Below are 55,138 nucleotides of genomic sequence, written 5' to 3'. Positions count from 1 at the left end.
CACCGCCACCTTCGGGTTCGACTGCCCCCGAACCAGCCCGAACACCTCATAGCCCTTCGCGGTCAACAACTCACCCAGATACAACCCGTCCTGACCGGTAATCCCGGTAATCAGCGCACGCGGCACGATGTCGTCCTTTCCCGCGCCCGATGGAGCCGGCGGCGCGGTGCATTCACAAGGATTCTCGGAAATCATCCGGCGGGTACCGCGGCCGGCGAGGTCGAGGGACAGGAGACAGCCAGGCCGGGACCGTCAGGTCGGCGTGCCGGCGGAATCGAGGGCGGAGTCGGACGCGCCGGCGGCAGGGGCATGGTCGACGGTGCCAGCACGGTTGGCGGTGCCAGCACGGTTGGTGGTGTCCGCACGGCCGGCGCGATCGGCGGAGCCGGCGGGATCGGCGGGGGTCGTGGGGGCGCGGACGGCCTCGACGCCGAGCGCGTCGGCGGCGGCGAGGGTGGCCCGGCTGGAGGCGAGCAGCTCGGCGGTCACGCTCGTGTCCCCACCCCGGCACATCCGCAGGAAGGCCGCCGCGGCGTCGCGGTGGCCCTTGTCCTGGGCGCCCTTCCACACCGAGCGGCCGTCGACGACGAGTTCCCGGTAGTCGTCGATGCGGACGTGACGCACCCCGGCGAGCGCCTCGACCTGCTCCTTGCGGGCGCCGCGCGGATGGGCGGAGCTGTAGGCGATCGTCGACAGCGAGCCGTCGACGTGTCGCAGCGTCACCGACATGTCGGGAGCGAGCAGCAGTTCGGCGTCGCGGCCGGCGAGCGCCGCCACCGCGTCGACCTGGCTGCCGGTCAGTGCCGCGCAGGCGTCGACGAAGTGGCAGACCTCGCCGAGCAGCCGGCCGCCCTGGACCCGGTCGTTGTACCAGTGATCGCCTGGCACCGGCCCGGCGGCGACCCGGTAGACGACGCTCAGCGGGCCGGTGCGCTCGGACAGCGCCGCGTGCGCGCCGCCGAGCGCGGGCGAGAAGCGCCGGTTGTACCCGACGACGAGCGCGCCGCCGCCAGCCGCCGCGGCCCGCTCGACCCGGTCGAGCTCGTCGAAGCCGAGCGCCAGCGGCTTCTCGCACCACACGTGCCGGCCCCGTTCGAGGGCGCGGGCGGCGAGCTCGGCGTGGGTCGCGTGCGGGGTGGCGATGACGATCACGTCGATGTCGTCGTCGTCGAGGACGGCGTCGGCGCCGGCCACCGCGCCGGCGAAGCCGTGCCGGTCGGCGAACGAGCGCGCCGAGCGGCCCCCCGCGGAGGCGACGGTGGCGAACTGGTCGAAGCCCGCGGCCCGGAACGCGGGCAGCAGCACGGAGGCGGAGAAGGCGCCCGCGCCGATCCAGCCGACCCGGCTGCCGCGGCGCAGCGCCGGGGCAGCGCGCTGGCGCGGCACCCGCGGGCGCGGGCGGGCGTCGTCACCGGGCGCCGGCGAGGGCGGATAGTCGAAGCGGATCGCCAGGTAGGGCTCGGTGCGCTCGGCGACGAGCTCGTAGGCGCGCGGCGCCTGCTCGATCGGGAAGGCGTGGGTGACCAGGTCGTCGACGCGCAGCCGGCCGGCGGCGAGCAGGTCGAGCACCGCCTCCTGGTTGCGCCCCTCGGTCCAGCGCACCTGGCCGGCCGGGTAGTCGACGCCCCAGTCCTCGTAGCCGCGCTCGTAGCGGCCCGGCCCGTAGGAGCGGGCGAAGCGCAGGGTGAGCTCCTTGTCGTAGAACGGCGCCCGGGTCAGGTCGAGCCCGACGTCGCCGACGACGACGAGGTGCGCGCGGTCGCGGGCGAGCGCGGTCGCCCGCATCACCGGCTCCGCGGAGCGCCCCGCCGCGCAGACAAGCACCGCGTCGGCCCCGCGCCCGCGGCTCCAGGCCCGCACGGCCTCGGTGGTGGCCTCGCCGGACTCGGCGAACGCCCGCACCCCGGCGGCCCGGGCGGCGTCCAGCGGCAGCTCGGCAAGATCGATGCCCGCGACGTCGCAGCCGCTGGCGAGCGCCAGGCGCGCCGCGAGCTGGCCGACCAGGCCGAGCCCGACGACGACCACCTTCGAGCCCGGCCCGACCTCGGCCAGGCGCAGCCCGTGCAGGGCTATCGAACCGATGGTGGCGAACGCGGCGGCGCAGGCGTCGACGCCGTCGGGTACCCGCGCGCACAGCAGCCCGGGCACGGACTGGAACTCGGCGTGGTTGGCCCGCCCCGCCCCGCCGGTGGCGACAAGGTCCCCCGGGCGGATGCCGTCGACCGCCGCCCCGACCTCGACCACCCGGCCGCAGGCGCTGTAGCCGAGAGGAACGTCGGTGCCCAGCCGGTCGCGCACCGTGCGCACGGCCGTCGAGAGACCGTCCGCGCGGGCCTTGACCGCGACCTTGCGCACCAGGTCGGGCCGGGCGCGGGCCTTGGCGAGCAGGCTGGACCGGGCGAGCGCGGTGACGGCCCGCTCGGTGCCGGCCGACACGATGCTCGCCGCCGTCGACACCAGCACCTCGGTCGGACCGACGGTCGGCACGGGCACCTCGACGACCCGCACCGCTCCCCCGGACGCCGCCTGAACCACCTGTCTCATCTCGCGCGAACCTCCGCCGCCGTCGTCGACGGGCCCGGCGCTGTCCGCGGGCGGCCGGTGGACAACCGGCGGCCAGCCGCGCGGGACACCCGCACCCACATGATGCCGCGCAGTGTAGTTGATGCATTACATTCAGCGATGAACGTCGCTCGCTCTCCATCCGACGTGTCAGAGCCGGAGGAACGGCCATGCTGTCAGCGCCGGCCGCCACGTGGATCCTCACCCTGGCGGCGACCCCGATCGTCATCGTGTCCATGCACCGCCTGGCCGCGATCGACCAGGTCAACGCCCGTTCCTCGCACGCGGCGCCGACGCCGCGCGGCGGCGGCATCGCGGTCGTGCTCGGCCTGTTCGGTGGGGTGCTGGTCACCGTGTTCTGCGACGGCGGCGCCGGCGGGCCCAACCTGCTGCCGCTGAGCGCCGCCGCCGCCCTGTTCGGGCTGATCGGACTCGCCGAGGACGTCGGCGGCGTCACCGCGATGCGTCGCCTCGCGCTGCACACCGCGGCGGCGTTCCTCGTGGCGGCGATGGCCGTGCTGGGCGCGGTCCTCGGCGACCCGGAGCCCCGCCTGCTCACGGTCCTGCTGGTCACCGTGACCGCGCCACTGTGGATCACCGGTTTCGTCAACGTCTTCAACTTCATGGACGGCATCAACGGCATCTCGGCGGCGACGGCGGCGCTGACCGGGGCCACCCTCGCCGCGCTCGGCGCGGACCGCGGCGCCACGGCGGTGAGCGCCGGCGGCACGCTCGTCGCGGCGGCCGCCCTCGGCTTCCTGCCGTTCAACTTCCCCCACGCCCGCGTCTTCCTCGGCGACGTCGGCAGCTACGCGCTCGGCGCCGTGCTCGCCGTCCTCACCGCGCAGGCGGTGCTCGCCGGCGTCCCGCCGGAGGCGGCACTCGCACCGAGCGCGCTCTACCTCGCCGACACCACGGCGACCCTCCTGCGCCGCATCCGCGCCGGCGAGCCATGGCACACCGCGCACCGCTCGCACGCCTACCAGCGGCTGACCGTCGCGGGCTGGTCGCACACCCAGGTCACCCTCCTCGTCGCCGCCGTCACCGGCGTCCTCATCGCGCTGTCCCTGGCCGCCTACGGCCCGCCGGCGACCCGCCTGGCCGCCGACGCCGCCTGCGCTCTGGTCCTCGCGGCCTACCTCGCCGCCCCCCGCCTCGCCGCCCACCACGCCGCTCACTACGCCGCTCACTACGCCGCCCGCCGCGCCGCCCGCCGCGCCCACCGCCCCGCCCCGGCCCCCACAGCGGGTCCCCCGGCCGGAGCGCAGGCGCCCGTTCCCCCGCTGCCCACCCAGCGTCGCCCGCGGGCGATGGCGCCCGCCCGCCCCGACACCGGCCCGCCGCCCATCACCGCCGGACGCCCGCCCGCCAGCGCCGGACGCCCGCCCACCGGCGCGGACCCAAGCCAGGCCGACGCCGCACGGCCGACCGGGGCCAGCGGGCAGCCGGCGGGCAGGGACGTCCCGTGAGCCGGGTCGCCGTGTACGGCGCCACCGGGTTCATCGGCACCGCCTGCGCGCACGCCCTGCGCCACGCCGGGCTCGACGTGGTCGCGCGCACGGCCCGCCGGCTGTGGGTCGCCCCCGAGGACCTGGCCGGCTCGCCGGCGGCGGGCCACCGGCCGTTCCTGGACGAGGTGCGCGCCGAGCTCGACGGCGTCGACGCGGTCGTGAACGCCGCGGGCCTGGCGACCTCCGCCGCGAGCCGCACCCCCGCCCTGGTCGGGGCCAACGCCGCCTGGCCCCGGCTGCTCGCGGACGCGTGCGAACGGGCCCGGGTGCCTCGCCTCGTGCACGTCAGCACCGCCGCGGTGCAGGGCCGGGCGCCGCGGCTCGACGAGAGCCTCGACTACGCGCCGGTGACCCCGTACGCGCGCGCGAAGGTGCTCGGCGAGCAGCTGCTGCGCGACGCCGCCGCCCGGGGCACCGTCGCGACGACCGTGTACCGCCCGCCGTCGGTGCACGGTCCGGGCCGGCGGATGACCAGCGACTTCGCCGCGTTCTGCCGCCGCTTCCCGCTGGTGACCTGCGCGGACGGCAGCCAGCCCGTGCCGGTGGCACTGGTCGGCAACGTCGGCGCCGCGCTCGCCGAGATCGTCACGGCGGACGACGCCCCGCTCGTCGTCTCCCACCCCTACGAGGGGCACACGGTGCGCACGCTCTACGAGACGTTCGCGCCGGGGCGGCCCCTGCGCTGCCTGCCCGCCGCCGCCGTGGGCGCGTTGCTGCGGGCCGCGGAGCCGACCGGAAGCTGGCTGCCGCCGCTGGGCGCGCTGTGCCGGCGGGCGGAGCTGATGCTGCTCGGCCAGGCGCAGGCGCCGGGCTGGCTCGCCGCGCGCGGCTTCCGGCTGCCGTTGGGACAGGCCGCGTGGGACGAGCTCGCCACCGGGCTGCGCGGCCCGGTTCCGCGTCCTCGCGCGGCCCGCGGACCGTGCGACACACGCGACGACACCTACCGATCACCCCGTTAGGTAATCGACTCACTACCATCTGACGTCTTGTCTGATGCCGACGGCTGGAGGTCGCGCTTCATGTCCCACCCTCCCAGCCGCCGCCGCGTCCTGGTCCTCACCCACTACTTCCCACCGGAGATCGGCGCCCCGCAGGCCCGGCTCTCGGAGACCGCGCGGGCCTGGGCGTCCGCCGGCCTGCACGTCACCGTGCTCACCGGCCTACCGAACCACCCCACCGGCGTGATCCCGCCCGCGTACCGCGGCGCCTGGCTGCGCACCGAACGGGTGGACGGCTACCGCGTGCTGCGCACCTGGCTGTACGCCACGCCGAACGAGGGGGTGGTGCGCAGGACCCTGTCGCACCTGTCGTTCATGGTTACCAGCGTCACGCTCGGCGGCTGGCGGACGGGGCCGTGCGACGTGGTGATGGTGTCCTCGCCGACGTTCTTCCCGCTCGGCTCGGCGTGGCTGCTCGCCCGGCTGCGGCGGGCCCGGCTGATCGTGGAGGTCCGCGACCTGTGGCCGGCGATCTTCGAGCAGCTCGGCGTCCTCACCGACCGACGGGTGCTCGGCGTCCTCGAACGCCTCGAGCTCGCCGCCTACCGCGCAGCCGATGCCGTCGTCACCGTCACCGAGGGGTTCCGCGACGACATCGTCCGCCGCGGCATCCCGGCCGGCAAGGTGCACGTCATCCGCAACGGCGTCGACCTCACCCGGTTCCGTCCCGGCACCCGCCCGCCCGCGGGCATCCGGGCTCGGCTCGGCGCGGGGGACGGCGAGATCCTCGTCCTCTACATCGGTGCCCACGGCATCTCGCACGGCCTGACCTCGATCGCCGACGCGGCGGCGCGGCTCGCGGCACCCCAGCCCACGTCCCCGACCGCGACGTCCCCGACCGCGACGGGTCGCAACACGGCGGATCGCAACACGGCGGGCATGACCTCGGAGGCGCCGACGTCCCAGCCGGTGCGGTTCGCCTTCGTCGGCGAGGGTGCGCAGAAGCGGCGCCTCGCCGACCACGTCCGCGGCCTCGGGCTGACGAACACGGTGCTGCACGACGGCGTGCCCCGCGAGCAGGTGCCGGGGGTCGTGGCCGCCGCGGACATCTGCGTGGTGCCGCTGCGCGACGTGCCGATGTTCGACACGTTCATCCCGTCGAAGATGTTCGAGCTGCTGGCCGCCGGACGGCCGGTGATCGGCACGGTGCGCGGCGAGGCCGCGCGGATCCTGATGGCGGCCGGGCAGGCCGTCGTCCCGCCCGAGGATCCCGACGCACTCGCCCGGGAGGTCGCCCGCCTCGCCGCCGACCCCGACCGGCGCGCGCGGATGGCCCGGGACGGCAGGGCGTACGTCGAGCGCCACTTCGACCGCGACGCGCTCGCCCGGGACTACCAGGACCTGCTGTTCGCCCCGCCGATCCCACCACCGCCCACCCCGACGGCCGAGCACGGCGACCCGCCGCGTTCCCACCCGGCGCCGGTTGGCGGGGTGCCCGCGCAACGCGGCCTTCTGGGTGGTGGCACCTCGCACCGCACGCCGGCGGACGCGGGAACCGGCGCCGCCGGACCGGAGGCGAACGCGTGAGGATCCTTGTCACCGGCGGCAGCGGCTTCGTCGGGCGCCGGGCGGTGCGCCACGCCGTCGACGCCGGCCACGAGGTGGTCGGCGTCGCCCGCGCCGAGCCCGCCGCCGCCACACTGCGCGGCCTCGGCGCCCGGCCCGTCGTCGGCGACCTCGACGACCCGCCGGGGCTCGCCACCGCCTTCGCCGCCGCCGAGGCCGACGTCCTGCTCAACATCGCCTCGCTCGGCTTCGGCCACATCGACGCCATCCTCGCGGCGACGCGAGCCGCCGGCCTGCGCCGCGCGGTCTTCGTGTCGACGACCGGCATCTTCACCGCGCTCGACCCGCCGTCCAAGCGGGTGCGCATCGCCGCCGAGCGCGCCATCGAGGCCAGCGGGCTCGACTGGACGATCATCCGCCCCACGATGATCTACGGCGGTCCCGACGACCGCAACATGGCCCGGCTGCTCGCCCTGGTGCGCCGCACCCCCGTGCTGCCGCTTCCCGGCGGCGGCCGACTGCACCAGCCCGTCCACGTCGACGACCTCGCCGCCACCCTGCTGCGAGCCCTCGACGCGGGCGCCGCCATCGGCCGGGCCTACGACGTCGCCGGACCGGTGCCGCTGCCGTTTCGGGACGTCGTCGCCGCCGCCGGGACCGCCACCGGACGGCGTGTGCGCTGCCTGCCGGTCCCCGTCCGCCCGGTGCTCGCCCTCGCCGGCGGCTACGAACGCCACGCCCGCCGGCCGCGGCTGAAGGCCGAACAGATCGCCCGGCTCGCCGAGGACAAGGCGTTCGACATCGCGCCGGCGCGCCGCGACCTCGGCCACCGGCCACGCCCGTTCGACGCCGGCCTCGCCGACCTGGCGACCGCGACCGGCACCCGCGGCGGCCCTCCGGCGCCCGCGGCGTCGCGGCGTCGCGCCGCCACCGCGCCGGGCCGCCTGATCGCCCAGGTGCGCGCCGTCGAGGCCGTGGCCGGACGGCCGGTGGCGGTGCGCTTCGCCGTCGCCCTCGTTCGGCACGCACCTCGGATCGCCCGTACCGGCTGCCTGGACGCGGCCGACCGCGCCCTGTCCGACGAGACCCTCGACCTGCGCCCGCTGCCCGGTGTGCGGGTGCGCGTGCCCGGGCGGCTGTTCGGCGCCGCGCGCGAGGTGTACTGCCGCGGAGCCTTCCACGCGCTGCCGGGGTTCGTCCCCGCCGCCGGCCAGGTCGTCGTCGACCTCGGGGCCGGCGAGGGCCTGTACACGATACTGGCCGCGCGGGCCGGCGCGGACGTCATCGCCGTCGAGGCGCGCCGCGACCGCGCCGACGCGCTCGCCGGCCACATCGCCGACAACGGCATCGAACGCCAGGTCCAGGTCCTGCACGCGGTGGTGCACCCGGTGGGCCGCACCCGCGTCGGGGCCGACCGGCTCAGCGTGCCCGAGATCCTCGCCGCCGGCGGCGTCGACCAGGTGGACCTGCTGCGGATCGACCTCGGCGCCGGAGCATCCGCCCTGTTCGGCGATCTCCGCTGGCTTCGCGCCGTCGACCGCCTGGTGCTGCGGATACACCCCGCCCGTGAGGGTGGCGGAAGCATCGCCGACAGCCGCGACATCGGCGGCGGCGACCACACCGTCGGCGGCGACGACACCGGCCGCGGCGAGGGCGACACCGGCGGCGAGGGCGACGGCGACCAGGACGCAGGGACGCTGGCCGCGCGGCTGCGGGCGCTCGCGTTCGAGGTGACGGTTCTCGACGAGGACCTGCGTCGGGTGGCCAACCCCGCAGCCGCGACCACCGGCTATCTCTACGCCGGCCGGCGCTGCCCCGCGCCCGCCCCGAACGCCACCTGGACCGTCCCTCCGCCCGCCGACGCGTCCGTGCGGCCCGGCCCGCCGGCACCGCCCAGCGAGCAGGCACCGCCCAGCGAGCGGCCGGACCGTCCGGCCGTACCGACGGCGCGGACCGCCCCGACGGCGACGCGCGGCGCCGGCAGGCCTGTGTGAGCCGCGGTGACGGCGAGCAGGTCGGCCGCTACCTGCGCACCGTCCGGCAGCTGCGGGCGGGCCAGGTCGTCGCCCGCGGCCGGCTGCGCACCCAGCGGGCCGTGCTGCGCGCGCGGCCCGGCCTCACCGCCGCGATGCTGCGCGGGCGTCCCGTCGCCGGGCGCTGGCCGATCGGCCTGGTTCCCCTCGACGGTCGCTGTCCCGCGCCCCGCGACACCGTCGAGCGACTCGCCGACGGGCGTCTCACCCTCCTCGGCCACACCCGAGACCTGGCCAGGCGCCCCGGGCAGCCGGCCGCGGCCGACCCGTCCCGGTGGGACTGGGAACAGGCCGACGCCCCGCTGCTGTGGCGCTATCACCTGCACTACTGGGACTGGGCCTGGGCGCTGACCGCCGAGGGCGACCAGCGCCGCGACGCACCCGGCGGCAGCGAGGCGGACCGCGCGCTGTTCGCCCGGGTCTACGCCGGCTGGCGCACCGCCGCCCCGGTCGGGCAGGGCGTGGCCTGGGCGCCGTACGTCGCGTCGCTGCGGGCCTGGACGCTGTGCGCGCTGGCGCCGGTACTGGCCTGCGCTCCGCCGATCCGCGACACGCTGCGCGCCGATCTCGGCACCCACCGGGCGTTCCTGCGCGCCCATCTGGAGACCGACGTCGGCGGAAACCATCTCGTGAAGAACATCAAGGCCCTCATCGGGCTGGCCGCGGCCGACGGCGACCGGCGGGGGCTGGAGCACTGGGCGGGCGCGCTGGTCCGCCAGACCCGCCGGCAGGTGCTCGCCGACGGCGGCCACCATGAGCGGGCGCCGGCCTACCACTGCCAGGTACTCGCCGACCTAGACGACGTCGCCGGGCTGCTCGACGCCGCGGGTCACCGGGTGCCGGCGGAACTGACCGCCGCGATCGACCGGATGCGGTCCTGGCTCGGCTCCGTCCTCGGGCCGGACGGCACCGTGCCGCTGCTCAACGACGGCTTCCCCGTGCCTGACGCCCTGGTCCGCCGGCTGCTGCCCCCCATCCCGGCCCAGCCCGCCGTCCTGACCCCGCCCGCCGGACCGACACCGCCCGCCGAGCCGACACCGCCCGCCGAGCCGGCACTGCCCGCGGGCCCGACATCGCCCGCCGGTCCTGGGCCCGGACCCGTCGGCGCCGGGCCCGGTGCGACGAGCGGCACGCTGCTGGCGGACAGTGGGCTCGCGGCCCTCGCCACGGGACGCTGGCACGTGCTCGCCGACGTCGGGCCGCCATGCCCCGACGACCTGCCGGCCCACGCGCACGCCGACACCCTCAGCTTCCTGCTCTGGTGGGACGGCGATCCGCTGCTCGTCGACACGGCGACGTCCACCTACGCTCCCGGCACCCGTCGCGACCACGAGCGGGGCACCACCGCCCACTCGACGATCACGGTGGATGACGCCGACTCCACCGAGGTGTGGGGCGCCTTCCGCGCCGGGCGCCGCGCCCGGCCGACCCTGGTCGCGCTGCGCGCCCACAGCGCGGCCCTGACGCTGACCGCCGCCCACGACGGCTTTCGCCATCTGCCCGGCGCACCCCGCCACCAGCGGCGCTGGCACCTGGACCCGGGCGGCCTCACCCTCGAGGACCGCATCGACGGGAGCCGCCGGCACCGCCTGGCGATGCGGTTCCACTTCGCGCCCGGGGTGACCCTGGCCGCCACCGCACCCACCGCGACGGCCGGCGCATTGACGATCACCACGGCCACCGGGCGGCGTCTGATGCTGCATACCGATGGCGCCGGCGACGGCAGGTGGCGGGTACGGGACACGCCGCGCGCCGTCGGCTGGGAACGCACCGTGTCCGCGCCCACCGCCGAGCTGCGCCTCGTCGCCCGGCTGCCCGTCGTCCTGCACACCCGCCTCGGCCTGGGACATCGGCCCTCACCGGACCGGACCACCGGCATGACCGAGTCGCGCGCCGGTCAGGTGCCGGCGGCGGGCAGCTGAACCGGGGCGGACTGGCGGGGCACCAGGCCGGCGCCGTACCCGGGCCCCGGCCGCGGCGGGACCGGCCGCTCCCGGAACCACGCCACCGTGCGGGCCAGGCCGTCGGCCAGCTCGACCCGCGGCTGCCAGTCGAGCAGCTCCCGGGCCACGGTGACGTCCGGGCGGCGCACGCTGGGGTCGTCTGGGGGGCGCGGGACGAAGGTGATCGGCGCCGTCCCGCCGCACAGCCGCACAACCAGCCGGGCGAGCTCCAGCATGGTCAGCTCGTGCGGGTTGCCGAGGTTCACCGGGCCCGGGTGCTCGCGGGACATCATCCGGACCAGCCCGTCGACCAGATCGTCGACGTGGCACAACGAGCGGGTCTGTGAGCCGTCGCCGGCCACCGTCACCGGGCGGTCGGCCAGTGCCTGGGTCACGAACGTGGGCACGGCCCGGCCGTCGTCGGCCCGCATCCGCGGCCCGTAGGTGTTGAAGATGCGCACGATGCCGGTGCGGGTGCCGTGGGTGGCGCGGTGGGCGGTGGTCAGCGCCTCGGCGAACCGTTTGGCCTCGTCGTACATGCTGCGCGGCCCGACCGGGTTGACATGGCCCCAGTACTGCTCGGCCTGGGGGTGGACCTGCGGGTCGCCGTAGACCTCGGAGGTGGAGGCGAGCACGAACCGGGCGCCCTTGCGGCGGGCGAGGTCGAGCAGCCGCCCGGTGCCGACGGATCCCACCGCCAGCGTCTCCAGCGGCAGGGCGCGGTAGTCGACCGGGGAGGCCGGCGACGCCAGGTGCAGGACCGCGTCGACCGGGCCCGCGATGTCGAGCGGGCCGGTCACGTCCCGGCGCAGCAGGCGGAACGCGCCGTGGGCGCGCAGGGGATCGACGTTGCCGGGCCGGCCGGTGAGGAAGTTGTCGACGCAGACGACCTCGGCGCCGTCCGCCAGCAGCCGCTCGCAGAGGTGACTGCCGACGAACCCCGCTCCGCCGGCGACGACAACACGCATGGCGATCCCCCTAGCCTGTCGCGAAGGCCCTGTCCTGGCACGACGGGCACCTGGCACCGGTCCGGCGCGACGGGCCGCCGGCGGCGCCGGCCCGCGGGAGCCGGCCGCCGGGCTCGCCACCCGCGTCGCCGACCCGTCGTCAGAGGCACTACATCTATCACGGACAGCGACAATCTTCTCGGTAGTCGCCGCGATTTCCCGCCACCCCCGCGACACATATCTACTGTGCGTTGAAGAATGAATACGCATGGTGAATACTGGCCGACCGGGTGGCCCGATCGGGCGGTCGCCCACGCGCGGATCCGGCGGTCCCCGAGGAGGCATGTCGCACCCATGGCGCCCTCCTCCGCCGCGCGCACGGTCCCACGCCCAGGCCCACGTTCGGGCCCAGGCCCCGATCGTCCCTCGTCCGCGCGCCGCGGCACCGTCTGCCGCGATCCCGCGATCCCGCGGCACCGCCCGACGCCCGACGACCCCTCTCGTCCGGCAGTCCCACTCCCGCCAGGAGCGACGATGACCACGGCCACACCCCGGCAGAACCTGCCCGACACCACCGCGCGCTACCTCGACCTGCTCCGCTCGACGCTGACCTTCTCCCTGTGGGACGGCGGCGACGGCAACATCTGGGAACCGCACGGCAGCGCCCGGCGGATCGTGGCCAGAACCATCCAGCGCCGCGGCATGGAGATCGTCCGGCGGACCCCGCCGGAGGTACGCGGCGACGGCCGGGACTGGCCGCGGCTCGCGCACACCATGACCGGTGAGCGGCGGATGCGCAACCTGCAGGAATGCGTCGAGCAGGTATTGCGCGACGACGTCCCCGGCGACCTGATCGAGACCGGGGTGTGGCGGGGCGGCGCCTGCATCCTCATGCGCGGCGTGCTCGCCGCCTACGGCGCCACCGACCGGACCGTGTGGGTCGCCGACTCGTTCGCCGGCCTGCCCGCCCCCGACCCGCGGTACGCGGCCGACGCGAACGACCGCCACCACGAGCAGACGGCGCTGGCCGTCTCCGTCGACCAGGTACGCGACAACTTCCGCCGCTACGGGCTGCTCGACGAGCAGGTCCGCTTCCTGCCCGGCTGGTTCCGTGACACGCTGCCGGACGCGCCGATCGAGAGCCTCGGCGTGCTGCGCCTGGACGGCGACATGTACGAGAGCACGATCGAGGCACTGGAGGCCCTGTACGCGCGGCTGTCGCCGGGCGGCTTCTGCATCGTCGACGACTACGGCGCGGTGCCCGGCTGCCGGGCCGCCGTCGACGACTACCGGGCCGCGAACGGCATCCGCGAACCGATCATCGACGTCGACTGGACGGGCGTCTACTGGCGGCGCGACGGCGCGCCGGGCCGGTCATGAGCCACCAGGACCGGCCCGGCCCGTGGACGGTGCTGATGGTCTGCACCGGCAACCTGTGCCGCTCGCCGCTGGCCGAGTACCTCGCCGCCGCCCACTTCCCGCCGGGCGCCGCGCGCCGGCCGCTGATCCGCAGCGCCGGCGTGCTCGCCCACCCGGACGAGCCGATGCACCCGCACGCCGCGGCGCTGCTGCGGGCCCGCGGCACGGAGCCCGACGCGTTTCGTAGCCGGCGGCTGACGAAGGAGCTGGTCGACGGCAGCGACCTGGTGCTGTGCGCGACCCGCCAGCACCGCTCGACGGTCGTCGGCCTCGTCCCGCGGGCGCTGCGCCGGACCTACACCATGCGCGAGTTCGGTCGGCTGACCTCCGCGGTCCGCCTCGCCGACCTGCCGACCGGCCAGGTCCGCCCGGCCGGGGAGTTCCTCACCGCGGCGGCCTGGCGCGCCCGGGCCGCGGGCCGGGTGGTCCCGGTGGCGGTCGACGACCTGACCGACCCGATCGAGGAGGGCCGGGCGGGGTTCGAGACATGCGCCGCGGTGATCAACGACGCGCTGTCGGGCCCGATGTCGCTGCTCGCGCGGGCCTGCCAGGCGTGGCGGGCGGTCCCGCGGCCACGCCAGCCCCTGGACCGCGGCCCGGGCGCCACCGGCCACACCGACGTCGCCGGCCACACGGACCTCGCCGGCCATACTGACCTCGCCGGCCATACTGACCTCGCCGGCCATACTGACGTCGTCAGCCACGCTGCCGGGCCCGACGGCGGGCAGGCGTCGGGCTGATGAGGATCCTCGTCGCCTGGACGCGGCCGCCGTCCGGGCCGTCAGCACGGATCGGTAGCCGCCGGTCAGGACGCGGCGCGGTCGGTCGGCACGTGGTACCCGGCCGCCCACCGGGACGCCCCTCCCCCAGCCGGGACCCCGGCTCCCGCCGGCACACCCAGCCCAGACACGCCCAGCCCCGGCGACACGCCCAGGCCCGCAGATCTGCCCCCATTCGTAGGAACCGTCTGCGGGACCGGTGGCACCCGATGCACCGCGGGCACCGGCAGCACCGACCACTCCGAGACGTAGGACCGAGGAAGGGCGGTCACCCCGCCTACCGAACCCACGGTTACGGCGGGCTGCGGGGCGGGTGGCGGCATCGCGGGGGGCGTCGACACGGTCGGTGGTGTCGCGGGCGCGGACCGCGGGCCGCCACCCGGCGCGGCATGCACCGCGACGAGCTCGCCCGCCGGTGTGATGGCGGCCGGCGACGATCGCAGGGCGACGCGCCCGGCCCACTCCCGCAGCCAGGCGACCACCCGGTCACCCGCCATCGGCCGGGCGACGAAGTACCCCTGTACCTCGTCGCACTGCCAGTCCGCGAGAGCCTGCCAGGAACGCTGGGTCTCCACCCCCTCGGCGACGATCCGCAGGCGCAGCGCGTGCGCGAGCGACACGGTGGACCGCACGATCTCGGCGGCCACCGGGTCACGGTCCAGGTCACGCAGGAACGTGCGGTCGAGCTTGACCTCGTCCGCCGGCAGGTCACGCAGGTAGGTCAACGAGCAGAATCCCGTGCCGTAGTCGTCCAGGCTGACCCGTACCCCGAAGCGCCGCAGCCCGGCCAGCGTGTGCCGGGCCGCCTCGCGTGCCTCGACCAGGGTGTCCTCGGTCAGCTCCACGACGAGCGCCGCCGGCGGCAGCCCGTGGCGGGCCAGCGCGGCGCGCACCACGCCGACGAAGGCCCGGTCGACGATGACCGACGCCGGGACGTTCACCGAGACCGTCAGCGCCGCGCCACCGGCCCGCCAGCGCGCGCAGTCGGCCAGCGCCTGGTCGAGCACCTGAACCGTGAGCCGCGGCATGAGACCCGCCCGGTCGATCTCGGCCAGGAAGATCTCGGGCTGGCGGATGCCGTCCACCGGGTGCCGCCAGCGGACCAGCGCCTCGACCCCGTTGATGCGCCCGCTGCGCAGGTCGGCCTTCGGCTGGTAGGTCAGCTCGAGCTGGCCCTGGTCGAGCGCCTGGCGGACCTCGGCCCGCAGCAGCAGGCGGGCGCGGCTGACCGCGGGCGGCGCCGGGGCGTAGAGGGCCTGCCCGCAGCGGGAGCGCTTCGCCGTGTGCATGGCCTGCTCGGCGCGGCGCAGCAGCTCCTGGGGCGTCCGGCCGTGCCGGGGTGAGCAGGCGATCCCGATGCTCGCATCGGGCCGAACCGGCGTCGAACCGAGCAGGACGGGAGACTCGAGCGCCGCGTGCAGGTCGGCGGCGACCCTTCTGGCCCCGTCGGCGTCGGCTCCCCGCAGCAGGACAGCGAAGGCGTCCCCGTCGACCCGGGCGAGCAGCGCCGAGTCCGGCAGGGCGGCACGCAGCCGCCGGCCGACGGTGATGAGCAGACGGTCCCCCAGCTCGTGGCCGAGCGCGAGGTTGACGTCCCGCATGCCGTCGAGGTCGAGCACCAGCAGCGCCATGGGCGACACCGTCCGCATCCGGTGACCGCCGCCCAACAGCCGGCCGGCGGCCCACAGGAAGGGCTGGCGCTCGGGCAGACCGGTGAGCTCGTCGACGCCGGGGTATCGGCGCCGGGCATCGGTGCCGTGGCCGCGGCCATCGGCCGACCTGGCGCCGTCACCCATCAGGACGGCGGAGACCGAGGCGAGCACCGCGAGGGCGCACAGCATCCCGGCGCCGACGCTTCCGGCCGGCCCCCGGACCAACGCGCCACAACCGACACCGACCGTGAGGAGGACCGCGACGAGCCCGACCGCCACCACCCGCTGGCGGCTCACCGCACGCGCGTGATCGTGGACGAGGTCGCGATCGTGGGACGACGCGCCGTCAGCCGGTGGAGAGGCGACCCGCGCCGCCCCGGGCCGGCCGGGCCCGGGGGCCGCACGGCAGGCCCGCGGGGCCCGCTCGCCACCGCCGCTGCCACGGCCCGACGGTCGCCGTCCTATCCGATCCCGCCATTTCATCGAATTCCCCCGAACGCGATCCCACAATGCCCTGCGCTTCGAACGACAGCCTGCCGGGGGCGGCGCAACGACACCACCCGCGCCTGGCGGAAGCGGTCACCCGCGGCGGCGCCGATCCCACGCTATACGAGCGTAACGCCGCTCAGTTCGCAGGGTATCCGATGCCCGACTTTCCCCCGCCATCGAGCCGACCCGCACACGACACCGAGCACATTCCGCCGCCATCTCGACCGGGTCAGCACGCGACCAATTCCCCAATCCACAGCTCAGACGACGGAGGAGCAGTCAATCCACCAGGGAGTATCGCGAAATCCCCGCCCATTAGTCACCTAGCGTCACCTGACTGATCGGCAGCACCCCCTCCACGGCAGGGAAGATCACGAACATCAACAGGGCCACGATCGCCAGCAGCAGCACGGCCGCGAGCCCCGGTCGCAGTCGCCGCGGGCCGGGCAGGTGCCGGTAGATCCAGGCGTACATCCGGTCACTCCTCCCGCAGCACCGGGGGCGGACCGGCGGACTTCGGCGTGGTGTCGACCAGCTCCCCGTACACGATCAGCCGGTGACTGGCAGAGAATTTGGGATGACAGGTTGTCAAGGTAATGAGCTCCTTGCTCGGCGCGGCGCCGGGGCGCTTCGGAACCGGATAGGTGACATCCAGCCGATTCGGGAGCACGATCTCGGATCCGGTCACCCGATAGGTGTAATAACGGTCCTGAACCTCGACCACGATAGGGTCGCCAACCTTTAGTTCATCCAAACGACTAAAAGGTTTCCCGTAGGTGGTGCGGTGCCCGGAAACGACGAAGTTGCCCAGCTGGCCGGGCATCGCCGTCCCCGGGATATGCCCCGGCCCACGGCGCAGGTCGGCGACTGAGACTCCCTGCACGACGACCGGCGCGTAGTCCCGGCCGAAGCGTGGCACCCGCAGGATCGCCACCCCGTCGCCGAGCGGCACGGGGGGCAGGGTCGGCAGCGGGTGGCCCACCGCGGGCGGGCGCGGCGCGACCGGCCTGCTCCACTGCTCGACGAGCTGGTGATGCAGACGGTCCTGGGTGCGCTCGGCGAACAGGTCGGTGACCCACAGCTGATAGGCGAGGAACAGCGCGACCAGGACGCCCGCGGTGATCAACAGCTCGCCGAGCCCCCGCGCGAGCCGGCCGGCGAGCAGCCGCGGGCGGCCATCCCGGCCGGACCCGCGGGGCGGGTCACCCGACCCGCCCACCCCCCGCGACGCCCCGTCGGCCTCATCCGCCGACCGCCGCTCGGGCACGGTCGCCACCCGCGCGAGCACGGTGGGTGCATCGGAGTCGTCCTCGGCGGGCCGCCCGGGGACGGGACCGCGCCCCTCGGGCGGGCCGCCGGCCACGCCACCCTGCTCGTCTTCGGCCGCGGGGACCGACGATGCCTCAGCCACCGCCGCACTATGACATCGCATCACTACTTTAAGTAAGGAAGCCCGGGGTGCGCGCCGCCGCGACTCGCGCGACCCGAGGCATCCTCACCGTCACCTTGCCTCGCTAGTTCAGACGATTCTGTTACTCTCAGCATCCAATCCGGCACGGAAATCCGACGACCGTGCGCCCGCTCGACACCGCTCACCGAGCCAGGGGGCCCGATGAAGACCGTGGCCGTGATCGTTCACTGGGGCCCGCCGCAGCCCACCGTCGACGTCGCCGAACGCCTGGAGGCGTGCCCGTCCATCGCCCAGGTGGCCGTCGTCGCGAACGACGGTTCGCCCCGCCCGGACGACCTGCCGGCGGCCACCGCGTGGCTGCGCCCGCCGCGCAACCTCGGCTTCGGCGGGGGCTTCCTGCACGCCTGCCGGGACCACCCCACGGCCGAGTCCTACCTGCTCGTCAACAACGACATCCGCATCGACGAGGCGACCGTGCGGTCCTGCCTGGACCTGCTCGCCGGCACGAACATCGGCATCGTGGCGCCCACCCTCGTGAACGGCGACGGGCTGCAGTCCGGTTCGGCCAGGCTGAGCCCGGTCCTCGTCGCGCCCCGGGCGCGGCGCCCCCCGGAGGACCGTCCCTGCGAGGCCGACTGGGTCACCGGCGCGGTGATGTTCATCAAGGCCGAGGTGCTGGCGCGGGTCCCGTTCGACGGCCGGTACTTCCTCGGCTTCGAGGACGTGGACTTCTGCTATCGGGTACGGGACTCCGGCTGGAGCGTGGTGCTCAGCCCCAGCCGGGCCTGGCATACCGGCAGCACCATGAATCCGTGGCGCGGCAACGCCTACTACAACGTACGCAACCGGCTCTGGTTCACCCGGACCCGCGGCTGGCGACTGCGCGCGATGCTCGTCGCGGTGACCACCGCGACCGTCGTCCTGCCCCGCGCCGTGGCCATGGATCTGCTGCGCGGTCGTGGGCTCGTGACCTCCGTGCTCGTCCGCCATGGCCTGCTCGACGGCCTCGGCCCGCTGCCACCGCCGGGCGATCCCCGCATCGACGAGCCGCGGGCGGCCCGGTGGACGGCGTGGCCTCAGCCCTGACGGTCGAGCGCCGCTCTGGCCGGCATGGCGGGCAACGGCGCCTGCCACACGTGACGGCGCCGACATCTGAGCCCATGTGTGCTTCGACCGGGGCGACACGCGCACCCTCCGGACTCCAGGATATTCACCTCCCGCAATGCTTCGATTACTCGCCACTCACCTCGCCAACAGGAGAGCCGGATGACCCGGACCAGCCAGGCCACGCAGCTGCTGCGGGACGTTCGCCGGATCGCCGCCGTGGCCGGCGCCCCGACGGCACTGCGGTTCGGGGCGGCCGTGCTCGGGAGGGGGCCCGCGATCCGCCGCGCGGGCAACCTGATCGCCGCCGACATGGCGATGGCCACCCGCAGCCACACCTTCCGGCCGCTGCGGGGGGTGGCGGTGACGCTGCCCGGGACCGCGTTCGGCGGCGCCCGCGAGATGTACTGCCGCGGGGTCTATCACGCGCTTCCCGGATACGCTCCGGCCGCCGGCGAGGTGGTCATCGACCTCGGGGCCAACCAGGGCCTGTTCTCGGTGCTCGCGGCGCGGGCGGGCGCCAGCGTCATCGCGGTCGAGGCCCAGCGGGGCTTCGCCGCCGCCTTCGCCGACCACGCCGCCCGCAACGGTGTGTCGAATCGCATCCGGTTGCTGCACGCCCTCGTCGGCCCCGCGACTGGGGTGCTGGCCGATCTCCGCACCCGACAGGCCGCCAGCCACTGGGGCGGCGACGTGGGCGTGCTGACCATGGCGGAGGTGTTCGAGGCCGGCGGGGTCGAGAGGGCCGACCTTGTCAAGATCGATATAGAGGGCTCGGAGTTCGCGCTGTTCGACGAGCCCGGCTGGCTGGACGCGGTTGGCCGCATCGTGATGGAGGTCCACACCGAGTTCGGTGATCCCCGTGCCCTCGTCGATCTGCTGCTCCAGCGCGGCTTCGACGCCACGCTGCTGGACAGCGACCTGGTGCGGACGGACCGGCTGGACGACGCGCCCTCAGGATATCTGTACGCCCGGCGCCGGAGCCCGATACCGCCCGCCAGCCAGCCACAGGCCGGGGAGGAACGGGTCGACGGCGCGGCAGCCGAGAGCGGGCGCAACAGCGGCGGGCCGGTTCTCGCGCCCGTCGCCGGGGCGCCCCACGAGCCGTCGGCGTGACCGGACGCACCGGAGGTCCACCATGGCAACCCCGTATCGGCTGGCACCCCGGCCGTTCCGGCCGGCGTCCCGCACCCGACCGGGCCGCCGGCCCGGCCAGGTGGCCACCCGCGCTGCCTGGCCGGTCCCCTACGGGACGGCGGCCTCGAGCGGGGACGCCATCTGGCCCGTTCCGGGGACCGTCCCGGTCACCACGATCATCCTGACCCGCGACGAGGCGCCGAACATCGTCCGGGCCGTCCGGTCCGCGGGCTGGAGTCGGCAGATCGTCGTCGTGGACTCCGGATCCACCGACGACACGGTGGAGCTGGCCCGCGCCGCGGGCGCGACCGTCTGGTACGAGCCCTGGCGTGGCTTCGCCGGGCAGCGCCAGTGGGCCCTGAGCCATCCCGGGATCGCCCACGACTGGGTGTACTTCCTGGACGCCGACGAGTGGGTGTCTGCGGAACTCGCCGCCGAGATCGCGAGCCAGGCGGGCTCCACTGACCCCGCCGGCCCCGCCGCCTACGCGCATCGCCGTCGGCTGGTGTTCCAGGGCCGCTGGATCGCACACTGCGGCTGGTACACGAACAGCTGGCAGGTCCGGTTGCTCGACCGTCGAGCGGCCTGTTTCGACCAGGACGTCACCTACGGGGAACGACCGAGCGTCGTCGGCAGGATCGGCCGGCTGTCCGCCGATCTGATCGACGAGGACCAGAAGGGCCTCGCCGCCTGGCTGCACAAGCACGTGCGCTACGCCGAGCTGAAGGCCGAGTCCCAGCCAGCCCGGGGTGCCGCGCGCCACGGGGTGGCGTTGACCTGGGCCGCGATCCGCCACCGGGGCGCCTCCACCCGCCCCCTGGGCCGCATCGTGGCGCGGGAGCTCGTCTTCCCCCTGCTCCCGGCCCGACCGCTGCTGCTGTTCGTCTACATGTACCTGGTGCGCGGCGGTTGGCGGGATGGTCGCAGCGGGCTGCTGTTCTGCATTTACCACGCCTGGTACGAACTCACCGTGGGTGCGCTGGTGGGGGCCCGGCGGAGCCCCGGCAGGCCACCGGCCACCGACCGGCCGCTGCCCGTCGTCCCCCGGCAACGAGCGGCCGGGCCGGCCGGCGGTCGGGCCGACCAGCCGGACTCACGGGCGCCCGCCGGCCGGGAAGCCGCAGCCGGACCCGTCCCGTCATGACCCGGCCAGTCTGGCTCGGTCACCTGCGCACCGTGGGGAGAACACCATGGCCAACCGGCCAACCGAACGCAGAGCCCTACGCAGCCTCGCCGAGCGGCTCACCCACCGGCTGGTCGTGCCGCGCCGTCTGCCGCCGCCCTTCGAGACGAGCCGGATCTACGTCTCCAGCGAGGGCGGCCTGAAGTACCTGCGTCCCAGCCTCGTCGGCGCCGACCCGGTGCTGACGAACCTGGTCGCCGAGGTGGTCCGGCCCGGCAGTGTCGTCTGGGATGTCGGCGCGAACGTCGGCCTGTTCGCCTTCGCCGCGGCCTGCGCCGCGACGGCGTCCGGCACGGTCGTGGCGTTCGAACCCGACACCTGGCTGGTCGAGCTGCTCCGTCGGTCCGCGCGGCTCGCCGAGCGGGCCACCGACCAGGCCAGGGTGGACATCGTTTCCGCCGCGGTCTGCGCGTCGGTCGGGCTGACGCGGTTCAATGTCGCCAGCCGCAGCCGGGCGACCAGCCATCTCGCCGGGTTCGGCAACAACCAGACCGGCGGGACCCGGTTCGCGCAGCTCGTGCCCGCCTTCACCCTGGATCACCTGCTCGCCCACCTGCCGGCGCCGGACGTCCTGAAGATCGATGTCGAAGGAGCAGAGGAGACGGTCCTGCAGGGTGGCGCGCGGATGTTGTCCGAGGTGCGGCCGACCATCATCTGCGAGGTCGCCGCGCCGAACGCGGACCCCGTGGGCGTGCTGCTGCGCGCGCACGGCTATCGGATCGTCGACGGGGCGCTCGCGCCGACCACCCGCCGGCCGCTCGCCTCGGCCCCCTGGACGACCCTGGCCGCGCCGGACGGTGCCCTCGCCTCCGCTCGGCCCGCCCCCGCGCGAATCGCGCACACGGCGGCGCGCTCATGAGAACGACCGCGGTCATCGTCCGCTGGGTCTAAGGCGGCGTCCGCTGGCTCGTCCCGCCCCGCGATCTCGGCTCCGGCGGCGGATTCCGGTACGCCTGCGACCACCTCTCTTGGGTGACCGGAGCCATCATGTCCATCAGGGCCGAGTGCCATCGGCAGGTGCCGATGGCACAGCCGGTACTTCCTCCACTACGAGGATCTGGATCTGTGTGTCCGGGCCCGGGCAGCAGGCTGGCGGGTCGTCATCAGCCCCGCTAGGCCTGGCACACCGGCGGGGGCACAGTTCCGCGCGAAAGCCTCGCCTACGATCCGGCGAGCAACCGGCTGTAGCTCGCCCCCGTCCACGGCCGATCTCGCGCCAGGCGGCATTGGCCGCGGCATGAATGCTGGGCGTGGAGATCCCGCGGGGCGTCGTGTCGAACCTGGGGCGCCGACGCAGGAAATCCGTACCCAGTCAACTCCGATGGTCGCTCGACCGCGGGCAGGCGGTAGCCAGGCCGTCAGCGGTCGCGGCTGACCGCCACGACCACGCCACGGCGCTCGATGACCCGGAAACCCAGGCCGCATGCGGCCTCGAGGAGCTCGCCGGCCGTGACTGCCCGGCCGGCGAAGGTCGTGTCATGCAGCTCGAACACCGCCCGCCGGCAACCTTCCAGCGCTCCCGGATCGCCTAGGAGGAAGGACGCCTCGGCTCCCTCTATGTCACACACTAGGTCGAACTCGCCGATCCGCCTGTCATCGAGCAGATTGCGCAGCGTCGTGCCCGCCACGGTGGTGGTGCGGTGCGCCGAGGCGCTGCCCTCCAGGCGGGCATCCAGGTTCGTTCCGGCCAGCGTGAGCTCGACCGGCCCGGTTTCGTCGTTGATCGCCACATTTTCAGTCTCCAGCGTGAGGTGTCCGGCATGCGGCGCCAGGCGACGCCCCAGTCCTTCAGCAAGGCGCGGACAGGCCTCGACGCACAACAGCCGCGAGCCTGGCGCCAGACTCGCAGCGATGTGGGCTCCGGTGACACCCAAGCTCGCACCGAGTTCGACGACCGTGGTCGCGGCGCCCAGGTGCCGCCGGATCATCCTGATCTCCGCGGCCTCGTACAGTCTCCAGAACAACGCCGCGCGGACTCGTGACGTGAACTCGCGATCTCTCACGTCGAACCAAAGACCATGGTTGGGAACACGGTAGCGGGTCGCCGTCGCGACGGCGGCTCCCATGACCGGCGAGGTCAGGAAACCCGCCACGGAGATCTTCGCGCCGAGAACGACGCCGCCTCGTTTCATTGAACCGCATCTCCCTTCGCCGAAACCAGGAACACCAGGACGCGCATGGGCCTCGCCCGCTCCGCGGCAGGTTATTCGATCCGATCCCCCGACCTCGCGCTGGAATCGGGCATGTCGACCGACTCACCTCCGCCACCGTAGGCGAAGCGTAGTACGAGAAACAACGTGGCCAGCTGGATGGGTAGCGCGGACAGCAGGTCGCACACGCTGTCCACCAAGAGAGCCGTGGAAAAGAGGAACGGGACGAAGACGACGACGCATCTCACATCCCTCACCGGATCCCAGGCCTCGTCGATCAGCCGGTGCCCCACCCCCAGCAACCCCATGCCCACCAACAAGGCCAGCAGCCCGCCATACCGGTAGAGATCCGCCTGCGGTGACACCGCCGAGGCGGTGTAGGTCTGGGAGCTCATGGACATGTACTGCTGGCCGAACTCGTACCCGGTGAGCCGGATCGGTTTGTTCGGCCAGACAGCCCGGGGAACGAGGCTCAGGACGGGCGCCATCAGCAGTTCGCCGAGATGCCGGTATGGCACGGTTCCCGGCGTCATCTCCACGACGAGCGCGAGACTGTCAACCGATCGCGTCCGACCGACAAGATACTCGAATTTCGACTCCTGTGCGCCCTCTGCGAGGGACGCGCCCGTCCCGTTTTTCCCGACCACCGTGTCCCGCAGCACGGTCGGCGCCATGAACACCGCGGAACTCGGGTTCATGTATCCCCCGTGGCCCCTCACCAGCGAACGGTAGGTGGCGTTGTAGGGAATGACGACAAAGAGGAACAAGGCGAGCCCACCGATGATCCAGCGCATCGGTACCCGACCCCGCGCGACCGCGAACGTGATGCACACACCACACACGGTCGTCACGAACAGGCCTTTCATGCCGCTTATCAGGGCAAAGGAGACCTCGACGGCCAGCAGGACGGCGAAGGTCAGGCGTTGCCGGGCGTCCCCGCGTCGCACCAAGCCGACCGCGGCGATCAGCAGTGCGTACAGCCCACACCGGGAGAGCTGGGAGATGGGCTGCGCGTAGAAGGTCGACTGCGCGACCTCCTGAGAGGCGTCGCCGAGGTAGGCATAGTGCCCCAGCAGGATCTCCGCCAACCGGGCGACGATGGAGACACCGCACAGGATCCACGGCACGGCGTCGCTCCGTAGCCGGACGTCACGGCGGTGAGTCGTCGCCGGGATGAGCCGGGCGGCAAACCGTACCAGGCCCCGGCCTGGACCGAGCAGGTACCCGGCGGCCCAGAAAGGGACCGCGAGACCGGCGACAGTGAGCGCTTGCGACACGCCACCGAGAGTGATCCCCGCAGGAGCGTCCGGGGGTGGGGTCCGCCAGGCGATCGCCAGCAGCCCCAACGAGAAGGCGCTCCACAACATGTACCACGGGCCAAGACGAAACACTCCGAGGCCGAAGCAGCGCGGTTGGCGTGCGCCGATCAGGGACAAGGCCGCGAGACACTCGGTCGCGAAGGTCAGTGAGCGCAGCACCACCCGTCCCGAGTCGGAGGGTTCCGCGATCACGTCGACGATCATGGGCACAAGGCTGGCCAGCGCGATCGCGAGCCACATGAGGGGAGGACGCCGCTCAGCGGCCTGGGTTGCCGCGGGACCACGGTCAAGGACTGTCACAGCATCACGCCGAGCAGAACCGCGAGCCGCCGCTGGTAGGTGTGATCGCGGTGGCTGCGCAGGGAGGCAGCGTCACCCAGGGCCCGGGCCGCGGACCGGTCCGCGGCACAGGCTTTCAGATGCGCCGTAAGCTCGTCGAAGTCGGTGAACCCGAGGATCTCCCGATCCTCGGTGAACAGTTCCGCGAGGTGCGTGCGCCGCTCGCACAGCACCGTTCCACCACAGGCGGTCGCCTCGAACAGCCGGCAGTTCACGCTCTCCATCTCGGCCGGGTGCAGGGCGTTGACGACTGCGAGCGCGCCCCGGAAGACGGCCGCCTTCTCCGCACCCGTGATGTACCGCCCGGTATGGCATGCGGTCAGCCTCGGGTCACGCAGCCAGCGCGGAATGGGTGCGCCGAATATCCGAACCTGCGTTCCGGCGTCGAGCAGGCGATGAATGAGCCGGACCCGTGCTCCGTAGGTGTTCCCGACGAAGACGACGTACGGTTCCTGCTCAGCCACCACGGGCGGACGGTGGCGCGCCGGATTGCACGCTTCCGGCAGATACCAGGTAGGCAGACCCAGCACGTCCGCCAAGCGGCGGCTCAGCAGCGGATCCTTGAAGAACAGCCTGTCGTAGTCGCCCATCAGCATGTGCTGCCGGCCGAGGTTCACCACCGCGTCGGGGAACCAGAGACATACCCGGATGCCACGGCGTCGCAGGGCACGCACGGTCGCGGGCAACAGCCGGCCGTCGACGGACAGCACCAGGTCGAGGTTCTCCCGCTCGGCCCGCTCGACGATGCGCCGTTGGAAGTACCGGTCGGGCCGGTCGGAGGCGGACGCCGCCACGCGTGTCACGGCCCCCAGCCGGCGCACCCGCACGGCGGGCACCGCCGGGCCCAGCGCGACCGGGTGCACCCCGAGATCGGGCAGGCAGTAGACGATGTTGTCGGCGAAGTCGTCCTGACCGACAGGACCGACGACGCCGACGCGCCGGGCACCTGGGGACGGGCCCGAGGATCCACCTCTGCTCGGCGACCGTGGTAGCGATTCGATCACGTCTGTCACCTTCGTTCGGCGTTGGTCGGGATCGCACCCCGCGCTCCGGCAATCCGGATCGCGATCAGGCCGCGGGCCTGGCTCGGCACCGCACGCACGGGAACACCAATCGCTCTCAGCAAGGCACGCAGCAGGAACAGAAACGCCACGCTGTAGGCGGCGGTCGAGGTGATGGCTGCGCCGGCGATGCCGAGGGCCGGCACCAGCACGGCCAACCCGACGACCGTGAGGACGGCGCCGACCCCCTCGCAGCGGGCGACCGTGAGGGACCGGCCGAGCCCGCGCAGCAGGTCGTCCATGACCCGGTTGCAGCCGAGCAGCACCGCACCCGGTGCGAGCAGCCACAGCAGCCCAATGCTTCGCTCGTAGTGGGCGCCGAAGAGCAGAGGTACCAGCACCGGCGCGGCAGCGCTTATCAGCCCGGCGACGACCGTGCCGGACAGCAGGCTGGCGCCGACGGCGAGGCCTGCCGTCCGCCGGACATGCCGGGCAACCGGAGGGTTCCGCCCGGCGGCCAGCCCGGCGGATTCGTCGGAGACCGGCTTGGTTGCCGCGTGCCGCGCCAGCAGGGGCATCGCCACGTTGCCGAACGCGACGCAGATCGGCTGGCTGAGCATGCTCATCGACACCGCGACCGCGTAGAGACCCACCTTCGCCGGATCGACCAGCAGCGCGAGGATGAGCACGTCGAGATACGCAGTGAGCAGGAATGGCACCGTCGACAGGAAGACCGCGCCGCCATAGCGCATCAGCTCGGCTGCGTCCCGATGGCGGATCCGCCCCCGCGTGGGGCACTCCCGCCGCCAGAGCACGAAGGCCGCCGCCGTCTGGACGGCGGTCGACACGAGTAGACCCCCCACCGTCCGGCCGATCGTCAAGCCGGCCGCCACCGCCACGGTCGACACGACAGCCGCCTGCACCAGAGGTTGGACGGCCCGGACCAGGTTCCACGCCGGCAGCCGGGTCGCTTGCAGGGCGAACACCAAGCAACCAGAGACGAAGATCAGCGGCTGGGCCGCGAAGGCGACCCGGAACGTCGCCGCTGCGGCGGCATCATGTGGGAACACCAGCGGGGCCGCGAGGATCCCTCCGGCCCCCACCACCACACCGAGCGCGAGCAGGAGTGCCCCGCCAGTGCGCACCACGTCCGCCGCCCGGTCCGGGTATCGCGCGACGAAGTAGCAGATCGACGCGGTCAGGCCGAGCTCCCCGATGGTCGCCGCAGCCTGCGTGTACGAGGTCACGATCGCATAGGCGCCGCGTCCGGCCGGTCCGAGGCAGCGGGCGATCCCGATGCCCATGACCGCGGACACGGCGGTGATGGCCAGGTTCGTGATAGCCGTGGCCCGGACCGAGGCGAGGTAGCCACGCTCGGCCTTCGGCTTTCGATGCCGTCCGATCGACGCCAGCGACGTCCCGCCCCGGCCCGTGGGCAGCCCGGCCCTCATGTCGGCGGGACGGTCACGTCGTCTGGTTGCGGGGCAGCGGGGTGCGCCGCAGGGCGGCGATGACCCGGTCGAACCGCCGCCACCGATCGTGCAGCGCGAGCACGTTCGCCGAGAAGGCGCCCTGCACGGCAAGGCCCTGCCTTGTCAGGTTGAAGATCTGGTAGCCGGACCCGGTCAGCAGCGCGACCAGCTCGCCCTGCCGGTCACCGCCGCGTCGGGCGAGGTGGCTGGGCAGCATCTCCAACAGCAGCGCCGGGCGGTGGACGCGCAGCAGCTCGCCGGCGCCGCGCAGGACGTCGAGCTCGAAGCCCTCCACGTCGATCTTCACCAGGTCCGGGGGGCGATGCCGCGCCGCGTGCTGGTCAAGCGTGGTGGCCGGCACGGTCAGCTCGGGCGCCGCACCGTCGAACACCTGGTGGGCGAGCCCCGAGGAGCCGGGATAGATCCGCAGGCCGACGGTACCCGCCGTGGCGGCGACCGCGGCCGACGACAACCGCACCTGGGTGAGCGCGTTCTGCCCCACCAGGCGGGCGAGCGTCGCCCTCGTCTGCGGCACCGGTTCGAAGGCGTGCACCTCACCGGTCCGCCCCACCCTGCCCGCCGCCCACAGGGTGTAGATCCCGACGTTCGCCCCCACGTCGTAACAGCAGTCCCCGGGACCGAGGATGGCGTCGAAGACCGCGGCGAGCGACGGAGGCCGATAGCTCAGCTCCACCAGGTCGCGTAGCGAGCCGTCCCGACAGTCCTCCACCTCGAAGATCATCCCGTTGCTCAGCCGACCGGACAGCGGCCCCGTGTAGACGGTCCGGGGGCCACGTATCCATCCCGTCACTCGGTCGCGGCCGCGGACATCCGGCAGGACGGCAGCCAACCGACCGGCCAGATGCCAGCGCAGCGGACCACGGCCGGCCCGAGGCACAGTTGCTGAGGGTGCTCCAGTCACCGGCTGCATCACGGGGCTTGTTGTAGCACGACGACTACATAGAGCGATGGATTTCCCATCGGCGCTCCGTGCGCGCCACCAGCCCCGGCCAGCCATCGCCGGCAATCGGCTACCTGCGCTGCCTGACGAACTGGTGGGATTGCGGTCCTCCTGGGCCCTCACCCGGGCGGAGCTCGATCTCACCTCGGCGCCACGCTGCTGCCGGACACCGATGCGTTCTCGATGGCACACTCCGTGGAGGTGCGGGTTCCGTTCGTCGGCCTGTTCCTCCTGACCGCAGCGACGGCGACGGCGCACCGTCACCCGGTCGGCAAGGCGGCCTTCGTCGCCGCGATCGCCGGCCCGGTGCTCACCAAGTCGCCAGCCGGCCCAAGCAGGCTGGTTGGAGTCGGTCGCGGCGCAGTCGGTCCGGCTGACTGACTCCCTCCAGATACCCGCCCAGGTCTGGTCGGCTACCCGGACCGGTGCTGGGCGGGCTCGTCAACAAGGACTGGCGTTCGCGCGACAACCAGCATGTTCTGCGTCACCACATGGCCACGAGGAGAACCGCTCTCGATGCCCAGCGCCAGCTTGTAACAGCCGCTCAGACCTTTCCACAACAGCCAGCGGGCGCCGCTTGCGGCTCCGTACACGAGCGGGACGCAAGGGTGGACGTCGGCGGTCGTGAAGCCGATAACCCGGAGCGCCTGACGGATGCTGCCCGGGGTAAGGCAGATCTCGTGGGTGAGATCCCCGTAGCGGTAATTGCCCGCGAAGGGGCTTACGCCGTTCGGGGTGCGAGCGAGCAGCAGGCCGCCGGGGCGTAGTGCACTCGCGATCAGATCCAGCGTCCGCAGGAGCTCGTCGCGGGTGAGGTGCTCAAGGAGATCCATGGCGATCACCACATCGAGACGGTTCGGCACCGCCTCAAGCGCGGTGTCGAGCGACGCATGCTCGACCTGGACGACGCCGGCCTGATGCGCGGCTGCCACCTGCTCGGGGCTGGCGTCGACCCCGCGAGCCTGCCGGTAACCGGCACGCAGCAACGCGGCGACAAGCGTGCCCTGCCCGCAACCGACGTCGAGGATGGCTGCATCGCGGTTGTCGGGCATGAACGGCGCAATGTCGCGTTCGAACAGCCGATCAGTCAGTTCCTGGTCGGCCCCGCCGCTGTGGGTCGTGGCGTAGCGCCGATACAGGCGCTCGCGGGCCGGAACGGCAGTGCCAACGTCGCCGCTGCCGGTGTTGCCGGCGAGGCCGCTGTCCGGGTCCCGACGCGGACGGGGGACCGCGATGGAGGTTCGCACCTTCGCGGACCGTGAGGAGCTCATGCCGTCCCACCCGCGGGAACGTAACCGTCTCGTGTCATGTGACTGGGCACCTTTCGTGATTCCTTCCCAGGACGGTCGCAACGACAGCCGCCGCAGCCTGCGCGTAGGAGGTCAACCACCGCATAGCCGCCGCGTCCGGCCGGTCCGAGGCAGCATGCGATCCCGATGCCCGTGAGCGCGGACACGGCGGTGATGGCCAGATTGGTGGTACGCGGTGGCCCGAACGGAGGCGAGGTAGCCGCACGGGGCCTTCATCTGTCGATGCCGTCCCGCCCCTCCCGCCCCGGCCCGTGGGCAACTCGGCCCTCATGTCGGCGGGTCGGTCACGTCGTCTGGTTGCGCACGGGACCACGGCCGGCCCGAGGCTCGGCCGCAGAGGAAGTCCCGGTCACCGACTGCGCCACAGGGCTTATTGTAGCACATCGACTACAAAGAGTGATGGATTCATCGAGGCTCCGGTGCGCGTCGACAGATCCGGCGACCATCCACCCGACATCAACTCGCACTCCGTTGAGTGACGACTACAGATGGTGAATACTCGCGAGCGGCCCGGAACGACGCGTGGCCAGCCGGACCCACGGCGTCCAAGGAGGCTCAGTCTGTGAAGTTCGTACCCCAGACAACGGTTGCCGCCGTCGTCTCGCATCCGATCCAGCACTTCGCGCCGCTCTACCGAGCCGTCAACGACCGAAACCTGGACCTGCGGGTGCTGTTCCTGTCCCGGGCGGGGCTGGACCGCTACCACGACCGGGGATTCGGCACGCAGGTCCAGTGGAATTCCGACGTTACTGACGGCTATCGGCACGAGTTCCTCGCGGACCTCGCGCTGCGTCCGGACTGGCAGCAGCCGAACGCCTGCCGCCGGGCCGCCGGGCGCGTCTGGGCGGCTCTGGACCGGCTGCGACCGGAGTGCGTGCTGATCTACGGATACCGGCACACCTTCAACCTCGCGGCGCTCGCCTGGTGTCGGCGCCGCCGCGTACCCGCTCTCATGACCAGCGACAGTGAACTCCTCGGCCGGCGTTCGACCCGGGCCCGGATCGTGAAACGGCTCGCGCTGCCACCCCTGCTGCGCTCGATGGACGCCTTTCTGACCATCGGCGACAACAACGAGGCCTACCTGGCGGCCTACGGAGTGCCGAGGTCGCGGATGTTCCGCGTTCCGCTCACGACAGACGAGGCCGCTCTGCGGGAGGCCATGGACCAGCGGGACATCCACCGCAGAGCCGTCCGTGCCGACCTGGGTATCGATCCCGCAGCGCTCGTCGCCCTGTTCGCCGGCAAGTTGATCGACCGCAAGCGTCCACTCGACCTCGCCGACGCGTTGCGGGAGCTGGCCCGCCGGCCCCACAGCCCACAGGCGCGTGAGGTCGTCGTGGTGATGGCAGGAGACGGACAGCTCCGCCCCGCGCTCGAGGAGGCGGCGGCCGAACTCGACGGCGCGCTGCGGCTCGTCGGATTCGCCGACCAGCGGCAGCTCCCACGCCTGTACGCGGCGAGCGACCTGTACGTGCACCCGGCGCAGCGGGATCCGCATCCGCTCGCAGTCAAGGAGGCGGTGCTGTCCGGGCTGCCGGTGGTGGTGAGCGACCGAGTCGGCTCGGTGGGACCGACCGACGACGTGCGCCCCGGCCGCAACGGCCGCGTGTACCCCGTCGGCGACGTGACCACCCTCGCCGGGATCCTCGACGAGCTGCGCCGCGGTCCGGACCTGCTCGCCGAGATGGCTAGGGAGTCGGAGAAGGCGATCGGCGACATCGAGCTCGCCGCCTCGGTCGAGGGCCTTCTGCGTGCCGTCTCGGCCGTACGCTCGCCACACGGCCGAGGATCTCGGTGACACCGACAACCACGACCTGGGGCCCGGGACCTGCTCCGCCGGCCGGGCGGGCCTCAGCCCTGGTCTGCGCAGCCTGATCAATGGCCACCGCCCCAGGACGCCCGGTCAGCCGGAGGCGATCCCCGAGCCGGCGACGGGAGCGTCCGTCGCCAGCGCTCGGACGCCAGCGGTGAACGTGGAGCCGGGGTGACCACCACGGCCGGCACTGTCAGGAACAGCGCCTGCCAGGCGAACATGGTCGGCCACCGGTCGAGCATCCGACGATCCCAGCGCCGCACCATCCCCGGCGGCAGGAGATCCCGCGCCCGCCACCACGGCAGACCACCGGTGGTACCGGCGGCGGCGATCCTCAGACCATTGCGCTCCAGCATGCGCCGCGCCGACTCCACGGTGTAGAAGCGCAGGTGGGTCGTGTCCATCAGGCCGGTGTCGGTGTACTCAAAACGACCGCGCAGGAACAGCGCACGCTGCCGGTAGTGCAGCACGTTCGGCAACGCCACCAGGATTCGGCCGCCGGGCGCCAGCACGCGCCGGGCATCAGCGAGCAGCGGCGCCGGATCGGCCAGGTGCTCCAGGATGTGGGCGAGCAGCACAAGCTGGTAATGGCCGTCGGACGCGAAGGACAGGCCGGCCGACAGATCGGCCAGCTCGACATGGTCGCACTCGGCCGCCGCGACGGCGCGCTCGGATGCGTCGTTCGTCACGCCCGTCACCCGCCAGCCCCGGGCCCGCAGCAGGCGGGCGTTGTCTCCAGCTCCGCATCCGCAGTCCAGCGCCACCCCCGTCGGGATGTCGATCAGGTCGAGAAGATCTGTATTGCCACCGTTGCGGTACCGCAACCCGGGCTCCATGTCCGACTCCTTGTCACCAGCAGACACGTCATACCCCTTGGAGGTTCGGGCCGGCGTTCCCCGGCGGCATCAACCGGCCGCTGGGCGAACAGAGGAACCCACAGCATCGCGTCGACACACAACCAGACACCGGACTGTTACCCAACGGGACACTAGCATCACGTTACGTGAATCTTCTTACGCGGTCCGCATCACTCGTCCCGCCAAACGCCTTCGTCGACCAACCTCCGCGGATCCTCCTGTTGAGCCCCTCCCGCGGACTCGGCGGCGGCATCGAGCGCTACCTCATGACGGTCGAGGAAACGCTACGGGCGGGTGGGGCCGACCTCGTCCGGGTGGACATGCTGGAACCGGACGCCGACCTGTCCCTCGCGACCAGATCACGCTTTCTGCTGCGCGCGCTGGACGCGACGCGGCGCTTCGGCCGCGCCGACAGCGTGATCGCCGGGCACGCCAACCTCATCCCCGTCGCGGCGGCGGCCGTCCGGCTGACCCGCGCGCCCCTCGGGCCAGTTCTGTTCTACGGCACCGACATCTGGGGCATGCGCTGGACCGATCGAGCGATTCTGCGCGCCGACCCGCGCCTGCGCCCGGTCACGATCAGTTCCTACAGTGCCGGCGCCCTGTCGAAGGTGGGGGTCGCCCCCATCCTCGCGCCGGGCATATCGCCCGCCTGGCGGACCGCCCTGCTGGCCGAGGCGGCCCGTCGCCGGCCACTGTCCGCTGTCCCGACGGTACTCAGCGTATTCCGGCTCGACGACTGGGTGGGCAAGGGCGCGATGGTCCTGCTAGAGGCGGTCGAGGCGGCGCGGGCCGCCGTCGGCCCGATCCGGCTGGTGCTCGCCGGCCGGGGACCGGCTCCCGGCGCCCTGCACGAACTGGTGTCGGCCCATCCAGACACCGAGCTGCACGAATCCCCCACGGACGAGGCGCTCGCCCGGCTCTACGCCACCGCCGACCTGTTCGTCCTCTGCACCCGGACCCGCTCGCGCGGGCCTGGCCAGAGCGGTGAAGGCTACGGCATCGTCCTGCTGGAGGCCCAGCTCGCCGGGTGCGCGGTGGTCGGGCCCGCGTCGGGCGGCAGCCACGACGCCTACCAGGACGGGGTGACAGGACAGACACCGACGGATGAGTCGGCCACGGCGCTGGAGATCGTCCTGCGCGCCATGCTGGCGGACCGGGCGCGGCTCGCCCGCATCGGCCGACGCGCCGCCGAGTGGGCCGGCGCAGCCACCCGGCCCGAGGACCACACCCGCGCGGTCTTCACCACGCTGACCGGACGGCTGCCCCCGGCCGGACACGCGTCCGCCGGCACCGGCACCGGCACCGGCACCGGCACCGGCACCGGCACCGGCACCGGCACCGGCCGGAGCATCCCCGAGCAGTCGGCGAGAACCAGTCCCCGCCGGGACGGAATCCGGTCCGTTACTCCGAGAGGACTGGGAGAGTCATGAGGATTCTGGTCGACTGCGCCGGCGCTCGGATGGGTGGCGCGAAGCGGCTGCTCACCGAGTTCGACGTCTACCAGCGAACCGCCTGCCCCCCTGAGCTGAAGGTGATCGGGCGGGACCGCGCGGTGAGGGTGCCGTGGCTGCTGCGCCGCGAGATCACGGACGGACGCGTCGATCGGGCGGTGGCGCTGAACAACGTGGGCTTCCTGGTCGCCGGGCGCGAACGGCACGTGTTGGTGCACGGAGCTCAGCACTTTCTGCGGCACGACGAGGCGCGGACGTTCGGATCGCTGATCAGCCCGGCTGCCCACGCCCAGGCACCCGTGGTGCGCATGGCGGTACGCCGGGCCGACCGGGTCTTCGTCCCGTCCACAAGCATGGCTGAGCGGGTCGTCCACGCCGTGCCGTCCGTGCGAGACCGGATCGTCATCGCGTACAACCCCGTCACCCCACCCGATCCCAGCGCGGGCGTTGCCCGGGGCAGTCACGGCGACGGGGACGGCGAACAGCCGATGAAGATCCTCTGCCCCCTCCTGTTCAGCCCGCACAAGCGGATGGCCGACCATCTGCGCGTCGCCCTCGCGGCCCTCGACCTGCTGGCGGCACCGCCACACCCCGTCGAGGCCGTGCTCACCGTCACCGAGCGAGCCAGTCACCCTGAGGCCGGCCCCTTGGCGGGCCACCCACGGCTGCGTCTCATCGGGCCACAGTCACCGGCTACGGTCACGGACATGCTGGCCCGCAGCGACGCCGTCTACTTCCCTTCCGAGTTCGAGTCGTTCGGATATCCGTTGGCGGAGGGTCGGGTGATGGGGGTCCCGGTGGTCGCCCTGGACTCCCCGCACAACCGTGAGATCGCCGGAGCCGCGCTGACCCCCTACCCGCGGGAGTCGCCCGACGAGGTCGCCAGCGCGATAATCGCCGCGCTGACCGCAGAGGTGAGGCCGGACCAGAGCGGGCTGTTCGACCGCGGTCCCTACTTCGACCGGCTGTTGGGGCTCAGGTCCGGGTCGACGTCGACCGAGGTGGGGGCCACCCGTTCGAGATCACGTCGCTCAAGGTCAAGTCGCTCCAGACCGAGCCGCTCTTGACCGAGCCGGTCGGCCGGCGCGGCTTGGGCCGGTACATCCACCACGAGCCCGCGGGAGGGGGTCGGCGCGGGCAACACTGCCACGTCCAGGCGACGGGCGACCAGTAGGTGCTGGCTGGCCACGTCGTCCTCGACGTCGACCAGCGCGGAGATCGGGACCAGGTCGAGTTCGCCGAATCCGGCACCGGCGACGAGCCGGCGGACCTGCTCGGCGCTACGCCCGAAGCAGTTCAGCGCGAAGCGCAGCTTCGCCCGGCCGACGAGGCCTCGATCGGCGCGCCACTGCTGCTCGGTCCGCCAGTCCGGATCGCCGACCACCACGTCGACGAGCAGCCGCCCGCCCGGCCGCAGGGCTGCGTGCCAGTCACGAAGCGCGCGCGCGAACACCTCGTCGGTGAGGTGTTGCGCCACGGCGATGCAGTAGACGACGTCGACGTCGCGTCCGCTGCGCCGGAAGTCCTCGACGGTGAGGTACTCCAGGTTCGGCGCCGGGTTGAGCACCCGGGCGCAGGCAAGCACCCCGCGGGAGACGTCGACGGCGGTCACCGCGTGCACCCGGGGGGCGACGGCGGCGGCCAGATAGCCGGGGCCGCAGCCGACGTCGAGGACGTCGTCGTCCGGTTGCAGATAGCGCCCGAGCAGGTCGTCGGCGAGGATCTGCCGGGTGCGCCGGTTACGCTCGGCCGCGGCGTCGCGGTCGTGCTCGTCCGGTTGGAAGTAGTGCGGGCTCCAGGCCAGCAGGCGCAGTGCGACCTGCCGCCGGCGCTGGGCCGGGGTTACCGCCAGCAATGCCGGCACCCACCGCGCGCCGAGGAAGTTCTGCGCGCCGGCCGTCGCCACGACGAACCCCGCCACCGGGCGGAGCCGACGCTCGACGGTCGATCCCCTGCCAGCCATGCCCGTCGTCCTCTCGGCCGGAGGCGGCACCGGAGCGTGCCGCCAGCACCGGACCGGCGATGATCGACGGACTGTGGCCATCGAAGATCAGAAAGCCCGATACTCACCAAGAGTATTAATGCGACCACCAAGGGTCAACGACCGGGAGGGGTGCGCCGGCCTTCCTATTCCAGGTAGTCGCGCAGCTTCTGGGATCGGGAGGGATGACGCAGCTTGGACAGCGTCTTGGACTCGATCTGCCGGATCCGCTCACGGGTCACGCCGAACTCCCGGCCGACCTCCTCCAGCGTCCGCGGGTGACCGTCGGTAAGCCCGAAGCGCAGCTGGATGACCTTCTTCTCCCGGTCGGAGAGGGTGTGCAGCACCGAGTCGAGCTGCTCCTGCAGGAGGATGAAGCTCGCCGCGTCGACGGGGACGACCGCGTCGCAGTCCTCGATGAAGTCACCGAGGTGGGAGTCCTCCTCCTCACCGATCGGCGTCTCCAGCGAGACCGGTTCCTGGGAGACCTTGAGGATCTCGCGGACCTTGTCCGGAGTGAGATCCATCTCCTTGGCGATCTCCTCCGGGCTCGGCTCGCGGCCGAGGTCCTGCAGGAGCTGGCGCTGGATGCGGATCAGCTTGTTGATCGTCTCGACCATGTGCACCGGGATGCGGATCGTGCGCGCCTGGTCCGCGATGGCCCGGGTGATCGCCTGGCGGATCCACCAGGTGGCGTAGGTCGAGAACTTGTAGCCCTTGGTGTAGTCGAACTTCTCGACCGCACGGATGAGGCCGAGGTTGCCCTCCTGGATGAGGTCCAGGAACAGCATGCCGCGCCCGACGTAGCGCTTGGCGATCGAGACAACGAGACGCAGGTTCGCCTCGACGAGCTTGCGCTTGGCGATCTGCCCGTCGCGCTCGATGGCCTCGAGATCCCGCCGCATCTGCGGGGAGGTCTTCTTGGTCGCCACCGCGAGCTTCTCGGAGGCGAACAGGCCGGCCTCGATCCGCTTGGCGAGGTCGACCTCCTCCTCGGCGGTCAGCAGCGGGACCTTGCCGATCTCCTTGAGGTACATGCGTACCGGGTCGGAGGTCGGGGCCTTGAGCGCGAGCTCCTCCTCCTCGCGGCGCCGACGGGCGAGCAGATCCGCCTCGTCGGGGTTCTCGCCCCCCGCCTCCAGTACCTCGATGCCCTCGTCGTTGAGCACCTGCAGCACCGTCTCGGCCTGCTCCGGGGGAAGCTCGGCGGCCTGGATGGCGACCGAGACGTCCTCGGTGGTGAGGAAACCGATCTCCTTGCCGCGGGTGATGAGGTCCTTGACCTCGTCCACCTGGGCTTCGCGGGGTAGGACGGTAGGACTCATGGGCGGAATCTCGTCACTTCCTTCTCGGGATCGACCCAGGTTACGCGGCACCTACGCCCCGCTCCCGGAGTTGACGCTTGTGCTGTTCCAAAGCGATCAGCTCACCGTAGGCACGGTTGAAGGCCTCGGCGTCGGACACCGGGTTGAGCCGCTGCACCCGCGACTTCAGGTCGGTGATCCGACGTGTCACATGCAACTCCTGTACGCGTGACATCTGCTCGTCGACATAACGATCATCAACATCGCGGTCGCACAACACCCTCTCCACGGCCAGAGCGGTGACGAGACGCCGCAGCTCCTCCTCCGTCGCCGCCGTGGACAGCTCGGCCACCCACGTGGCGACGTCACCGGTCCCCGCCAGCCCCCCGCACACCCCACCCAGCCGCGCGACCAGCTCGCGGATGGCGCGGTGCGCGGGAACAGTGAACATCTCCGGGGCCAGCGTGTCGAACATCGGCCCTGCAAGTCCCGGAAACTGGACGGCGAGCTTGAGCGCCTCCCGCTCGACGACCACGACCGGGTCGACGGTACCCGGCCGACGGCGGTCCACGGCGGACGCGACGGCGGCGGACCCGCGGCCCGCCCGCCCGGACCCCGGTGCCGGGGAGCCGGGCGCGGCCACCGAGCGGTGCTCGGCCACCCGGCGCACCACGAACTTCTCGTCGAGGAAGCCGAGCCAGCGGTCGAGGCTCACCGCGTAGCCGTGCCGCAGGCCGGCGTCCTTGATCCGGCCGACCAGCGGGGCGGCGGCGTCGAGCGCCGCGAGGCGACCCTCGGCGGTGTTGAGGTCGTAGCGGCCGAGCACGCCGCGGATGGCGAACTCGACCAGCGGCACCCGGCGGGCGACGAGCTCGCGCACCGCCGCGTCCCCCCCGCGCATCCACAGCTCGCACGGGTCGAGCCCGGACGGCTCGACGGCGACGAAGGTCTGGGTGGCGAAGCGCTCCTCGTGCTCGAAGGCCCGCATCGCGGCCTTCTGCCCGGCGGCGTCGCCGTCGAAGGTGAAGATGACCTCGCCGCGCCGCTCGTCGGAGTCCATCAGCAGCCGGCGGACGACCCCGACGTGCTCCTGACCGAAGGCGGTGCCGCAGGTCGCCACCGCGGTCGTGACGCCGGCCAGGTGACAGGCCATGACGTCGGTGTAGCCCTCAACCACCACGACCTGGTAGCGCCGGGCGATGTCGCGGCGGGCGAGCTCCGCGCCGTAGAGCAGGCTCGCCTTCTTGAACAGCGGCGTCTCGGGAGTGTTGAGGTACTTGGGGCCGGCGTTCGGCGCGCCGTCGCCGGCGAGCAGGCGGCCGCCGAAACCGACGACCTCGCCTGCCAGGTCGCGGATCGGCCAGATGAGGCGGTGGTGGAACCGGTCGATCAGCCCACCGCGGCTGCCCTGCTTGGACAGCCCGCCGAGCACCAGCTCCTGGCCGGTGAAGCGGCGGGCGAGCAGGTGGCGGGTCAGCGTGTCCCAGCCCGTCGGCGCGTAGCCGACGCCGAAGCGGCGGGCGGCGTCCAGGTCGAACCCGCGGGCGTTGAGGAACTCCCAGCCCGCGCCCGCCGAGGGATGGCTCGTGAGCTGCTCGGCATAGAACTCGGCAGCGACACGGTGCGCCTCCAGCAGGCGCTGGCGCTGGCTGGAGACGGTGCGGTCGGTCGTGCCGCCGCCCTCGAAGGTCAGCGTCACCCCGGCGCGGCGGGCGAGGCGCTCGGCCGCCTCCCGGAAGCTCAGCCCATCGATCTCGCGGACGAAGGAGTAGACGTCGCCGCCCTGCTGGCAGCCGAAGCAGTGGAACAGACCGGTCGCCACGTTGACATAGAAGGAGGGCGACTTCTCCTCGTGGAACGGGCACAGGCCGACCAGCTCGTTGCGCCCGGCCGGGCGCAGCTGGACATGCTCGGAGACGACGTCCGCGATCGGCGAGCGCTCCCGGACGAGGGCGACGTCGGCGTCACGGATCCGTCCGGCCATCCGCCCCTCCCCTCGTCCCTGCCGGGCGAGGTACCTCGCCCGGGGCAGATCGCCCACCTATTGTGCGCTGCGTCATACCCACTGGGCCGATCTTTGGAACGCTGTGGGCGAACCTCCGGCCGAGGCCGGCGGCCGCGCACGCGGCGCCCCGCACATCGGTCCTACGGCTGCGATGGTACGTGTCGTAAGCGCGACAGTACCGATCATGCCACGTGAATGTTGAGGACAATGCCCGCCACCTGCGGCGCAGTGATACACGGGCCGCCCGCGGCGATCATCGATCACCACCCGGGCGACCGTCGCCCGGCCGGCCGACGCGCCGTGGCCGCACCCGCGCGGGCTGCTTCCCACGGACCCGCCCCGTCCCCGCCCGGGGGTACGCGACTCCCCCGCGGGCAGGACGGCGGCGCGCGGGGGACCCACTCCTCACAGGACGCGGCGCACCGGGCGGCCGCGCAGCGCCGCGTGGCGCCGCTCGGCACTGGCGTCGGTCAGCCGGGCAACCTGGTCGATGACCACCCGCAGCCGCGCCGCGTCGTCCGGCGCGGCCTGGAAGATCACCCGTAGCGACGGGTCCAGCGACCGCGGCGCGTCGCGCAGGAGCAGCTCGACGAGCTCGCCGATCACCTCCCGCTGGCGGACCTGGCGGGCCCGCGCCCCCGGGCGCTCCATGACGTACCAGGCCGTGACCCCCTTGAGCGCGGCGCACTCGGCGATCGTGGCCGGATCGACCACCAGGTCCGCGCCATAGCGCCGCAGCGGCCCCGCCGGGTGGCGCTCGCGGGTGGCGCGCACCGCCGCGCGGGAGAACCGGGCGATGAGCTCGCTGGTCATCTGTCGCAGGGCCGCCTGGCCGCGGGCCGAGGTGATCTCCGATCGGGTCCACCAGGGCTGGGCACGCAGCGTGTCCAGGGCGGCGGCGACGGCCGCGGCGGTGGATTCGGGGAAGCGCCGCGCGGTCGCGGCCGCCAGCTCGTCACGGTGCGTGGCGTCATCGAGCGCGGCGAGCTCAATGTGCCCGGCGACGACGCCGTCCTCGAGATCGTGCACCGAGTAGGCGACGTCGTCGGCCCAGTCCATGATCTGCGCCTCGATGCAGCGCCGGCCGGGCGGCGCGCCCTCGCGCAGCCAGGCGAGGACGGCCAGGTCGTCGTCGTAGGCGCCGTACTTCACCGCGCCCGGGTCGGGGCCGCGGCCCCGCGCCCACGGGTACTTCGTCGCGGCGTCCAGGCTCGCCCGGGTCAGGTTCAGGCCCGCGCTGCGCCCGTCGTCGTCGACGATCTTGACCTCCAGCCTGGTCAGCTCCCGCAGGCTCTGCGCGTTGCCCTCGAAGCCGCCGCAGGCCCGCGCAGCCACAGCCAGTGCCTGCTCGCCGTTGTGCCCGAACGGGGGGTGACCGAGATCATGCGCCAGGCAGGCCGCGTCGACGAGGTCCGGGTCGGCGCCCAGCTGGGCGCCGAGCTCGCGGCCGACCTGCGCGGTCTCCAGCGAGTGCGTCAGCCGCGTACGCGGGAAGTCGTCGTCCAGCGGGCCCACGACCTGTGTCTTTCCGGCGAGGCGGCGCAGCGCGCTGGAGTGCAGCACGCGCGCGCGATCCCGGGCAAAGGGACTGCGAGGCCCCGGTGTAGCCTTCGGACGTTCCGCGACCCGACGGACCGTGTCCGGGGTGTCATACCACTCAGCGACCACGAGCTTGAGCGTATCGGCGCGATTCGGGGACCCCGGCCGATCGCAGCGACGATACTTTGTGCGCACCCTTCACCAAATCGGCCCGGAGGCCTGCCGTGGACAAGATCATTAAGTATGCCGCCATCGCGTTCGTCATCTTCTTCGTGGTGACCGCACCCAACAGCGCGGCTGGCATCGTCCACCGCGCCTTCGGATGGCTGCACTCGTGGGGCAACGGCGTCTCCGAGTTCGTCAGTAACACCGTCGGGTGATCCCCGTCCCGCCGGCCCCGATCTCTGAGACACTGCGGACGTGGTGAGACTCCAGCTGCCGGACCCGGCCCAACGCGACACCAAGTACCTGGCGTCGCAGGAGCGCCTGGTCATGATGGTGCGTCTGCACTGGGCGGTGCTCCTGCCGATCCTGCTGCAGACCGTGGGCGCGGTCCTGCTCGCCCTGGTGGTGAACATCCTGTTCGCCTCCAGGGACGTCAACGGCGGCTTCGTCACCACGCTGCTGTGGTACTTCGCCCTGTTCATGATCCTGCGCATGCTCTGGAAGATCGCGGACTGGCAGTTCGACCACCTGATGATCACCGACAAGCGCCTGCTGAAGGTGTCGGGGATCTTCTTCCGCAAGGTGCAGACGATGCCGCTGTCCAAGATCACGGATCTCACCTACAACCGGGATCCGTTGGGCCGCCTGTTCGGCTACGGCGAGTTCGTGGTCGAGTCCGCCGGTCAGGACCAGGCACTGTCGAACATCAAGTTCCTGCCGCGGCCGGACCGGCTCTACCTCACCCTGGTCGACATGACCTTCGGTGGGGCGCCCTCCCCGGCCGGGGACGACTGACCGCGCACCCCTGACCACGCTGCCAGGCCTCCCGTCTGGGGAGAGACGGATCTCTGGTCGGCCGCGTCGGCGCGACTGGGGGACGCGCCTCGGGCGGGGTCGGAGGGCTCACTCACACGAGCCCTCCGACCCCGTTTCACGTTCTCCCCTGTCGCGGTCTGCCTAGCGGAGCAGGTCGCGGGCGGCCTCGGCGATGTGCTTCGCCGAGATGCCGGCCGCGTCGAGCAGCTCGGCGGACGTGCCCGAGCCCGGCAGCGAGCGCACCGCGAGGTGGCGGACCGACAGCTGCAGCCCACAGTCGTCGAGCGCGCCGAGCACGGCGCTGGCCAGGCCGCCCTCGGGGTAGTGGTCCTCCGCGACGACGATCCGCCCGCCGGTGGCCCGCGCCGCCTCGAGCACCGTGGCGGCGTCGACCGGCTTGACCGAGTACAGGTCGATGACCCTGGCGGCCACGCCCTCCGCGGCGAGCGCGTCGGCGGCGGCGAGCGACTCGTGCAGCGTCACCCCGGCACCGATGAGGGCGACGGTGTCGCTGTCCGAACGGCGCAGCACCTTGGAGCCGCCGGGCGCGAACGGCTCGTCGGGGCCGTAGAGCACGGGGTAGGCGCCCCGGGTGGTGCGCAGGTAGCTGACCCCGGACAGGTCGGCCATCGCCTCGACGAGCCGGGCCGTGGACGTCGCGTCACTCGGGTAGAGCACCGTCGACCCGCCGACCGCCCGCATCATCGCCAGGTCCTCGAGCGCCATCTGTGACGGGCCGTCGGCGCCGATCTCCACGCCGGCGTGGCTGCCGGACAGCCGGATGTCCGCCTGCGAGATCGCCGCCATCCGGATGAAGTCGTAGGCGCGGGAGAAGAACGCCGCGAACGTCGAGGCGAACGGCACGTAGCCGCGTACGGACAGGCCGACGGCCGTGGCGACGAGCTGCTGCTCGGCGATGAAGATCTCGAAGAAGCGGTCCGGGTGGACGTGGGCGAAGTCCTCGGCGTGGGTCGAGTTGCTGACCTCGGCGTCGAGCGCGACCACGTCGGTACGGGCGCCGAGCGCCGCGAGCGCCTGGCCGTAGGCCTTGCGGGTCGCGACCTTGGCGCCGAGCTCGAAAGCCGGCAGCGTGATGGCGGGCCGCACGATGGGCGCCGGGCGGGGCAGGTCCGCGGACGGCACCGGGCCGCGCACACGCAGGTCGCGCTCGCCGCCGAGCTCGGCGATGGCGCGTTCGGCCATGTCGGCGGGCAGCGGCTTGCCGTGCCAGCCCTCAGCGTCGGCGACCTCGGAGAAGCCCTCGCCCTTGCGGGTGCGGGCGAGGATGACGGTCGGGCGGCTCGCGTCCTCGGCGTCGGCGAGGGCGGCGTCGATCGCCTCGATGTCGTGGCCGTCGATGACGACCGCCCGAGCGCCGAACGCCTCGACACGGGCCGCGTAACGGTCGAGATCCCAGCCGAGCTCCGTCGGGCCGCGCTGGCCGAGCCGGTTGACGTCCACGATCGCGACGAGATTCGCCAGCTGGTAGTAGGACGCCTTGTCGAGGGCCTCCCACACCGAGCCCTCGGCCATCTCGCTGTCGCCGCACAGCACCCAGACCCGGTAGGGGACCTTGTCGAGGTACTTGCCGGCGATCGCGACGCCGACACCGTCGGGCAGCCCCTGGCCGAGCGAGCCGGTCGCGACGTCGACCCACGGCAGGATCGGCGTCGGGTGGCCCTGCAGCCGCTCACCGAAGCGGCGGTAGCCGTTCATCAGCTCGTCGTCGGTGACGACGCCGACCGCCTTGTAGATCGAGTAGAGCAGCGGCGAGGCGTGACCCTTGGAGAAGATCAGGTGGTCGTTCGCCGGGTCCTCGGGGTTGTCCCAGTCGTAGCGCAGATGCCGGGCCACGAGCACGGCAAGCAGGTCCGCCGCGGACATCGACGAGGTGGGGTGCCCGGACCCGGCCGAGGTGCTGCTGCGCACCGAGTCGACCCGCAGCTGCTGCGCGAGTTCCCGGACCGTGGTCAGATCGGCCGTCCCGACCGCGCTTTCGGATACGGGAGTTGCCACACCAGTCTCCTTATTCTGATCTTGATCGCGATCTCACGAATGCTGTCGCATGTGTCACGTGGCTGTCCCTGCCGCCAAGCGTCACCACCGCTTGACGCATTACCCTTTCGCCCGGCGATCCGAACCGTACCAGCGCGGGTGACCACCGAAGAGGGTCGAGCGGGCCGCTGGTAGGTCACATCCCCGAATAGCCCGATTTCATCCGGCCGGCGCCGGGACCGTTCCGCACCGCCCGTGCCGGCGGCGATGCGGCGGGACATACCGGCCGTCCGCGGTACCTCGCGGCCCGCGGGCCGCGAGGTGCCTCGCCGGGAGGTGCCGCCCGGTAGCCGGCAGGTGCCCGCCGTCAGCCGGCACGGCGCGCCGGACCGTCATACCGCGCGCGTCGTCGCCTCGGGTGGCGAGGCCCGGTGGAACAGCTGGTACCAGCGGTAGCCGATCCCCTCCCGAAGGATGTAGTGGACCTTCGTGTCGACGCCGTGGACCGCCGGACCGGTGGTGACCGGCGAGGTGGACGCCCGCAGCCCCAGGTCCCGCGCCATCGTCCGGGAGCGCAGGCTGTGCCAGGGGTCGGTGACCAGCACCGTCGAACGCCAGTGCCGGCTGTTCATGACGCCCGCCACCGCGGTCAGCGAGCCCAGCGTGTCCGAACCCTCCGGGACGACGATCACGTGGTCCGCCGGGATCCCGCGCCGGCGCAGGTAGGCGGCGCCGGCCTCGGCCTCGGTGTAGCGGTCGCCCGGCTGCTTCCCGCCGATGGTGATGACGTCCGGCGCCACGCCCTGCCGGTACAGCGCGAGGGCGTGGTCGAGCCGGGCGGCGAAGACGGCGGAGGGCCGCCCGTCGTACTGGGACGCCCCGAGCACGACCAGCGCGTCGGAGCGCGGGTGATGATCCTCCCGGCCGACCCACCACACCTGGACGAACGTCACGGCGGCGAGGACGACGACCGCCGTCACGCCGGCGAGCACCACCCGGATCGCCCACCGCCACCAGCGCACCCGCCACCAGTCCGCGCGAAACGGACGGACGGTGAGACGGGGTCGGGACAGTGCCACAGAAAGGACGTTAGACCTGCGCCGCACTCGATCGACCACGGCGCCCGATATGTCGGATCTCCCATCACCGCCAGGCGTCATCACGCCGGACGTCATCTCGACGATCAGCAAACGGGCGCGACCAGGCGTAGTCGACGACGGTTCCGCCGGCCACCCGCCAGTCTCAGTGACCGGCGGTGGCCAGCGTGCCGAGCGCCTCCCAGTCGAGGGTGCCCGCGGTGAGGTCACGGATGGTGGCGAGCAGGCCAAGGCGGGCCCGGCGGACCGCCGGGTCGGAGTCCATCACCATCAGGCCGTCGAAGAAGCCGTCGACGGCGGCCGGCAGCGCACCGGCGGCGGCCACCAGCGCGTCCAGCGGCACGGGCACGCCGCGAGTCGAACCCGCGGCCGCGGGGCCAGGCTCGGCGCCGTCAGCCTCGGCGCCGGCGGGCGCGAGCCGGGCGGTCAGATCGGTGACTACACCGAGCAACCGCGCGGCGGCCGGCTCGGTGAGCCGCTCGCCGTCGACGACCGCGGGAGCGTCGGCGGGCACGATGCGGCGCACCCGCTGCAGGGCCGCGGCGAGCGCGGCGAACCCGTCGTCGCCGAGCAGCGTGCTCAGCGTGGCGAGGGTGGCCTCCGCCCGTGCGGGGGCACCGGTGTGCGGGCCGACCGCGCCGACGAGCCGGTGGTCGACGCCGCGCTCGAGCAGCTGCTGGGCGTAGCGGCCGCGGATGAACGCCTCCGCCGCCGCCAGCGCCTGCTCACCGACCGGCACCGGGGTGAGCAGCGCGGCCCGGGCGAGCAGATCGGTGAGATCCAGGCCGGCGAGCCGGGGCTGACCGGTGAGGATGGCCGAGACGCCGAGCGCGGCGCGGCGCAGCCCGAACGGGTCGGAGCTGCCGGTCGGCGCCGCGTCGAGGGCGAACAGGCCCACGAGCAGGTCAAGCCGATCGGCGAGGGCGAGCAGCGCGCCGGGAACGGTCCCGGGCAGCGCGCCGCCGGCGCGCCGGGGCAGCTCCATCTCGTACAGGGCGGTGGCGACCGCCTCGGGCTCGCCAGCCCGCCGGGCGTACTCGCGGGCCATCGTCCCGGCGAGGCTGGACAGCTCGATGACCATCTGGGTGGCGAGGTCGAACTTGGCGAGCGCGGCGGCCCGGTCGAGCGTCGCGAGATCCGCGCCGGCGAGGCCGATCGCCTCGCCGAGGCCGCGGGCGAGCGCGCCGACGCGGTCCGCCCGGTCCGCTACCGACCCGAGGCGCTGCTCGAAGGTGAGTTTTGCCAGGCCCGCGCGGAACGTCTCCAGCGGGACCTTGACGTCGGCGTCGTAGAAGAACGCCGCGTCGGCGAAGCGGGCGCGGATGACGTCCTCGTTGCCGGCCCGGACCAGCGCCTCGTCGACCGTCCCGTCGGCAACGGCGAGGAAGGCGGGCAGCAGGCGACCGGCGGCGTCGCGCACCGGCAGGTAGCGCTGGTGCTTGCGCATCACCGTGGTGAGGATCTCGGTGGGCAGCTCGAGGAAGCGGTCCTCGAAGGAGCCGAGCAGCGGTCGCGGGTACTCGACGAGGTTCGTCACCTCGGTGAGGACGTCGCCGTCGGCGTCGGCGTCGATGTGGCCGCCGATGTCCGCGGTGAGCTTGGCCGCCTCCTCGACGACCAGGTCACGCCGGGCCGCCGGGTCGAGCAGGATCGCGTGGGCGGCGAGCAGCTCGGGGTAGCCGTCGGCGCCGGGCACCTCGATCGGCTCCGAGCCGGCCCGACGGTGCCCGCGGGTCGTCCGCCCGGCGGCGAGGCTGGACACCGCCACCGGGACCACGGTCTCCCCGAGCAGCGCGACGAGCCAGCGCACCGGACGGCTGAAGGACAGCGTCGCGTCGTTCCAGCGCATGTTCCGCTCACCGCGCAGCGCCGCGACCACCTCACCGAGCAGCCCGGCGAGCACGTCGACGGCGTCCCGCCCGGCCTCGGTCCGCACGAGCGCCACATGCTCGACGTCGCGATGAGTGACGACCTGGAGGTCGGCCGGGTCGGCGCCCTGGCCGCGGGCGAAGCCGACCGCGGCCCTGGTGGGAGCGCCGGCGGCGTCGTAGGCGGCGGAGACCCTCGGGCCGCGCACGACCCGCTCGACGTCGGGCTCGCGCGGGGTGACATCGTCGACGACCGCGACGATCCGGCGGGGGGTACCGAGGACCCGGATCTCGCCGTGCGTCAGCCGGGTGGCGCCGAGCCGCTCGGCGAGGCCCGCGCGCACCGCCGCCACCGTGCGCGGCACCTCGGCGGCCGGCAGCTCCTCGGTGCCGATCTCGAACAGCAGCGTGGCCGGCTCCGTCACCGGGGCGCCGACCGGCGCGGGCACGGCCGCCGGCGCCGGGCTCGCCACCCCCAGCGGGTGGCCGAGCTCCTCGCGGCGGTCCCGCCACAGCGCGGCCACCTCGCGGGACAGGCCGCGCATCTGCGCGAACGAGGTGGCCCGCTCGGTCGTCGACACGGCGCCGCGCGAGTCGAGGACGTTGAAGGCGTGCGAGCACTTCAGGACGTAGGAGTGGGCCGGGACGGGCAGCCGGGCGTCGATCATCCGGCGGGCCTCGGCGGCGTAGTCGGCGTAGAGGCGGCGCACCGTGTCGATGTCGGCGTCGTCCAGGTAGTACCGCGACATCTCGTACTCGGACTGGCCGAACACCTCGCCGTAGGACACCCCCGGCGCGTAGGTGAGCTCGCTGAAGTGGCGCACCCCCTGCAGCGCCATGAGGATGCGTTCCATGCCGTAGGTGACCTCGACGCTGACCGTGTCCAGCGTCTGCCCGCCGGCCTGCTGGAAGTAGGTGAACTGGGTGATCTCCAGCCCGTCGAGCCAGACCTCCCAGCCCAGGCCCCAGGCGCCGAGCGCGGGCGAGGCCCAGTTGTCCTCGACGAAGCGGACGTCGTGGGCGGCGGTGTCGATGCCGATGGCCTCGAGGCTGCCCAGGTACAGCTCCTGGGCGTTGCCCGGGTCGGGCTTGAGGATCACCTGGAACTGGGTGTGCGTCTGCAGCCGGTTCGGGTTCTGCCCGTAGCGCGAGTCGTCCGGACGGACCGACGGCTCGACGTAGGCCACCCGCCATGGCTCCGGGCCGAGCACCCGCAGGACCGTGGCCGGGTTGAGCGTACCGGCGCCGACCTCGGTGTTGAACGGCTGCATGATCATGCAGCCGCGGTCGGTCCAGTAACGGGTCAGCGCCAGCAACGCGTCCTGCATGGTCAACATCGGGTGAGCCTCGGCTTTTCGCTGTCACGGTCACGGACGGGGCGGGCGCCCCGCCCGCCGGTGCGGACCCCGGGCCGCGCGGGCGGGCGGCTGCCGCGGACGAACCGGTCCGGCGATCACGGCCCGGCCGCCAGCGCACCGGGCGGCCGGACGGCGCGGCGCCGAGCCGCCGAGCGCTTCGAACCCCTCGGAGCTTCGAACCCCTCGGGACACGGATCCGCGCGTCCATGATGCTGAGTCGAGGCTACCGGTCGCCACCGACTTTCCCGCGTCAGCCCGCCGCCGCGCGAGGCGTGGGCGTCCCGCGCGACGCGGTGGTCGTCAGGAAGCGGGCCGGCGGCCGGGTGCGGCCGTGTCCGCGTCGGCGGCACGGTCGGAGGCGAACACCAGGTCCGCCCCGCCGGCCGACGGGGCGTCCGCCGCGGCGAGCACCTCGAAGGCGCCTGGCGCGTCGACGGCGTGGACCAACAGCGGCGTCAACGTGCGCCGCACGTCGAACAGGGACAGCGCCCGCCGCCAGGGCCCGGGCCCGTCCCACTCGGTGATCAGCAGCCAGGACTCCTGCGCGTCCAGCGCGCGGGCGACCCGGCCGCGGCGAAACCCGGCGGCGCCCCCGAGCACCGCCAGCACCTCGCGCACCGCCGCGGGGAAGTCGTCCGCCGCCGCGGGCGGCACCGTGAAGGCGATCTGGGCGACGACCGGCGCGGAGGCACCGGCTGGCGGCCGCCAGCCGCGCCCGCCGGCCGGATCGCCCGGGCCGTTCGCCCCGTCCGGTCCCGGCCGCGGGGCCGGGCCGCGCGCGGCGTCGCCGACCCGCTGGTCCTCGTCAGGCACGGTGGGCGACGGTGCCGCCGTAGCGGCGGTCGCGGCGGGCGTACTCCTCGCAGGCGGTCCACAGGTCGCGGCGGTCGAAGTCCGGCCACAGCGTGTCCACGAACGAGAACTCGGCGTACGCGGCCTGCCAGAGCAGGAAGTTGCTCAGCCGCTGCTCGCCGGACGTCCGGATGACCAGGTCGAGGTCGGGCATGTCCGGCTCGTCGAGGTAGCGGCTGACGGTCGCCTCGTCGATCCGGTCGGGGCGCAGCCGGCCCGCGCGCACGTCCCGCGCGATCGCCGCGGCGGCGTCGGCGATCTCCGCCCGGCCGCCGTAGTTCACGCACATCACCAGCGTGAGCCGGTCGTTGTCGCGGGTCAGCTCCTCCGAGGACTCCAGCCGTCGGATGACGCTGCCCCACAGCCGCGGGCGTCGGCCCGCCCAGCGCACCCGCACCCCGAGCGCGTCCATGTCGTCGATGCGCCGGCCGAACACCCCGTCGGTGAACCGCATGAGGAACGCGACCTCGTCCGGCGAGCGCTTCCAGTTCTCCGTCGAGAAGGCGTACACCGACAGCCACCGCACGCCGAGCTCGATCGCGCCCTCGACGCAGTCGAACAGCGCGTCCTCGCCGGCCTCGTGCCCCTTGGTCCGGGCCAGGCCACGGCGTTTCGCCCACCGGCCGTTGCCGTCCATGACGATGCCCACGTGTTTCGGGACCAGGCTCGGCGGCAGGGCCGGGGGCCGGGCCCCCGAGGGATGGGGATGCGGATCCCGAAAACGCGTCCCCAGATCATTGCGCACAGTCACTGCCTACCTCCCCATGCCGGGCCGGGGCAGCGCCGAGCCGTCGTCCATCGCACCGTTTCCTGCCATCGCCACACGTCCCCCTGCCGACGCCGGTTCCCGCGGGGAACGCCCACCGTCGCCGTCCACCTCACCATGTCCGTCCTCGTCCCCTCCCACCGCGTCCTCTCCCACCGCGTCGTGCTCCCCGCGCGTGCCGCTCCCCCGCTCGACCTGTCCGCGGCGCGGCTCCGGCCCGCGCCGCGGCACGCCGGCGGGCGCGGGCGCGTCATGCCCGTTCCAGATACGGCAGCGCGCGCAGTCCCCGCTCGAGATGCCACTGGAGATAGGCGGCGACGATCCCGCCGGCCTCCCGCCGCGCACGCGTGTCACTGCGCAGCGCACCGTCCCAGTCGCCGCGCAACAGGTCGGTCAGCAGCCGCACCGCGCCGGCCGACACGGAGGCCGCGCCGTGCGGACGACATTGCGCGCACACTACGCCGCCGCCCGCGACCGACAGCGACGGGTGCTGCCCCGGCTCCCCGCACCGGGCGCAGTCATCCAGGGCCATGCCGTACCCCGAGACGGCCAGTGATCGAAGCAGAAAGGCGTCCAGCACCAGCGGCGGCGGGCGCTCCCCTGCCGCCAGCGTCCGCAGACCACCGATGAGCAGCAGGAAGAGCCGCAGCGCGGGTTGCCGTTCCTCACTGGTCAGGCGCTCCGCGGTCTCCAGCATGACGGCAGCGGCGGTGTACCGGGCGTAGTCGGCGGAGATCTCCGCGCCGTAGGGCGCGATGATGTCGGCCTGGGTGACCGTGTCCAGCGACCGGCCGGAGTGCAGCATCAGGTCGACGTAGGTGCCCGGCTCCAGCCGTGAGCCGAACCGCGAGGACGTCTTGCGCACGCCCTTGGCCACGGCCCGCACCCGACCGGTACGCCGGGTGAGCACGGTGATGATGCGGTCAGCCTCGGCGAGAGGGGTCGTTCGCAGGACGACCCCTTCGTCGCGATACACCGGCACCCGCCCATGGTTGCACGCCCCCGCCCCAGCAGGGTAAGGCGAGGTCGTCCGGCGGCACGCCCCACCAGGACAACCGGGGCCGACAACTGCTGGTATTCCCGGTATCACCCGTTGTCTCCTACGCCGCTGTCCGGCCGGACTCACCCGAACGACACGCCGCCGGTGTGCGGATGATGGTGGGGTGCGGGTTGTACGGCGGACGGCGCGAGCGATCCTGATCGACCCCGATGGCCGGCTGGTGCTCTTCCGGCGGACGCTGCCGAAACGCAAGCCCTACTGGTCCACGCCCGGCGGCGGGGTGGACGCCGGGGACGACTCGATCGAGGCGGCGCTGCACCGGGAGCTCGCGGAGGAACTCGGCGCCACCGTCGACCGCGTCCAGCAGGTCTTCCTCACCAGCCCGCCGCGCGGCGGCGGCATCACCGTGGCCCACTTCTTCGTCTGCCGGCTGGTGTCCATGGACCTGTCCCTGCGCACCGGCGAGGAGTTCACGAACCCGGCCAAGGGCCGCTACGACGTCGACCGGATCGACCTGCACGGCAAGAAGCTCAGCCGCTACCCGTTGCAGCCGCTCGAGGTCAAGGAGTTCATCCTCGCCAACCGCCAGGCGCTGCTGATGGCCGCGCTCGACGACGAGACCCCGCCGCTGACCAGCCCGCCCGCCCCGGGCACCGCTCCCCCGCCCGTCGCGCACGCGCAGCCCCCGCGAGCCGCCGAGCCGTCCGGTGCCCCCGATCACCGTGACGCCGCCGCGCCGCCGGCCGATGTGGCGGCGAAGGCCCCCGACGAGAAGACGCCGCGGCCGCCGCTCCCCGAGTCGCAGGCCCCGCAGACGCAGGCCCCGCAGACGCCCGCCCCGCAGAGGCAGATCCCGCAGACGCAGATCTCCGGGACGCCGATGTCGGAGCCGGCCGGGCGGGTCTTCATCGGGCCCATCCGGCGGACGACGCCGGTGGGCGAGGCCGAGGACGCCAGGGCCCCGACGGTGCGCCGACGCCGCGTGCGGCCCGCGGTTCTGGAGATCGTGGACGGCGAGGCCACCCACGACCCGGGGGGCGCGCGGGAGCGGCCGGAACGCCGCCGACCGCGCTGGTGGCGCCGACGGTCGTCGCACCACTGACCCGGCGCCCGCCGGGCGGCCGGGCGCCGCCCCGAACCGTCCCAGGGCCCGCCTACCCGTCGGCCACGGGCCCGCTCCTGGCGGGCCTGGCGCCGCGACCCTGGGTCAGAAGCCCAGCCGGCGCAGCTGACGGGGATCGCGCTGCCAGTCCTTGGCCACCTTGACGTGCAGGTCGAGGTAGACCGGGGTGCCCAGCAGCGCCTCGATCTGGGTGCGGGCCTGCGAGCCGACCGCCTTGAGCCGCGAGCCGCCGGCGCCGATGACGATCGCCTTCTGGCTCGGCCGCTCGACGAAGACGTTGACCCGCACGTCGAGCAGCGGCCGCGTCTCGGGCCGCCCCTCCCGCGGCACCATCTCCTCGACCACCACGGCGAGCGAGTGCGGCAGCTCGTCGCGTACGCCCTCCAGCGCCGCCTCGCGGACCAGCTCGGCGACCATCACCTGCTCCGGCTCGTCGGTCAGCTCCCCGCCCGGGTAGAGCGCCGGGCCGGTGGGCAGGCGGGAGACGAGGACGTCGGCGAGCACGTCCACCTGGTAGGAGCGCACGGCGCTCACGGGGACGATGTCGCTGAACTCGCCGAGCCCGGAGACCTCGAGCAGCCGGGCGCCGATCCGATCCGGGTCGGTGACCTTGTCCGTCTTGGTGAGGATGGCCACCACCGGCGTCCGCTTCGGCAGCCGGGACAGCTCCTCGGCGATGAACGTGTCGCCGCGGCCGAGCGGCTCGTCGGCGGGCATACAGAAGCCGACCACGTCCACCTCGGACAGCGTCGCCCGCACGACGTCGTTGAGCCGCTGGCCGAGCAGGGTGCGCGGGCGGTGCAGCCCGGGGGTGTCGACGAGCACGAGCTGCGCGTCGTCGCGATGCACGATGCCGCGGATGGCGTGCCGGGTGGTCTGCGGCCGGCCGCTGGTGATCGCGACCTTGGTGCCGACGAGCGCGTTGGTCAGCGTCGACTTGCCCGCGTTGGGCCGGCCGACGAAACAGGCGAACCCGGAGCGGAAGGCCGCCGGCGGGCTCGGGTCGGTGGTGCTGCCGCTGGTGGTCGCCACGCTAGCTGGCCGTCCGGGCACGGGCCGTTCCGTCGGTACCGGCGAGGAGGACGGGGATCCCGGTGCCGAACTCGGCCAGGGTCGCGAGGTCGTCGGCGTCGATCCCGTCGCCCTCGGTGACGACGGCGGCGGCCTCGAAACGGCGGGCGCCACTGGAGACGGCCGCGGCGACGGCGGCGCGCAGCGCCGAGATCGCGAGCTCCGCCCGGGGCAGGCCGACGGTCGCCGCCGCGTAGGTGCGCCCGTCGGTGTCACGCAGGGCGGCGCCCTCCGCCCGCCGGCCATCCGGAACGTAGGCGCGCAGCCGGGCCGAGCGGGCGAGGACGAGCAGCTTCGCGTCCTCGGCCGCGAGCTCGAGGCCTGGCCCACCGGCGGGCACAGCGCCCGGCGAGGTCGGGTCAGCGGTCACGAGGTCACCTTTCCATGCTGCTGCGAGGGGGCTACCGGCCGGTCCGCCACCGCGGCACCATCGCCCGGCTGCGGATCACCCGCCGGCGCGGGGTCCGTGCTCGAGGCGGGGTCCAGGCTCGCAGCGGCGTCGCCTGTCGGAGCGGCGCCGCCCGCCAGCGTGGGTCCGCCCGCCGCGGCGGGACCGTCAGCGGGTCGGGGCGCGCCTGCCGGTGCGGGGCGGCTGGTGGAGCCGTTCGGGGGGCGGCCCGCGGTGGGCGGCGCCCCGTCGAGTCGGGTGGCGACGATCGTGCCGATCTGGTTGCGCCGGCCGGCCGCCCGCTCGGCCGTCAGCCGCAGGCCACCGACCTCAGCGGTGGCGCCCGGGATCGGCACCCGGCCGAGCGCGGTGGCCAGCAGGCCGCCGACGGTCACCGCGTCGTCGGCGCCGGGCAGTTCCTCGGGGTCGAGGTCGAACAGCTTGCCGAGGTCGTCGACGTCGAGGCGGGCCGTCACCCGGGCGGTGCCGGCGTCGAGCCACTCCACCGGGGCCACCTCGCTGTCGTATTCGTCGGTGATCTCGCCGACGATCTCCTCGAGGATGTCCTCGATGGTCACCAGCCCGGCCGTCCCACCGTACTCGTCGATGACGATGGCCATGTGGGTGCGCGACGCCTGCATCTCGCGAAGCAGGTCGTCGGCGGGTTTGCTCTCGGGGACGAGCGCGGGCGCGCGCATGATCTCGGCGATCGGGCCGTCCTCGTCGCCGTCGCGCTCGTGGGCGACCATGTCCTTGAGGAAGGCGATGCCCACCACGTCGTCCACGCTCTCCCCGATCACCGGCAGGCGCGAGAAGCCGCTGCGCAGCGCGAAGGACAGCGCCTGGCGGACCGACTTCGTCGACTCGATGAACACCATGTCGGGCCGGGGCACCATCACCTCGCGGACGAGGGTGTCGCCGAGTTCGAACACGGACGCGATCATGTCGCGTTCCTCGCGCTCGATGACCTCGTTCTCCTCGGCGAGGTCGACCAGGTCACGCAGCTCCGCCTCGGAGGCGAACGGCCCGTCGCGATAGCCGGGACCCGGCGTGACGGCGTTTCCCAGTGCGATGAGCAGGCGGGGCAGCGGCCCCAGGATGCGCGCGAGGCGCACGGTCAGCCCCGCGGTCGCCAACGCGACGGCCGGCGCGTGCTGGCGGCCGAGGGTACGGAACATCACCCCGACCAGGATGTAGGCGATCAGGGTCGCGACCAGCGTGCCGAGCCCGACCGCGGCGAACCCGGCGCCGTACGCGCGGGCGAACAGGACGGTGAGGCAGGCGGCCGCGACCATCTCGCCGATGATCCGCAGCAGCAACAGAGGGGCGAGGTAGCGGCCGGGATCGGCCACGACGGTGGACAGGTTGGCGACGCCGGCCCGGTTCTGCCGGGCGAAGCCCTCCACCGAGACCCGCGACACCCGGGTCAGCGCCGCGTCCACGCAGCCGAAGCCGGCCGCGGCGAGCGATCCGACCACGGTGAGGAAGACGAGCAGGAGATCGCCGGAGCTCATCGGTCGCCCCCGGCCGGGGTCAGCGGGTGGCGGTCGGACCGGCCGGGGCAGGGCCGCCGTCCGCGCCGCTCGCGCCGCCCGTGGGATGCTTCCCGCCGGCGGATCTGGCCGCGGCGTCCCAGGACGTCAGCAGCTTGTTCTGGATCTTCCACATCTCGCGTTCCTCGTCCGGCTCGGCGTGGTCGTAGCCAAGCAGGTGCAGGATGCCGTGCGTGCACAGCAGGTGAAGCTCACGCTCGAACGAGTGCCCGGCCGCCTCCGCCTGCCGGCGGGCCACGTCCGGGCAGAGCACGACGTCGCCGAGCAGGGTGGTCGGATCGTCGTCCCCGGACTCCGACCAGGAGGCGTCGAACGCCTCGTCCTGGGCGAACGACAGGACGTCGGTCGGGCCCTCCTCGCCCATGTACCGCACGTGCAGGTCGGTCATGGCCTTCTCCTCGACGAGCATGACCGACAGCTCGGCGAGCGGGCTGATCTTCATCGCGTCGAGGACGAAGCGGGCGAGCGCTGTCAGGCGCACCTCGTCGACATCGCTCGCGCCCGACTCGTTGGCGACGAACACGGCCATCAGCGGTCCTCTCCGACCGCGGGGACGGTCACCGTCGCTCCCGGCGGCCGGAGCGCGCCGGCGCCGCCGCGCCGGGCAGGTTCTCAGCCGCGTCCCAGCGGGCGTAGGCGTCCACGATCTCGCTCACCAGCCGGTGACGGACGACGTCGGAGCTGGTCAGGGAGGCGAAGTGCACGTCGTCGACGCCGTCGAGGATTTCCCGGACGACACGCAGGCCGCTGCGGGTGCCGCTGGGCAGGTCGACCTGGGTGATGTCACCCGTCACCACGATCTTGGCGCCGAAGCCGAGCCTGGTCAGGAACATCTTCATCTGCTCGGGCGAGGTGTTCTGCGCCTCGTCGAGGAGGATGAAGGCATCGTTGAGGGTGCGGCCGCGCA

46 protein-coding genes (1 of these 46 cut by a window edge) are annotated in these 55,138 nt (G+C 73.3%); 18 read left to right on the top strand and 28 right to left on the bottom strand.

What is annotated here, in order from left to right; genetic code table 11:
• Positions 1-126 (bottom strand): GDP-mannose 4,6-dehydratase (locus AC6EXY_RS02020; protein ID WP_499818971.1); only part of this gene is annotated, 126 nt, incomplete at its 3' end.
• A 126-nt stretch (positions 127-252) separates the two neighbouring features.
• Positions 253-2,544: a bi-domain-containing oxidoreductase gene (locus AC6EXY_RS02015; protein WP_499818992.1), complete on the bottom strand. Its 2,292-nt coding sequence runs from the start codon at positions 2,542-2,544 to the stop codon at positions 253-255.
• A 188-nt stretch (positions 2,545-2,732) separates the two neighbouring features.
• Between AC6EXY_RS02015 and AC6EXY_RS02010 the strand changes: the two genes are divergently transcribed.
• From AC6EXY_RS02010 to AC6EXY_RS01990, 5 genes are read left to right on the top strand one after another with little or no spacing between them, the layout of a single operon-like run.
• Positions 2,733-4,031 carry an MraY family glycosyltransferase gene (locus AC6EXY_RS02010; protein WP_499842279.1) on the top strand — a complete coding sequence of 433 codons (1,299 nt, stop codon included), beginning with the start codon at positions 2,733-2,735 and terminating at the stop codon, positions 4,029-4,031.
• Positions 4,028-5,032, top strand: coding sequence for an NAD-dependent epimerase/dehydratase family protein (locus AC6EXY_RS02005; protein WP_499816920.1), 1,005 nt, complete (start codon positions 4,028-4,030; stop codon positions 5,030-5,032). The genes AC6EXY_RS02010 and AC6EXY_RS02005 overlap by 4 nt, the downstream gene beginning before the upstream one ends.
• Before the next feature lie 60 nt (positions 5,033-5,092).
• A complete protein-coding gene (locus AC6EXY_RS02000; protein WP_101831266.1) occupies positions 5,093-6,598 on the top strand; it encodes a glycosyltransferase family 4 protein in 1,506 nt (501 codons plus the stop codon).
• Positions 6,595-8,571: an NAD(P)H-binding protein gene (locus AC6EXY_RS01995; protein WP_499816921.1), complete on the top strand. Its 1,977-nt coding sequence runs from the start codon at positions 6,595-6,597 to the stop codon at positions 8,569-8,571. The genes AC6EXY_RS02000 and AC6EXY_RS01995 overlap by 4 nt, the downstream gene beginning before the upstream one ends.
• The gene (locus AC6EXY_RS01990) at positions 8,568-10,532 is read left to right on the top strand and encodes a heparinase II/III family protein (RefSeq protein WP_101831268.1); all 1,965 of its coding nucleotides are present in this window, start codon (positions 8,568-8,570) and stop codon (positions 10,530-10,532) included. The genes AC6EXY_RS01995 and AC6EXY_RS01990 overlap by 4 nt, the downstream gene beginning before the upstream one ends.
• On the opposite strand, the gene AC6EXY_RS01985 is transcribed toward AC6EXY_RS01990, so the two are convergent.
• Positions 10,508-11,521 (bottom strand): UDP-glucuronic acid decarboxylase family protein, encoded by a 1,014-nt coding sequence (locus AC6EXY_RS01985; protein ID WP_101831269.1) that lies wholly within the window; start codon positions 11,519-11,521, stop codon positions 10,508-10,510. The genes AC6EXY_RS01990 and AC6EXY_RS01985 overlap by 25 nt on opposite strands.
• A 513-nt stretch (positions 11,522-12,034) precedes the next feature.
• Between AC6EXY_RS01985 and AC6EXY_RS01980 the strand changes: the two genes are divergently transcribed.
• Together AC6EXY_RS01980 and AC6EXY_RS01975 are read left to right on the top strand one after the other, a co-directional pair.
• Positions 12,035-12,880: a TylF/MycF family methyltransferase gene (locus AC6EXY_RS01980; RefSeq protein ID WP_499816922.1), complete on the top strand. Its 846-nt coding sequence runs from the start codon at positions 12,035-12,037 to the stop codon at positions 12,878-12,880.
• The gene (locus tag AC6EXY_RS01975; protein WP_499816923.1) at positions 12,877-13,659 is read left to right on the top strand and encodes an arsenate reductase/protein-tyrosine-phosphatase family protein; all 783 of its coding nucleotides are present in this window, start codon (positions 12,877-12,879) and stop codon (positions 13,657-13,659) included. Before AC6EXY_RS01980 ends, AC6EXY_RS01975 begins: the two co-directional genes overlap by 4 nt.
• A gap of 65 nt (positions 13,660-13,724) precedes the next feature.
• Here the strand turns inward: AC6EXY_RS01975 and AC6EXY_RS01970 are convergent, their stop codons facing one another.
• The 3 genes from AC6EXY_RS01970 to AC6EXY_RS01960 all read right to left on the bottom strand — a co-directional run bounded on the left by AC6EXY_RS01970 (position 13,725) and on the right by AC6EXY_RS01960 (position 17,250).
• Positions 13,725-15,647, bottom strand: coding sequence for a putative bifunctional diguanylate cyclase/phosphodiesterase (locus AC6EXY_RS01970; protein WP_243407387.1), 1,923 nt, complete (start codon positions 15,645-15,647; stop codon positions 13,725-13,727).
• Positions 15,648-16,154: 507 nt separating this feature from the next.
• Positions 16,155-16,313: a hypothetical protein gene (locus tag AC6EXY_RS01965; protein WP_165818314.1), complete on the bottom strand. Its 159-nt coding sequence runs from the start codon at positions 16,311-16,313 to the stop codon at positions 16,155-16,157.
• 4 nt (positions 16,314-16,317) lie between these two features.
• Positions 16,318-17,250, bottom strand: coding sequence for a class E sortase (locus tag AC6EXY_RS01960; protein ID WP_499816924.1), 933 nt, complete (start codon positions 17,248-17,250; stop codon positions 16,318-16,320).
• Positions 17,251-17,451: 201 nt separating this feature from the next.
• Between AC6EXY_RS01960 and AC6EXY_RS01955 the strand changes: the two genes are divergently transcribed.
• The 4 genes from AC6EXY_RS01955 to AC6EXY_RS01940 all read left to right on the top strand — a co-directional run bounded on the left by AC6EXY_RS01955 (position 17,452) and on the right by AC6EXY_RS01940 (position 21,533).
• Entirely contained in the window at positions 17,452-18,336 is an 885-nt protein-coding gene (locus AC6EXY_RS01955) for a glycosyltransferase family 2 protein (protein ID WP_101834786.1), read from the top strand.
• Positions 18,337-18,516: 180 nt separating this feature from the next.
• Positions 18,517-19,470 carry an FkbM family methyltransferase gene (locus AC6EXY_RS01950; RefSeq protein WP_101834788.1) on the top strand — a complete coding sequence of 318 codons (954 nt, stop codon included), beginning with the start codon at positions 18,517-18,519 and terminating at the stop codon, positions 19,468-19,470.
• A gap of 22 nt (positions 19,471-19,492) precedes the next feature.
• A complete protein-coding gene (locus AC6EXY_RS01945) occupies positions 19,493-20,635 on the top strand; it encodes a glycosyltransferase family 2 protein (protein WP_499816925.1) in 1,143 nt (380 codons plus the stop codon).
• Between the two features lie 46 nt (positions 20,636-20,681).
• Positions 20,682-21,533, top strand: a complete 852-nt coding sequence (locus tag AC6EXY_RS01940; RefSeq protein ID WP_101834792.1) for an FkbM family methyltransferase — start codon at positions 20,682-20,684, stop codon at positions 21,531-21,533.
• 499 nt (positions 21,534-22,032) lie between these two features.
• Here the strand turns inward: AC6EXY_RS01940 and AC6EXY_RS01935 are convergent, their stop codons facing one another.
• The 5 genes from AC6EXY_RS01935 to AC6EXY_RS01915 form a co-directional block, all read right to left on the bottom strand.
• Positions 22,033-22,806 carry an FkbM family methyltransferase gene (locus AC6EXY_RS01935; protein WP_243408017.1) on the bottom strand — a complete coding sequence of 258 codons (774 nt, stop codon included), beginning with the start codon at positions 22,804-22,806 and terminating at the stop codon, positions 22,033-22,035.
• A 71-nt stretch (positions 22,807-22,877) separates the two neighbouring features.
• Positions 22,878-24,383 carry a DUF8712 domain-containing protein gene (locus AC6EXY_RS01930; protein WP_101834794.1) on the bottom strand — a complete coding sequence of 502 codons (1,506 nt, stop codon included), beginning with the start codon at positions 24,381-24,383 and terminating at the stop codon, positions 22,878-22,880.
• Positions 24,384-24,439: 56 nt separating this feature from the next.
• Positions 24,440-25,486: a CgeB family protein gene (locus tag AC6EXY_RS01925; protein WP_101834796.1), complete on the bottom strand. Its 1,047-nt coding sequence runs from the start codon at positions 25,484-25,486 to the stop codon at positions 24,440-24,442.
• A gap of 5 nt (positions 25,487-25,491) precedes the next feature.
• A complete protein-coding gene (locus AC6EXY_RS01920; protein WP_101834798.1) occupies positions 25,492-26,934 on the bottom strand; it encodes an oligosaccharide flippase family protein in 1,443 nt (480 codons plus the stop codon).
• Positions 26,935-26,947: 13 nt separating this feature from the next.
• A complete protein-coding gene (locus AC6EXY_RS01915) occupies positions 26,948-27,697 on the bottom strand; it encodes an FkbM family methyltransferase (protein ID WP_243408018.1) in 750 nt (249 codons plus the stop codon).
• A 402-nt stretch (positions 27,698-28,099) separates the two neighbouring features.
• Here AC6EXY_RS01915 and AC6EXY_RS01910 point away from each other — a divergent pair, with 402 nt between their 5' ends.
• A complete protein-coding gene (locus AC6EXY_RS01910) occupies positions 28,100-28,297 on the top strand; it encodes a hypothetical protein (protein ID WP_101834801.1) in 198 nt (65 codons plus the stop codon).
• Between the two features lie 32 nt (positions 28,298-28,329).
• Here AC6EXY_RS01910 and AC6EXY_RS01905 read toward each other — a convergent pair whose 3' ends face one another.
• Positions 28,330-29,163, bottom strand: a complete 834-nt coding sequence (locus AC6EXY_RS01905) for a class I SAM-dependent methyltransferase (protein ID WP_165818619.1) — start codon at positions 29,161-29,163, stop codon at positions 28,330-28,332.
• A gap of 625 nt (positions 29,164-29,788) precedes the next feature.
• Here AC6EXY_RS01905 and AC6EXY_RS01900 point away from each other — a divergent pair.
• Complete coding sequence (locus AC6EXY_RS01900; RefSeq protein WP_101834805.1) at positions 29,789-31,024, top strand: glycosyltransferase family 4 protein; 1,236 nt, start codon at positions 29,789-29,791, stop codon at positions 31,022-31,024.
• A gap of 77 nt (positions 31,025-31,101) precedes the next feature.
• On the opposite strand, the gene AC6EXY_RS01895 is transcribed toward AC6EXY_RS01900, so the two are convergent.
• The gene (locus tag AC6EXY_RS01895) at positions 31,102-31,875 is read right to left on the bottom strand and encodes a class I SAM-dependent methyltransferase (RefSeq protein ID WP_499816926.1); all 774 of its coding nucleotides are present in this window, start codon (positions 31,873-31,875) and stop codon (positions 31,102-31,104) included.
• Positions 31,876-32,117: 242 nt separating this feature from the next.
• On the opposite strand from AC6EXY_RS01895, the gene AC6EXY_RS01890 reads away from it, so the two are divergent.
• Positions 32,118-33,329, top strand: coding sequence for a glycosyltransferase family 4 protein (locus tag AC6EXY_RS01890; protein WP_499816927.1), 1,212 nt, complete (start codon positions 32,118-32,120; stop codon positions 33,327-33,329).
• The gene (locus AC6EXY_RS01885) at positions 33,326-34,417 is read left to right on the top strand and encodes a glycosyltransferase (RefSeq protein ID WP_101834809.1); all 1,092 of its coding nucleotides are present in this window, start codon (positions 33,326-33,328) and stop codon (positions 34,415-34,417) included. The genes AC6EXY_RS01890 and AC6EXY_RS01885 overlap by 4 nt, the downstream gene beginning before the upstream one ends.
• Here AC6EXY_RS01885 and AC6EXY_RS01880 read toward each other — a convergent pair.
• The 4 genes from AC6EXY_RS01880 to AC6EXY_RS01865 all read right to left on the bottom strand — a co-directional run bounded on the left by AC6EXY_RS01880 (position 34,303) and on the right by AC6EXY_RS01865 (position 40,308).
• Positions 34,303-35,313, bottom strand: coding sequence for a class I SAM-dependent methyltransferase (locus tag AC6EXY_RS01880; protein WP_101834811.1), 1,011 nt, complete (start codon positions 35,311-35,313; stop codon positions 34,303-34,305). The genes AC6EXY_RS01885 and AC6EXY_RS01880 overlap by 115 nt on opposite strands.
• 164 nt (positions 35,314-35,477) lie before the next feature.
• Positions 35,478-36,656 (bottom strand): RNA polymerase sigma factor, encoded by a 1,179-nt coding sequence (locus AC6EXY_RS01875; protein ID WP_101834813.1) that lies wholly within the window; start codon positions 36,654-36,656, stop codon positions 35,478-35,480.
• A gap of 40 nt (positions 36,657-36,696) precedes the next feature.
• Positions 36,697-38,619 (bottom strand): DNA primase, encoded by a 1,923-nt coding sequence (gene dnaG, locus AC6EXY_RS01870; protein WP_101834815.1) that lies wholly within the window; start codon positions 38,617-38,619, stop codon positions 36,697-36,699.
• Positions 38,620-39,045: 426 nt separating this feature from the next.
• On the bottom strand, positions 39,046-40,308 hold the full coding sequence (locus tag AC6EXY_RS01865; protein WP_499816928.1) for a deoxyguanosinetriphosphate triphosphohydrolase: 1,263 nt from the start codon (positions 40,306-40,308) through the stop codon (positions 39,046-39,048).
• Between the two features lie 95 nt (positions 40,309-40,403).
• Between AC6EXY_RS01865 and AC6EXY_RS01860 the strand changes: the two genes are divergently transcribed.
• Entirely contained in the window at positions 40,404-40,559 is a 156-nt protein-coding gene (locus AC6EXY_RS01860) for a hypothetical protein (protein ID WP_165818620.1), read from the top strand.
• Positions 40,560-40,599: 40 nt separating this feature from the next.
• Entirely contained in the window at positions 40,600-41,139 is a 540-nt protein-coding gene (locus AC6EXY_RS01855) for a PH domain-containing protein (protein ID WP_101834819.1), read from the top strand.
• Between the two features lie 162 nt (positions 41,140-41,301).
• On the opposite strand, the gene AC6EXY_RS01850 is transcribed toward AC6EXY_RS01855, so the two are convergent.
• From AC6EXY_RS01850 to recO, 6 genes are all read right to left on the bottom strand, one after another.
• Entirely contained in the window at positions 41,302-43,176 is a 1,875-nt protein-coding gene (locus AC6EXY_RS01850; RefSeq protein ID WP_101834821.1) for a transketolase, read from the bottom strand.
• Between the two features lie 371 nt (positions 43,177-43,547).
• Positions 43,548-44,234, bottom strand: coding sequence for a YdcF family protein (locus tag AC6EXY_RS01845; protein WP_101834823.1), 687 nt, complete (start codon positions 44,232-44,234; stop codon positions 43,548-43,550).
• 163 nt (positions 44,235-44,397) lie between these two features.
• Positions 44,398-47,457, bottom strand: a complete 3,060-nt coding sequence (locus tag AC6EXY_RS01840; RefSeq protein WP_499816929.1) for a glycine--tRNA ligase — start codon at positions 47,455-47,457, stop codon at positions 44,398-44,400.
• Between the two features lie 321 nt (positions 47,458-47,778).
• The gene (locus tag AC6EXY_RS01835) at positions 47,779-48,291 is read right to left on the bottom strand and encodes an antibiotic biosynthesis monooxygenase (protein ID WP_101834827.1); all 513 of its coding nucleotides are present in this window, start codon (positions 48,289-48,291) and stop codon (positions 47,779-47,781) included.
• A complete protein-coding gene (locus tag AC6EXY_RS01830) occupies positions 48,284-49,081 on the bottom strand; it encodes an isoprenyl transferase (protein WP_101834829.1) in 798 nt (265 codons plus the stop codon). Before AC6EXY_RS01830 ends, AC6EXY_RS01835 begins: the two co-directional genes overlap by 8 nt.
• 265 nt (positions 49,082-49,346) lie before the next feature.
• Positions 49,347-50,078 (bottom strand): DNA repair protein RecO, encoded by a 732-nt coding sequence (recO, locus tag AC6EXY_RS01825; protein ID WP_207770546.1) that lies wholly within the window; start codon positions 50,076-50,078, stop codon positions 49,347-49,349.
• Positions 50,079-50,259: 181 nt separating this feature from the next.
• Here recO and AC6EXY_RS01820 point away from each other — a divergent pair, with 181 nt between their 5' ends.
• Positions 50,260-51,198, top strand: a complete 939-nt coding sequence (locus AC6EXY_RS01820) for an NUDIX domain-containing protein (protein ID WP_499816930.1) — start codon at positions 50,260-50,262, stop codon at positions 51,196-51,198.
• 105 nt (positions 51,199-51,303) lie between these two features.
• Here AC6EXY_RS01820 and era read toward each other — a convergent pair whose 3' ends face one another.
• The 5 genes in view from era to AC6EXY_RS01795 are tightly spaced (at most 28 nt apart) and all read right to left on the bottom strand, a layout consistent with a single transcriptional unit that may run on beyond the window.
• Positions 51,304-52,251: a GTPase Era gene (era, locus tag AC6EXY_RS01815; protein ID WP_101830839.1), complete on the bottom strand. Its 948-nt coding sequence runs from the start codon at positions 52,249-52,251 to the stop codon at positions 51,304-51,306.
• Between the two features lies 1 nt (position 52,252).
• The gene (locus AC6EXY_RS01810; RefSeq protein WP_101830838.1) at positions 52,253-52,660 is read right to left on the bottom strand and encodes a cytidine deaminase-like protein; all 408 of its coding nucleotides are present in this window, start codon (positions 52,658-52,660) and stop codon (positions 52,253-52,255) included.
• On the bottom strand, positions 52,657-54,192 hold the full coding sequence (locus tag AC6EXY_RS01805) for a hemolysin family protein (protein WP_243407299.1): 1,536 nt from the start codon (positions 54,190-54,192) through the stop codon (positions 52,657-52,659). The genes AC6EXY_RS01810 and AC6EXY_RS01805 overlap by 4 nt, the downstream gene beginning before the upstream one ends.
• Positions 54,193-54,211: 19 nt before the next feature.
• The gene (gene ybeY / locus AC6EXY_RS01800; RefSeq protein WP_101830837.1) at positions 54,212-54,760 is read right to left on the bottom strand and encodes an rRNA maturation RNase YbeY; all 549 of its coding nucleotides are present in this window, start codon (positions 54,758-54,760) and stop codon (positions 54,212-54,214) included.
• A 28-nt stretch (positions 54,761-54,788) separates the two neighbouring features.
• A protein-coding gene (locus AC6EXY_RS01795; RefSeq protein ID WP_101830836.1) for a PhoH family protein crosses the window boundary here: on the bottom strand, positions 54,789-55,138 show its final stretch. The gene runs 694 nt beyond the window's last position; the window shows 350 of its 1,044 coding nt (coding positions 695-1,044); the start codon falls outside the window, past its right edge — the gene reads right to left on this strand; it ends in the stop codon at positions 54,789-54,791.

It is taken from the genome of Frankia sp. RB5 (genome assembly GCF_059816245.1).
The sequence above is the reverse complement of the archived record's forward strand: the minus strand, read 5'-3'. Positions and strand labels throughout refer to the sequence as shown.

Bases quoted from the DNA above. Each gene is read 5' to 3' on its own strand.
- AC6EXY_RS02015 (WP_499818992.1), bottom strand. From the start codon at position 2,544: ATGAGACAGGTGGTTCAGGCGGCGTCCGGGGGAGCGGTGCGGGTCGTC.
- AC6EXY_RS02010 (WP_499842279.1), top strand. From the start codon at position 2,733: ATGCTGTCAGCGCCGGCCGCCACGTGGATCCTCACCCTGGCGGCGACC.
- AC6EXY_RS02000 (WP_101831266.1), top strand. From the start codon at position 5,093: ATGTCCCACCCTCCCAGCCGCCGCCGCGTCCTGGTCCTCACCCACTAC.
- AC6EXY_RS01985 (WP_101831269.1), bottom strand. From the start codon at position 11,521: ATGCGTGTTGTCGTCGCCGGCGGAGCGGGGTTCGTCGGCAGTCACCTC.
- AC6EXY_RS01980 (WP_499816922.1), top strand. From the start codon at position 12,035: ATGACCACGGCCACACCCCGGCAGAACCTGCCCGACACCACCGCGCGC.
- AC6EXY_RS01975 (WP_499816923.1), top strand. From the start codon at position 12,877: ATGAGCCACCAGGACCGGCCCGGCCCGTGGACGGTGCTGATGGTCTGC.
- AC6EXY_RS01965 (WP_165818314.1), bottom strand. From the start codon at position 16,313: ATGTACGCCTGGATCTACCGGCACCTGCCCGGCCCGCGGCGACTGCGA.
- AC6EXY_RS01955 (WP_101834786.1), top strand. From the start codon at position 17,452: ATGAAGACCGTGGCCGTGATCGTTCACTGGGGCCCGCCGCAGCCCACC.
- AC6EXY_RS01950 (WP_101834788.1), top strand. From the start codon at position 18,517: ATGACCCGGACCAGCCAGGCCACGCAGCTGCTGCGGGACGTTCGCCGG.
- AC6EXY_RS01945 (WP_499816925.1), top strand. From the start codon at position 19,493: ATGGCAACCCCGTATCGGCTGGCACCCCGGCCGTTCCGGCCGGCGTCC.
- AC6EXY_RS01940 (WP_101834792.1), top strand. From the start codon at position 20,682: ATGGCCAACCGGCCAACCGAACGCAGAGCCCTACGCAGCCTCGCCGAG.
- AC6EXY_RS01935 (WP_243408017.1), bottom strand. From the start codon at position 22,806: ATGAAACGAGGCGGCGTCGTTCTCGGCGCGAAGATCTCCGTGGCGGGT.
- AC6EXY_RS01930 (WP_101834794.1), bottom strand. From the start codon at position 24,383: ATGTGGCTCGCGATCGCGCTGGCCAGCCTTGTGCCCATGATCGTCGAC.
- AC6EXY_RS01920 (WP_101834798.1), bottom strand. From the start codon at position 26,934: ATGAGGGCCGGGCTGCCCACGGGCCGGGGCGGGACGTCGCTGGCGTCG.
- AC6EXY_RS01915 (WP_243408018.1), bottom strand. From the start codon at position 27,697: ATGATCTTCGAGGTGGAGGACTGTCGGGACGGCTCGCTACGCGACCTG.
- AC6EXY_RS01910 (WP_101834801.1), top strand. From the start codon at position 28,100: ATGGCACACTCCGTGGAGGTGCGGGTTCCGTTCGTCGGCCTGTTCCTC.
- AC6EXY_RS01895 (WP_499816926.1), bottom strand. From the start codon at position 31,875: ATGGAGCCCGGGTTGCGGTACCGCAACGGTGGCAATACAGATCTTCTC.
- AC6EXY_RS01885 (WP_101834809.1), top strand. From the start codon at position 33,326: ATGAGGATTCTGGTCGACTGCGCCGGCGCTCGGATGGGTGGCGCGAAG.
- AC6EXY_RS01880 (WP_101834811.1), bottom strand. From the start codon at position 35,313: ATGGCTGGCAGGGGATCGACCGTCGAGCGTCGGCTCCGCCCGGTGGCG.
- AC6EXY_RS01875 (WP_101834813.1), bottom strand. From the start codon at position 36,656: ATGAGTCCTACCGTCCTACCCCGCGAAGCCCAGGTGGACGAGGTCAAG.
- dnaG (WP_101834815.1), bottom strand. From the start codon at position 38,619: ATGGCCGGACGGATCCGTGACGCCGACGTCGCCCTCGTCCGGGAGCGC.
- AC6EXY_RS01840 (WP_499816929.1), bottom strand. From the start codon at position 47,457: ATGTTGACCATGCAGGACGCGTTGCTGGCGCTGACCCGTTACTGGACC.
- AC6EXY_RS01805 (WP_243407299.1), bottom strand. From the start codon at position 54,192: ATGAGCTCCGGCGATCTCCTGCTCGTCTTCCTCACCGTGGTCGGATCG.
- ybeY (WP_101830837.1), bottom strand. From the start codon at position 54,760: ATGGCCGTGTTCGTCGCCAACGAGTCGGGCGCGAGCGATGTCGACGAG.